The sequence below is a fragment of the Gordonia sp. OPL2 genome (genome assembly GCF_003797825.1).
Classification (GTDB): Bacteria; Actinomycetota; Actinomycetes; order Mycobacteriales; family Mycobacteriaceae; genus Gordonia.
Window position 1 is genome coordinate 57672 of the sequence record NZ_RKME01000007.1, and the last position, 56316, is coordinate 113987.

Consider the following 56316-nt stretch of genomic DNA (forward strand, 5'->3'; position numbering starts at 1 on the left):
CGTCAGCGGTGCGGCGCAACGGATGCAGCACGCGATCAGGGTCGTTGACGATCTCGGTGAACGCGATGCCCTTGGGGCAGGCGAATCCCTTCGACAACGGATGATCCCGATCCGGTCGCAGAGCGACGAGTTCGTCGTCCTCGACCGTCGCGATCAGACCGCACAACGGTTCGCAGATCCGGCAATAGGTGACCTTGTCCTCCCGCATGTGCACTCTCCCTGGGCTGTGGGGCGGTGGCGTTCAGATCTGACAACGAGTGTTGCACGATCGGCGCGAGGGCGGAAGGGGCCGGCGCTTGGTCGGGAGGCGCGGCGCGCGGCCTACGTCGGGTCGATCTCTTTCCCGAACGCGAGTTGCGCCTGCGCTCGCGCATCCTCGAGCGTCATCGCCCCGCGTTCGACCAGGCCGACGGCACCGATCACGAGCATGGTGATCTGGCCGGCCGCGAACACCGGGTCGAGGCGGGCGTCGATCTCGCCGTGTTTCTGTCCTCTCCGGATCGCCTTCACGACGGGTGCGCTCGCGCGGGCCTCGACCTCGAACATCGCCGGGTCCGTGCGCCGGTACATGAGGATGAACCGGTAGCGCTCTCCGATCGTGATCGCGTCGTCGAGGTAGCCGGTGAGCGCCGGCACGACCGGGCTGTCCGACGGCAGCGCCCGCCCGAGCGCGGCTGCGGCCTCGACGGCTTCCTCGTGCAGGGCCTTGAGCAGGTGCTCCCGGTTGGTGAAGTGCCGATACAGCGTCGCGCGATTGACACCGGAGGACTCAGCGATCTGCTGCATCGAGGCGTTCGGCGACTGACCCAGCAGACTGATCGCGCCCGCGATGATCGCTGCCCGGTTGCGCTCCACGTCTGCTCGTACTTGCGCGGCGACCGTCACCGGCCTAGCGTACATGCAACACCGCTGTCGCACTTCGTGGGCGGAGCGGTGCTGATGTCGGGTCGTTGTCGTGCAGGGGTCGGGGCCGCATGACAGCGCCACAGCAGCACTCGTCAGGGACCGACGAGGACGGATGACCGGGACGATCAGATCGCGATCGGGAGGCGCGTGGGATGCCACAAGCCGGATTCTGCGCCCAACCCGACGTCGGAGAACTACGGTTGCCACATCGGATGCGATCACGAAGGTATTGCCTGCGTGAGTGATTGACGGAACTCGACGAGGAGGTCCCCGGATGAGTGACACCGATTCGACTGTCGAGAGGTCGCCGTCGGACGGCGACGACACACTGCATGACGTCATCATCATCGGCGCAGGCTTGTCGGGGATCGACGCCGCGTACCGATTGCGCAGCGAGAACCCGTCGCTGAAGTATCTGATCCTGGAGCGTCGCGAACGCGTCGGCGGAACGTGGGACCTCTTCCGCTATCCCGGTATTCGGTCGGACAGCGACATCTACACGCTGAGCTTCCCGTTCGAGCCGTGGCGTCGGCCCGAGGCGCTGGCCTCCGGAGCCAGCATCCGCGAGTACGTCGAGACGACCGCTGCGAAGCACGGCATCGACGACCACATCCGATTCGGCCATCATGTGCAGACCGCGAACTGGGATTCCGGGACGGACACCTGGACCATCACCTCGAGGATGGGTGGCAACGAGCAGACGTTGCGGTGTCGATTCGTGTACTTCGCGACCGGATACTACGACTACGACGAGCCGTACACCCCGCACTTCCCCGGTCTCGACGACTTCGAGGGACGCGTCGTGCACCCACAACACTGGCCCGACGACCTCGACCACGCCGGCAAACAGGTCGTGGTGATCGGCAGCGGCGCCACCTCGGTCAGCCTGATCCCGTCCCTCGCCAAGACGGCCGGTCACGTCGTCATGTTGCAGCGCTCGCCGAGCTACATCGCGTCGATGTCGCAGGAGCAGAAGATCAATCCGTGGATTCGGAAGCTGCTGCCGCCGCGCGCCGCGCACCAGGTCATCCGCACGCGCTACGCCGCGCAGACCGCGGCGATGGTGCACGGGTTGCATCGCTTCCCGAAGGTCGGCCGCAAGCTGCTCACCGCGGGGGTCCGCAAGGAACTGCCCGAGGGTTATCCCGTCGACGTGCACTTCAACCCGGCGTATGACCCGTGGGACCAGCGCATGTGCATGGTGCCCGACGGCGATCTCTTCGCCGACATCACCAACGGCACCGTCGAGATGGTCACCGACCACATCGACCGGATCGACGCCACCGGCATCACGTTGACATCCGGTCGCCATCTCGACGCCGACCTCATCGTGACCGCCACCGGGCTCCAATTGCAGGCATTCGGCGGCATCCGGATCCGCGTCGACGACGCGGAGATCAAGCCGCACGATCGGTTCGTGTTCAAGAGCCACCTTCTCGAGGATGTCCCCAATCTCGCCTGGTCGGTGGGCTACACCAACGCGTCCTGGACCCTGCGCGCCGACATGACCGCACGTGCCGTCGCGAAGTTGTTGCGCTACATGCGCTCTCACGGATACACGCACGCGTATCCACATCTCGGCGCGCAATCCATGACGGCACAGCCCCTCTGGGACCTCAAAGCCGGATATGTGGAGCGTGCGCCGGAGGCGCTGCCGAAGTCGGGGACCCACGGCCACTGGCGGGTGCGGCACAACTACTACCGCGACGCCATCGACCACCGGTTCGACGACATCGAGGACTCGATGGTCTTCGGGCGGGCGCCGACACGCGTCTGATCAGCCCTCGATCCGGAACACCCGGCTGTGCCATCCGGTGGCGCCGTCGGGAATCGGCGCGACGCGCTGTTCGGGCTGGGTTCGTCCCGCCGCATCGGTCGCGCGGCAGTACACCGTGTGCTGGCCCGGTGTGGCATCCCAGTCGAAGACCCACTGCCGCCACGTGTCGATCGAGTACTGCGGGGCGAGGTCGGCCGGCTGCCAGGGTCCGTCGTCGACACGGACCTCGACGGCGCTGATCCCACGATGCTGCGCCCACGCGGTCCCGGCGACCACCACCCGTCCGGCCGGTTGCCTCGACAGCGGTGCGGGACGATCGATCCGTGAGGCTGTCTTGATCGGCGCTCGCACGCCCCAACCACGGTCGGTCCAATAGGCCCGGGCGCGATCGAACCGGGTGATCTCCCAGTCGACAACCCACTTGCACGCCGAGACGAAACCGTAGAGACCGGGCACGACCTGCCGGACCGGATATCCGTGTTCGAGTGGCAGCGGTTCGCCGTTCATCCCGATGGCCAGGAGGGCGTCGCGGCCGTCGGTGATGTCGGCCAGCGGGGTGCCCGACGTCCAGCCGTCGACACTCGTGGACAACAGCATGTCCGCATCTGTCCGGACCCCGGCCTGCGTCAGGATGTCTCTCATCGGCACGCCGAGCCACCGTGCGTTCCCGGCGAGATCACCACCGACTTCGTTGGAGACGCAGGTCAGGGTGATGATCCGTTCGATGGCGGGCATCGCGGTCAGGTCGTCCCAGGTGAGGGTGATCTCTCGGTCGACCATGCCGTGGATCCGCAGTCGCCAGTCGGCGGTGCTCAGCCGCGGCACCTGCAGTGCCGTGTCGATGCGATAGAACGTGGCGTTGTCGGAGAAGAACGGGGTCACCCCGTCCACGTCGACGTCGACACCGGCGGGCACCGGCGCCGCCGTGGACGTCGGTCTCGGCAGCGTGAGTCGTAGACGTTCGGCCATGATGTCACCGGCGCGTCCGGCCTGCCGGGCCACCACCGCTGACAGTGCCGCGACCGCCGTGAGCACACCGACGGCCCCGATGAACTGGCGGCGGCTCCAACCGCCGTCAGTTCCTTCCTCTCGGGGTGCGGCGCCGCGGCAGAGCACGACGAGCGCGACGCCGGAGACGACCCCGGCCACCAGAGGTGGGATCACGAATGCGGGTTCCATCGTCGGCCGGGTCACGGCCGCGACAACACCGAAAGCTGCGAACACCGCGACGACGGCCAGCCCCCACGGCGGTCGCCACGACTGCAGCAGGCCCGCCACCACGGCGAGGACGACAAGCACGGCCCCCACCCCGACCATCAGCGCGGTCTTGTCGGCGGTACCGAAGGTGTCGATGGCGAACTCTCGCGCGGGTGCGGGGGCGTGGTCCACCAAGAACGCGGCCACGGCCTGATACGGCGAGGCATATCCGGAGATGGGGAGGGCGACGAGCTCTCCCACCGCGACGCCGGCGAGGACAGACACCAGACCCGCTACACCGGCACGGAGGCATGTCTCGACCCGGGTACCCATGACAGCCTCCTTTCTCCGCGGTGGCCTTGTCCACGGTGTCGGTGGCCTCTGCGGTCTCACTCTCCTATTCGCACCGCGTCGGTGTGCGGATGGGTCGTACGCGAAGTCACTACGTCCGAGCCCGTTGTCGCGACCGTGAAACAGACTCGACCACAACTCGACCCATCCGCGGGGTGATGCACACCGAATGACTCAGTGACCCGCCACGCGGCGGGCGTCAACCACAGATTGGATCGATCATGGCTCTCAAGCGAACTCATCGCGTCCTGACATTGGCGTCGGGGGTCGCCCTGACCATCGGTCTGGTGGCCGGCTGTTCCTCGGACGACAGTTCCGACTCCGCCTCCAGCGCAACGAGCATGGCCCCGATGAGCGGCATGCAGAGCAGCATGGAGTCCGGAAGCGCCTCTGCCTCACCGGCTTCAGGTCTTGTCGGACCCGGCTGCGCGGCATACGCGGAAGCGAATCCGACCGGACCGGCATCGGTCGATGGAATGGCGATGGCGCCCGTGGCCACCGCAGCTGCGGCCAACCCGATGCTCAAGACCCTGACGCAGGCCGTGTCCGGACAGCTGAATCCCGAAGTGAACCTTGTGGATACGCTGAACAACGGTGAGTACACGGTGTTCGCGCCGACCGACGACGCCTTCGCGAAGCTTCCTGCGGAAACCGTCGACAAGCTGAAGACCGACAAGGATCTTCTCACGAATATCCTCACCTACCATGTTGTTTCGGGTCAGATCGCCCCGGATGCCATTGCGGGTGAGCACAAGACGCTCGAAGGCCAGAACGTGAACGTGACCGGCTCCGGCGACAACCTGAAGGCCAACGAGTCCGGCGTCGTGTGCGGCGGCGTGAAGACCGCCAACGCCACCGTCTACCTCATCGACACGGTGATGATGCCGCCGGCGATGTGACCTGACCTGCGATTGATCGGGGCTGCGCGTCGGACGACCTCCGGCGCGCGGCCTCGTGCTCGTCTCCGATTCTGTCGGACCGTCGCCGTACGGTGTCGTCAGACCTAGCAGGAGTCACCGGTGCCACCACCGCTCGTCGAGTAGCACCGAGGCCCCGGGCGAGGTGCCACCACCGCTGGTCGAGTAGCACCGAGCCCCCGGCCGAGGTGCCACCACCGCTGGTCGAGTAGCACCGAGCCCCTGGGCGAGGTGCGTATCGAGACCACCGCCGCTGAAAGGAGCCGCCATGACCGACCCGCCCGACAACACGCGGCTCCGACGCGGTACCAACTTCGACGACCACATCGACACCGCTTGGCGTTCTTACCGGATCGCGCTGGGCGACGCCCTCGCCGGGCTCGCCGACGACGACACCACGCTGCCCATCGCGCGAGTCGGCGACAGCACGCCCCTGCTCACGGCGACACTCACCGGCGCTCACCGGATCCGTATTCGCGCCGGCGACTCGGCTCTCCCCGACGACCACGACACTCAGACGGCCGCCGTCGAACTGCTGTGTTCAGAGGGGTGGCGCACCCTTCGCGACGGCACGGTGATCATCGAAGCCGGACGACGTCACGCCGACCATCTGGCAGAGCGTGTGGTCGCTGCTCTTCGCAATGTCTGGGACGTCGTCGATCCCGCGTTCCTCGGCTCACCCGACGTCGGCGTGGGCGCCCCACACCATCCACCCGAGCCGACCATCGAGGTCGCCACCGTCCCCACCGGGACCGAAGACCTGCTGCGGCGCACGAGATCTGCCATCGAGCAGATGACCGGTCTGCTCGTCGAGGTCGATCCCGTGGATCACACGATCGGCCTGCCGACCATCCCGGTCGCGTCGTCGATCCAGGCGTCGGCGGCAGGGGTCGCGATCGAGTTCTGTGCCGTCCTGACCGCTCCCGTACCCGATTCAGGTTCGGCCGCGCGCTACCTCACGACCAACGCCCGACGGTGGCCCGGGGTGTCCTTCGCGGTGGAGTCCGGTCGAGTGCACGCACTGCTCCGGGTGGACTGCGCTGTGTTCCATCGAGCGAATGTCCAAGCAGCCCTGGATCACTGGTCGGCCTTCCTACGGGACTCCGCTGCCGAGATCGATCGTATGTGCAGCCACACCACGCTTCCGGAGACCGATGGTCTGCGCGATTCGTCGGCGCCTCCCGGCCTCGACGCCGTCCTGGATCTGATCCGGGACAACGTCCGCTCCGACGGATTCACCGTCGCCGCGATCTGCGGGTTCGATCGCGACACCGTGCTTCGCTATATCCGTCACTGCGCGCAGCAGGCGAATCGTTGCCTGATCGACGAGCGAACCCGCAAGGAGGCCGGCGACCCGACAACCGAGTGCACCGCCGAAGCGAACGTGTGGCGTCATGCGATCAGGTCGCTGGGTGCCGCGTTGGAGTCGGTGGACGCGATGGAGAAGATGCGGCGGCGGACGCCCGACAGGCCCAAAAGGCGCCGACAGTGACGGGTCAGCGCTGCAGTTCTCGCAGAGTGGAACCCTCGGGCACACCGTCGTTGCGGTAGTAGAAGATCACGATCTCCCCTGCCTGATCGGCGGTAAAACACTCGTTGGGCGCCACCGCGTACGAATGCTCACCCACCTGAATGGACGTTGTCGACTCGTCCGCCGGGCGGTCGGTGGGCCTCCCGACAATGTACTGCCGGTAGGAGCCGTCAGGCTCGCGCCGACGTACTTCGAGGGTCATCGCCGCGGCACTACCTCCCGCCTGGAGGAACGACGACAACGACGTCTCGCGCTCATCAGTCGACAGATCGTCGGGCCATTCTTGCCGGACCAGCCGAGACAGGATGATGTGGTTCTCGTCGTCACCGTCGAGGACGGTCAGCGGATGAGTCAACAGCGAGGTGTCGTCATCAGGCCCGAGTGTCATGGTCGTGCCGTCGGAGAACTCGTAGATGTGAGTGGGTTTCATGTCGTCTACTCCGGCGCCGTGATGTCGATGACCTTCGTGATCTTAACTCTGCTCCCATCCGGAAGCTTCACGTATGCGGGGCGCTCCGGGCTGACCATGTCATCGAACCGCTTCTGCCAACCACTCTTCTTGGCGCCCCCGCTCTTCACCTCGATCCCCGAGTACGTTCCGTCACCATTCGGGATCAGTCCATCGTAGAACCGGCTACGCGGTACGCCGTCGATCCGTGCTTGTCTCTGCTCACGGATGATCGGCTTTCCGGTGCGCTTCTCGAGATTGTCCAGTTCGCGTTTCTCAGCGGCCTTTCCACTGCGACCGTCGTTCCCATTGGCGAACCGCCCTCGCTCGTCACGGCCATCGCCGCGATCGCTTCGATCGTTCTTGCCGGGGGCGTTCTCCGCCGGCGCACCTTCCTTCGGCGCACCTTCCTTCGGCGTCTGCGCCCGCGGTGACTGCGGGCCCGACGGCTTCAGGCCGGGAAGCGGACCGCCACCGCCCCGCGGCGGCTGGATCTCGATCACCGGGAGTTCCTCGTAGGGATTCTCGTTGTCGACGATGCCGTCACCGTTGTTGTCGGTGCCGTCCATCGCGGGGTTGTCCATCGGCGTTGCCGGGACATCCTCCGACCGGTCACGGGGACGCTTGCTCTTGTTCTTGTCGGCGCCGGGTGTGCTGTGGGAGCCGCGGTCGGACGACGTGTCCGGGCGCGACGGTGTTCTCGGAGAGAACTTGTTGGGACCACGATTCTGCGACGGCCCGGAGCGCCCATCGCGCTCATCTCGATCACGCGCAGAACTGCCGGATTTGTCCCTGTTGCTGCCCGGCTTGTCATAGTTCGAAGAATTGCCCGGCGCCTTGGTCTTCGGCGAGAACTTGTGCGGGCCCCGATCCGGCTTCGGGATGGGCTTGCGGGGCTTCTTCGGTGGTGCCTGCTGGTGGCTCCCACCGGGCGCGCCAGTGCCCGGCGACGACTGGGAGGGTGCGTTGTTCCGCGGTGCCGGCGGCCGCGGATTGAGCGTCTTCGCATCCGGTCCACGGCTTCCCGCGGACGGAGGTTTGGGCTTCTGACTCTTTCCCGGCCCCGAATGGGACTGGCTGGACGTGCCGCTGTTCTTGGGTGAGGCGGCTACGGCATTCGCCGCCGGGAGAACGACGATCAGGATCGCGGCGATCGCAGTGATCACCGCCGCGACCACGGGTGTTCCGCGCAGTGGAGTTCGCATGTTCGCATCCGATTGCTCGAGGTGTGGGACGCCCCTGACGTTAGGGAGGAGCTCCCCACAATCGAAGCGGCAGAACGGAAAATGCATCAGTCGACCGATTTCACCGCGACTCGGGAACATCCATGGTGTCCGAGTGCGTCGCGGCGAACGATGATTTCGTGGCGCGCGGCGGGTCTACCCGTACGAGACACGCACGGCACCGAGGAGGGCAGCCATGGATCAGCCCACTGCGGAGGAGGCGCTTCGCGAACTGCAACCGCTCGTCGGCGACTGGACCGTCGCCGCGCACTGGCCGAATGGGGAACCGTGGCCCGGTGGCGGTTCGATGTCCGTCGAATGGCTCCCGACCCGTCAGCTGCTGATCCAGCGGACCTCCATGGATCTGCCCGAGGCACCGGACACCGTCGCCGTCATCGGATGTGATGCCGCCAACGGCACGTACACGCAGCTCTACTCCGACAGTCGAGGTGTCTGCCGCATCTATCAGATGTCGATTGCCGACGGCGAGTGGAGATTGTGGCGCAACGGCGAGCCCTTCGCGCAGCGTTTCGTCGGGCGATTCGGCGCGGACGGCCGAACCATCACCGGGCAGTGGGAGGCCGCCGAAGCCGGCGAATACCGCACCGATTTCGATCTGGTGTACACGAGAGTGAGCTGATCAGGGACGCGGTAGCTTGCGGTGCAAGGGATTCGACGACACGGGAGTCGTCTTCCGGCGCCGCCCCGGCACATTCGTCACGACAGCAGGCGAGTCCGCGGTGGACCTGGTCGCGTCGTGGAGTCGCATCGCGGACGACTCTCCGGCACCGAGCGCGGGCGCGCCGATGACACGTCGGGCGTCACGCCCGCAGCCCGGACATGACGCGGCGTCCGGGATGTCGGCCATGGGATGCCGCTGCGTGAAGTCATCACACACGTCGTCGCACCGGTAGACGTAGGTCGGCATGCAGTCAGAGTAGCCGCCGGCGCATGGACCGTCGTGTGAACGACGGCCACCTTCGTCGTCGGCCTGCCGATGTCGTGCGTCCTCACTAAACTCACGAGTGTCGGTAGCGATCAGATGAGGGAGTTCTCCGTGCCAGAGTTACTGTTCCCGTTGGATTCGTCGAAGAGTTTCACCGAGCAGAAGATCGTCGGACACAATCGATGGCACCCCGACATCCCGGCGGCGGTGACCGTGAAGCCCGGCGACACCTTTCGCGCGCACTGCCGAGAGTGGTTCGACGGGGCGATCCACAACGACGACTCCGCCGACGACATTCTCAACGCACCGCTGGACGGCGTGCACGTGCTGTCCGGTCCGTTCGCGATCGAGGGAGCCGAGCCGGGCGACCTGCTCATCGTCGACATCCTCGACGTGGGGCCGATCCCTCAGGAGGACTCGGGCCCGCTCGCCGGACAGGGATGGGGATACACCGGCATCTTCGCCAAGCAGAACGGTGGCGGCTTCCTCACCGATCAGTTCCCGGACGCCTACAAGGCGATCTGGGACTTCAGCGGCCAGAGCACGACATCGCGACATGTGCCCCACGTGAAGTACACCGGAATCGTGCACCCCGGACTGATGGGCACCGCACCCTCACCCGAGTTGCTCGGCAGGTGGAACGCGCGAGAGGCAGCCCTCATCGCCACCGATCCCGAGCGGGTGCCTCCTCTCGCGCTACCTCCCCAACCCAAGGATGCGATTCTCGGGACGCTCACCGGAGCCGAGTTCGACAGAGTGGCCGGCGAAGCCGCCCGCACTGCACCGCCACGGGAGAACGGCGGAAACCAGGACATCAAGAACCTCACCAAGGGCACGCGCGTGTTCTATCCGGTATTCGTGCCGGGAGCGAAGCTGTCGTTCGGCGACCTCCATTTCTCCCAAGGCGACGGCGAGATCACGTTCTGCGGCGCGATCGAGATGGGTGGGTTCATGGACCTGCACGTCGACCTGATCAAGGGCGGCATGGAGACCTACGGGGTCAGCGAGAACGCGATCTTCATGCCCGGCAACACCGATCCCCAGTACTCGGAGTGGATTGCGTTCTCCGGGACCTCGGTGACACTCGACGGCGAGCAGCGTTATCTGGACTCGGACCTCTCCTATCAGCGGGCCTGCCTGCACGCCATCGACTACCTCACCAAGTTCGGTTACAGCCCCGAGCAGGCATACCTTCTACTTGGTTCGGCACCGATCGAAGGCAGACTGTCCGGTGTCGTGGACATTCCGAATTCCTGTGCGACAGTCTATATTCCGACCGCGATATTCGACTTCCCGATCGCTCCGTCGAAGGACGGGCCGGTAACCATCGACCCCGGAATGGGTGCGCCAACGGCGAGTTTCTGACCGGCGACCTCCCGCCCTTGACACTCGAACACCCATTCGATACTTTGGTTGTCAGCAGGTTCAAATTGATGTGCGTTACCGCCACACTCCTGGGTGTGGCCCCAAGAATCCGATGAGTCTCCTGCTGGCCTGATCTGTCGACTCTTGGGGGACTGCTGTGAGCATCATCGACGACATCTCTGACATCTCTGACGCCGTCCACGATCTGCGCGTCGACGACGCTGACATGACTGGTCCTCTCGCATTCGACGCGATGCGGGCGCTTCTGACGCTGCGCAACCTGATCGATCATCACGCCGCAGTCCTGACCGCCGCCCTCGACCGGTTGCGGGTCGCGAAAGACCACGGGCGTAGCACCCGAGAGTTGTTGATTGCCATGGGAGTAGCGCCTGCCGTCGCCCAACGACTGATCCGTATCGCCGGATCGCTCACCACACTGCCGACATTGGCCGCCCACGCCGCCGACGGTGTCATCTCCGGTGAACATGTCGATGCCATCGTCCGCGGCGTCGAGCACATCGGGAAAAGATCACCGGAACCGATCGACGACGGTGGACGTCTAAGTTATGTGACAGATCTTCTCGCCCAACACTTCTCCGGCGCCACCCCCGCCGAAATCGTCGATCGTGCCCGCACCCTGGGCAACCTGATCGCCGACGACACCGACGGCGGCGTGCCTGCCGCGGAAGACCGCAGCATCAACACGCTCACGAAGAGTAAGACCACAGACGGGCGCATCCATGTCGAGGCCGATCTCGATGTCGAGGTCGGCGAGAAGTTCCAGGCCGCGATGGAACGCCACGGTGCGCCTCGTCCAGAACCCGACGGGTCCCCCGACGCCCGCTCCACCGAACGACGCCTCGCCGACGCACTGGAGACCCTGCTCGACATCGCCGCCGCCGGCGGGAACGGCGCGGCCATTGTTCCGAGAACTCATGTGCTGCTGACCATTCCCGCCGATGATCCGCGACTGTCCGAACTCGAACATATGGGATCGGTCACCCGCGCCACGATGAACCGCCTGGCCTGCGACCCGACCATCACACCACTACTCGTCGACGGCGAAACCGTCCCGCTCGACGTCGGCAGAGACAAACGCCTGTTCACCCCCGCACAACGCACAGCCCTCTACATCCGCGACAGATGCTGCATCAAATGCGGTGCGCCAGCTGAACGCTGTCACGCCCACCACATCGACCACTGGAGCCAGGGCGGTGACACCTGCCTGGAGAACGGGTGCCTGCTGTGCCCGTCGTGTCACGCCGACGTCCACCACAACGGGTGGGACGTGTTCATCGGCGCCGACCACCACCCCTGGCTGACACCACCGACCACCGTCGACCCCCACCGAAGGCCCGTACCCAGCTACAACCGACGCACCCCGACCCTCGACAACCTGCCCACCGCCGCCTGACCCCATAACCGACTCTCCACGCCGACCGCAATCTCGCACCCGGCCACGCCGGGACCGCATCCGTACCTTGACAACTCAACAGTGTGAAAAGCGGGCGAGCACTCGCTGATCGAGCAGCCGGCACGACCGGCTGCTCGATCAGCGGGGGCGAAACCTCACGCCGCCGGCTGTACCGGGGCGTTCTTCAGTTCGCGCAAGGCTGTCCGCAATCCTCGTCGGCGCCCTGTCGTCGGATCGACGCCGAAGTGGTTCTGCATGCCCTCGCGCACGGCGAATCGGAGTTCCGAGGCAGTCTCCGGTGCGTCGTCGGACGTTGCCTTCAGCAGGGCGTTGGGCAGCGCGAGCTTCGCAATGGTCCGGAACGACTGGTAGTACTGATTCGCCAGCGAGCCTGTCGTGTACGGCAAGTCGTACTTGTCGCAGAGTTCGCGGACCCGAACACCGATCTCTTCGTAGCGATTGCTCGGCAGGTCGGGGAACAGGTGATGCTCGATCTGGTGGCTCAGATTGCCGCTCATGAACCGCATCAGCGGTCCGGCGCGGAAGTTGGCCGACCCCAACATCTGTCGGAGATACCAGCGCGGCTGATCCTCGTTCTCGTACTCCTCGACGGTGAACTTCTCGGCTCCGTCCGGGAAGTGACCACAGAAGATCACGCCATACGCCCAATAGTTGCGGATGATGTTGGACGTGAAGTTCGCCGCGATGGTGTACTTCCAGTTCTTGCCGGCGAGCGCAGGAAAGATGAGATAGTCCTTGGCGGCCTGCTTGCCGACCTTACGGCCGATGATCCGCAGATCCTTGAACGCCTGCCGGTAGGACTTCTCCTTGTTGCGCAGCTTCTCCGTCTCCAGATGATGAAGTGCGACACCGTATTCGAAGAAGGTCCCGAGCGTGAGGTTGTAGATCGGGTTGCCGACGTTCCACCACTCCCACGGCTGATCGCGGGTGACACGCAGGATGCCGTAGCCCACATCGTCATCCATCCCGACGATGTTCGTGTACTTGTGATGGACGAAGTTGTGCGAGTGCTTCCATTGGACGCTCGGACAGGTGGTGTCCCACTCCCACGACGACGAGTGGATCTCGGGGTCATTCATCCAGTCCCACTGCCCGTGCATCACGTTGTGGCCGAGTTCCATGTTCTCGATGATCTTGGCCAGCCCGAGCATGGCCGTGCCCGCCACCCAAGCGGGTTTGCGATTGCTGAACATCAAAGCCAGCCGACCACCGGCGGCCAGACTCCGCTGGATGGTGATCGCGCGTCTGATGTATTTGGCGTCCTGCTCGCCGCGGGATTCTTCGATGTCGCGCCGGATCGCGTCGAGTTCAGCGCCGAGCGCGTCGACGTCGGCGTCGGTCAGGTGTGCATAGAGATCGATATCGGTGATGGCCATCGGGCCCCCTAGAGGTCGAGTGTGCATTCTCCGGACACGCTGCTGATGCATGTCTGGATTCGTTCACCCTCACGGTGTTCCTCGCCGCTGCGCAGGTCGCGCACATATCCCCCGGCGAGAGGAACCACGCAGGTCTGACAGATGCCCATCCGGCAACCGAATGGCATCTGGATGCCTTGCTCCTCGCCTGCTTCAAGGAGCGTGGTGGCACCGTCTATCTCGGCGGTCTTCCCCGATCTGGAGAAGGTCACCGTCCCACCCTCGCCGCCGTGATCGGTCCGGGCGATGGCGAAACGTTCGATGTGGAGCTGGTCACGCAGCCCCTCTTCGGTGAAGCGCTCTTCGACGGTGTCGAGCATTGCCACCGGGCCGCACGCCCAACACTGCCGGTCACGCCAGTCCGGGACCTCGGCATCGAGTTGTTCGATGTCGAACTTGCCCTGCTCGCGAGTCAGACGCAACTGCAGGTCATAGGACAGGACGTCGACGTCCATCTTCTCGAGCTCGTCGAGAAAGATGACCTCGTCGCGCGTCGGCGCCGAGTGCACGTGCACGATGTCGGGAATCGTCTCCCGCGAACGCAACGACCGCAACATCGACATGACCGGCGTGATACCGCTGCCGGCGGTCAGGAAGAGCACGCCGTCGGGCAGCGGCTCAGGGAGGTGGAAGTCTCCCTTCGGCGCAGCGAGACGGATGATCGTTCCGGGGCTGACGCCGTCGACGAGGTGTGTCGACAAGAAGCCGTCGGGATTGGCCTTCACGGTGATCGCGATGGTCTTGTCAGCCGACGCACCGATCGATGTCAGCGAATAGGACCTCCAGTGCCACCGTCCCCCGACCTGCAGGCCGATACCCACATACTGGCCGGGCTTGTACGAAGCCGGAAATCCCCACCCGGTTCGAATGGTGACGGTCGCCGAGTCCTCGGTCTCCCGCACCACCTCGATCACCCGTCCACGCAGCTCACGAGCGGTCCAGAGCGGATTGATCAGGTGGAGGTAGTCGTCGGGAAGGAGTGGCGTCGTGGCACGCGCGATCAACCCGCGCACAATATTGACCTCGGGTTTCCGGGCCTCGACGTCGGCCGCGGGACGCTTGCTCCATTTCAATAGGTCCATCAGGGACTCCTCCCAGTCCTTGTGTACGACTGTACACAGAAACTATGGCCGCGGTCACAGGAAGGCTTCGGGCTGAACCCCTCTGCATAAAGTCTCAGCTGTCCTCAGGTTTCGCGCATGGAGTTCCCAGATTCATCTCGTAGCGTCGTCACCATGACCGCAACTGTCGCTGCGCCGCGACCCAAGTCCCTCTCACGCGCAGCGCTGGTTGCGGTCACACTCGTCGCGACCGCAGCCGGCGTCTTCGCGCTATCGGTGTGGACACCCGCGGGTCAGCGGATCGACCAGTGGTTCCTCGAGGTCTGCCGGTCGCTGCCACCGGTCACCGAGCTTCCCGCCGCGCTCGGTGTCGAGGCCGTCACCAGTCCGCTCCTGTGGGTCGGCGTGGCTGTCGCCGTGATCGTGTTCAGTCAGTGTCGCCGGTTCGGCAGCCGCCGAGAGGCGCGCCGCGGTGTCGCGAGCACACTGACACTGCTGGCGTTCGCACCGCTCGCCATCCTCGGCGCACGCTTCCTGCGCGACCACGTGCTGACGCGTCCGCAACTGCACGCATGGATCTCGGAGACCGCGAACTCCGCTCCCAGTGGCCACGCCGCAGCGGCCACCGCGATCGTCGTCGTACTGGCTCTCGCCACACCGCCGATCGTCCGGCCGATCACATTGGCCGTCTCCGGCACCTGGGCCGCCGTCATCGAGTTCGAGCTGGTCGCGTCCGGGTGGCACCGGCCCAGCGATGTCGTCATCTCCACGTTGTTGGTGATCGGGCTGGGCGTGCTGCTGCCCGACCCCTGGCAGTTCGCGTCGCGGCGAGCGCCACGATTCTGCGGCGCCATCGCGGGACTTGCGATCGTGGTGGCCGCCCCGACGATCGTCGCACTGCACTATCCGACGATCACGCAGATCGCTGCGGCCGGCGCGATCGCCACGATCATGGCCGTGGCCGTCGTCGCGCTGTCGTTCAACCCGGTCCGCTCCGACTCGCGCAATCGCAGATCCGAAACCGTTGCGCCCGAATCAGCCCCGTCCCTCGACTACGCTGACAGGATCTGACCGACAAGATCTCACCGACCTCCCGATCGGAGTTGCGCCGACGATGCCTCTCACGACGTCGAGGACACGACGAACTCCGCTGTGGTTGATCGCGACGGTCGTGATCGGGTTGGCACTGTCATCGTGCTCGTCGGACGACGACCCGTCTGCAGCCGATTCGACGACATCCGAAACCGAGCCCGTCATCATGTCGACCGCCGAGGACGGCATCCGCATCGAGCGCATCGCGTATCCGACACGCGGTGACGCCGACCCCGACCAGAACTGGGGCGACTTCTATCTGCCGGCCGGCAAGCACGCCGCCGACACCGTCCCCCTCGTCGTCCTCATCCACGGCGGCTCATGGAAGTCGAAGCTCGACGCCCAGACGATGCGTCCGTACGCGCTCGACCTCGTCAAGCGCGGGATGGCGGTGTACAACGTCGAGTACCGGCGCGTCGGCTCGGGTGGCGGCTGGCCGACGACGTTCTCCGATGTCGCCGACGCACTCGATCACGTGCCGGCGATCGACCGTCGTCATCCCGAGATCACCACCGACGACGAACTCGTCGTCGGGCACAGCGCCGGCGCACAGCTCGCGACCTGGTCGGGCACGCGGAACAAGCTGAACCCCAACGAACTCGGCGCCGATCCGAAGTTCCGCCCGACCCGGGTGGTGTCTCTGGCGGGCCCGTTGGACATGGTGTACGCCGCGCACCACGGCAACGACCGCATCGTGACGGCACTGGGCGGGACCCCCGAACAGGTGCCCGACCGATACGCCTCGGTCGACCCGGTGCAGAACATCGATCCGACGATGCCGGTCATCGCAGTGCACGGCGACAAAGACGCGCTGGTGCCGCCCATCCTCTCCGAGCGCTACATCGACGCGGTCGAACGCCAGAACGGCATCGGGGACCTCGTGATCGCCCGCGGCGAGGATCACGTCTCCATCGTCAGCGCCGACTCCCGCGTCTACGGAACGATCCTCGACATCATCACCGACGCGTCCGGCAAGACGGTCGACCAGTTGGACGACCTGTACAGCAAGTGATCTCCGCCGGTGTTCAGCGCGGCCAGACCACCCGCTGTACCTCCCGGCCGTCGACGAGCCGCGCGATGTTGTCGGCGATGTCGTGAACACGACCGACGAAGGTGTCGCGGGTGACCCCAGACGTGTGCGGCGTCATCAGCAGATTCGGTAGTTCGGCGAACGGGAGGTCGGCGGGCTCAGTGGTGTCTCCACCGCTCGGATATCGATACCAGACGTCGATGGCGGCGCCACCGATCACGTTGTCGCGCAACGCCTCGTACAGCGAGCGTTCGTCGACCAGCGGACCGCGGCCCACGTTGATCAGGATGCCCTGCGGTCCCACCAGTTCCAGCTCGGCGGATCCGATCATGCCGGTGGTGTGATCGGTAAGCGGCGCGGACACGACGACCACGTCCGACTCCTTCAGCAACCGCCCGAGGTCTGACGTGTCGCTGTACCAGTCGAGTCCGGTGTCGTCGGCGACGCTGCCCGAGCCGGTGACCGCGCACCCGCGCGCGCCGAGCGCACCGAGCACGTCGGCGGTACGTCGACCAATGTGTCCGAAGCCCACGTAGCCGACCATGGCATCACGCATCGTGAACGGTTGCGGCACACCATCCTGGTAGACCGCCGTCGCCCAGACCCCGTCCCGCAGTGCGGCGTCCTGCCGGAGCAATCCGCGTCGTAACAGGACCGCGGTGGCCATCACGTACTCGGCGATCGAGTCCTCGTGGTGGAAGGTGTTGGCGACCAGCGTGGCCGGTGGTAGGTCGCCGAAAGCGACCTTGTCGGTGCCCGCCCCCACGATGTGCACCAACCGTAGGTGCTCGCCGGCGCGCGCCATCGCCGGCGTCACCCGGCCACCCAGATACACCTGCGCGTCGTGGAGATCTGCCGCGATCGCGCCCTCGTCGAACCGCTCATGCCAGGACAGCGTCACACCGTCGGGCATGAGTGACTCCACGAGATTCCGATGTGGGAGCAGATTCCGTTCGCCCACGACCACTTTCATCACGCGGTCACCCCGATCGGATCGTTCACCGGAGTCAGCTCCGCACCAGCGCGGGACGTTTGCTGTCGAAAGCCCAGTCCGGCACGAGGAACTGCATGCCGATCGCGTCGTCGCGGGCTCCCAGACCTTCCGCGCGATAGAGCGCGTGGGCGGCCTCCACCTGATCCATGTCGAGGTCGACGCCGAGTCCCGGCCGCTGCGGCACCGTCAGATGACCGTCGACGATCTCGAAGGGCTCTCGGGTGAGTCGTTGCCCGTCCTGCCAGATCCAGTGGGTGTCGATCGCGGTGATGTCCCCCGGCGCGGCGGCCGCGACGTGGGTGAACATCGCCAAGGACACGTCGAAGTGATTGTTGGAGTGCGATCCCCACGTCAGGCCCCACGCGTCACACAGTTGCGCGACACGAACCGACCCGGCCATCGTCCAGAAGTGCGGGTCCGCCAGCGGGATGTCGACGGCACCGGTGCGGATGGTGTGACCCAGTTCCCGCCAGTCCGTCGCGATCATGTTGGTGGCGGTGGGCAACCCGGTCGCCCGCTTGAACTCCGCCATCACCTCGCGCCCGGAGAATCGCCCCTCGGGCCCGACCGGATCCTCGGCGTAGGCGACGACGTCCCGCAGACGGCGGCCGATGCGGATCGCGTCCTGCAGGAGCCAGCCCCCGTTGGGATCGAGGGTGACACGGGCCGACGGGAACCGCTCGGCGAGCGCGGTCACCACGTCGGCCTCCTCATCCGGTGCCAGGACTCCGCCCTTGAGCTTGAAATCGGCGAATCCGTAGCGCTTCTGGGCGGCCTCGGCCAGGGCGACGACGCTGTCGGCATCGAGCGCTTCCTGGTGACGCAGTCGCAACCAGTCGTCTGTCTCGTCGGCACCGTCGGCGTAGTCGAGAGTGGTCTTGGTTCGGTCACCGACGAAGAACAGGTAGCCCAGCGCTGCGACCCGGTCGCGCTGCTGCCCTTCACCGAGGAGCGCGGCGACGGGCACCTGGAGATGCTGGCCGAGCAGGTCCAGCAATGCCGACTCGACCGCGGTGACCGCATGGATGGTGATGCGCTGATCGAAGGTCTGATCGCCACGACCGCCCTTGTCGCGGTCGGCGAAGGTGCGCCGCATGTCCTGCAGCACCGCGTTGAACTCCCCGATCCCCCGCCCCTCGACGATGGGCCGGGCGTCGTCGAGGGTGGTGCGGATCGGCTCACCCCCGGGCACCTCGCCGACACCCTGATGGCCCTCGGAGTCGGTGAGGATGACCAGATTCCGGGTGAAGAACGGCGCGTGCGCACCGGAGAGATTGAGCAGCATGCTGTCCCGGCCGGCGACCGGCACCACACGCATCTCGGTGACCACCGGGGTGGTCGTTGTTGTGGTCGTCGGTGACGTCATGAGATGTCCTTTCGGCGAAAGTTTCGATAGAGGCTGAGGCGGTCGGTTCGGCAGGGTCTGCGTCGTAGGGCTGTCAGAACAACAGCTGCTGGCCGATGAGGAGAACCGCGCCGAGACTGGAGACGACGATCGACACCGTCCGCAACCGCTTCTTGTCGAGGACACGATTGACGTAGCGGGACGCGACGAAGCCGAGCATCACGGCCGGGATGAGCGCGACGAAGACCCACAGGAGGTCGGTGTGCAGACTTCCGGTGGCGGCCAGCGCCGCCAACGACATCAGGCTGCCGATCAGGAAGAAGGCACTGAGATTGCTCCGCACCCGGGCATTCTCGGCGCCCGAGTACACCAACGCCATCGGTGGGCCGCCGATGGAGGTGGCGGTGCCGAGCAGCCCGGATGCCGCGCCGGCGGTGGCGAGGTTGCGCCGCATCGGCGCCGGCTGCCAACCGGCGGTGGCGAGGGCGACCCCGCCCAGCACCACTCCGGCGAGGAGCAGCGACAACCCGCGCGTCGGCAGCCAGACGAGAAGCAGTGCGCCGGCGATGGTTCCCGGAATACGGCCGATCAGCGCCCATCCGGTGCCCCGGAGGTCGAGGCTCTCGCGTTCCCGGATGACGACCATCAACGTGACGATGGTGGCCGACGCGATGAGTGTGCCGGGCAGGAGTGCAGGCTCGATCAGCGCCACCACGGGCGCCGCGAGCATGCCCATGCCGAAGCCGATCGACGCCTGCATGCAGGACGCCAGGAACACGGCGACGGCGATGACCACGAACGTCACGACGCTCACCGTGTTCTCGTCATGGCTGCCGTCATGCGACGGTGGGCATGGCGACGGCGGGCATGCCGAGCCCGACTCGTCCACGCGGGTGGTAGCACTCGGCGATGTGTCCCGGCTCGTGGGAGTCGGTCACCGTGGGCGGGATGTCGGTCGCGCACACGTCCGTCGCGTGGGCGCAGCGGGTACGGAATCGGCAGCCCGACGGCGGGTTGAGCGGCGACGGCACCTCCCCGCTGAGCAGGATGCGCTCGCGTCGGGTGGCGGCGTCGAGAGTGGGCGCCGCCGACATCAACGCCTCGGTATACGGATGTGCCGGATGGTCGAACACCGCTTCGGTGCTGCCGGTCTCGACGATCCGCCCGAGGTACATCACGGCGACACGGTCGGCGACGTGACGCACCACCGACAGGTCGTGTGAGATGAAGATGTAGGAGATGTCGAGTTCCTGCTGCAGTTCGTTGAGCAGGTTGAGGACCTGTGCCTGCACCGAGAGATCGAGCGCCGACACCGGCTCGTCGCAGATGATGACCTCGGGATTGAGCGCGAGAGCCCGGGCGATGCCGAGCCTCTGGCGCTGGCCGCCGGAGAACTCCTGCGGGCTGCGGTGTTCGTCGCTCGGTCGCAGTCCGACGAGGTGCAGCAGTTCCCGGACCCGCGCCGCGCGGTCACGTTTGCGGGGATAGAGGTCCTTGTGGGTACGCCACGGCTCGGCGATGATGTCGGCCGCGGTCATCCGATTGTTCAGCGACGCATACGGATCCTGGAACACCATCTGGACCTTGCGCCGCAGAGCCAGGAGATTCTTGCCCTTGAGCCGGTAGGGATCGGTGCCGTCCCAGCGCACGGTGCCCGCATCAGGGCGTTCGAGCATCATCAGGGTGCGGGCGAGAGTGGATTTGCCGCAGCCGGATTCACCGACCAGGCCGAGGGTCTCACCGCGCTTGAGGTCGAGATTGATGCCGTCGAGGGCCCGCAGTTGCTTGCGGCCGCCCTTGCCGGAGACCGCGAACGTCTTGCCGACGTCCCGGACCTCGAGGACTTGTGCGTCGGACGAGGTGGCGCCGGACGAGGTGGTGCCGCGGGTGCGGGCGGTGGTGGTCTCAGACATTGCTGATCTCCTCCGAGAAGTGGCAGGCCGCCTTGCGTGATGTTCCGTGATCGGAACCGACGTCGGACAGGACGGGACGTTCCTGGACGCATCGGGCGCGGGCCAGCGGGCAGCGCGCCTGGTAGACGCAACCAGACGGGATCGAGTGCAGGTCGGGCGGCGTGCCGCCGATCGACTTGAGGTCGGCGCCCCGTTCGGCACTCACCGGCACCGAGTCGAGCAGGCCCTTGGTGTAGGGATGCCGCGGGTTGCCGAACACCTCGGCCACCGGGCCGGTCTCGACGACGTTGCCCGCGTACATGATCGCGACCCGGTCGGCTTGCTCGGCGACGAGGGCGAGGTCGTGGGTGATGAGGACGACGGCCATGTCGTGCTCACTGCGCAGGCGCTGCAGCAGCGCCATGATCTGGGCCTGCACGGTGACGTCGAGAGCGGTCGTCGGCTCGTCGGCGAGCAGTACCTTCGGGCTCAGCGCCACGGCCATCGCGATCAGCAGGCGCTGGCGCATGCCGCCGGAGAACTGGTGTGGATACGAGTCGACCCGCGATTCCGGTTCGGGGATGCCGACGTGCCGCATCAGTTCGATGGCCTCGTGGCGGGCCTTCTTCCGCGACATCTTGCGATGGATGCGGAACGGTTCGGCGAGCTGTGTGCCGACGGTGTAGACGGGATTGAGCGCGGTCAGCGCGTCCTGGAAGACGATGGCCAGCTCCGTACCCGCGAGCCGGCGTCGGACGGACTCCTTGGCGGTGACCAGGTCGACGTCGTCGAGCGTGATCGCGCCGTCGGCGATCGAGGCGATCGGGTCGAGCAGACCGACGAGAGCCTGCGCGGTCATCGACTTGCCGCATCCGGATTCACCGAGCAGAGCCAGGGTTTCGCCGCGGCGGGCGCGGAAGGACACATGGTCGACGGCACGGACGGTGCCGGTCGGGGTGCGCAGGTCGACGGTCAGATCGGTGACATCGAGCGCGACGCGGTCGTCGGTGCCGGCGTCGGGCGCCTCGAGGGCGGGAGCACTCATCGCACAGCCTTTCGTGAGGAGAAGAAGCGCTTGCGGGCGTTGGGGGTGGTCAGGCGCCATCGCTGTCCGGGATCGGTCGCGATCCGGGCCCAGGCCGCGAGGATGGTCGCCGACACGGTGGTGATGACGATGGCGAGGCCGGGGAAGAACGACAGCCACCACGCGGTCTGCAGGTAGGTGCGGCCCTGGCTCACCATCAGGCCCCAGCTGATGTCCGGCGGCTGGATACCGATGCCGAGGAACGACAGTGACGATTCGGCGAGCATCACGTAGCAGAAGTCGAGGGTGGCGACAGTGAGCAGTGTGGGCAGCAGGATGGGTAGCACGTGGCCGCGCAGGATGGCCCCGCTGCTTGCTCCGAATGTCCGTGCGGCGTCGACGAACACGCGGCTCTGCAGCTCGGCCGACTCGGCGCGGGCGGTGCGCAGGTAGATCGGGATGCGGGTGATGGCCAGCACGGCGACGATGTTCGCCGCGCTGGGCGAGAACACGTACAGGATGACGACGGCGAGCAGCAGCGACGGGAAGCTCATGATGACGTCGGCGACGCGCATCGCGGTGGTCTCCCGCCATCCGCGGTGATACCCGGCCCACATCCCGATCGCCGAGCCGACGATGCAGGAGATGATGACCGCGGGCAGCGACACCATCAGCGTGGTCTGGCAGGCGACGATGAGCCGGGCGAGCATGCTGCGCCCGAGCGGGTCGGTGCCGAGGATGTTCATCCAGCCGGTGTCGAGGTTGAACGGCGCCAGATTCGACTCGTCGAGATTCTGGTCGGTGGCGGCGTCGCCGACGAGCCACGGACCGAAGATCGCGACCAGCAGGACGAAGGTCAGGATGCCGGCGGCGACCGTGGCGAACTTGTCGCGGAACAGCAAGCGCCACATCGGTAGTTGCCCGTTCGGCACCTTCTTGGTGGCGACGGAGTCGCCCATCGGATCGGTCGATGCGACGGGGCTGGTGGTGTCCAAGGGTTCGGTGACCAACGACATGATGTTCTCCTGTGTTCCTTACGCCTAGACCGTGGCCTTGTCGCGAACACGCGGATCGAGGAGGGCCAGGCCCGCGTCGATCACGATGTTCAGGATGAAGATGCTGACGGCGGTGAGGAGCACCGCGGCCTGCAGGACTGCGAAGTCGCGCTGAAGGATCGAGTCGATCATCAGCTTGCCGATGCCGGGCCAGCCGAAAATTGCCTCGACGATGACCGCGCCGTTGATGAGGCCGACGGCGAGGTCGCCGGCGACGGTCAGCGCCGGCGCCGCGGCGTTGCGCAGGGCGTGGTGGGTGACGACCCGGAGGTCGCCGGCGCCCTTGCTGCGCGCCACCTTCACATACGGCGCCGAGAGCGCCGACACCATCGCTCCTCGCACCACCTGGGTGAGCACGCCCAGTGGACGGATCATCAGGGTGGCGATCGGCAGGATCCAGGCGAGTACGCCGCCGGTGCCTGAGGTCGGGAGCCAGCCGAGCACGACGGCGAAGACCCAGATGCCGGTGATGGCGAACCAGAAGTCGGGGACGCTGGCGGCGGTCATCGACAGCAGGCTCGAGAAGCGATCGGCAAGCGAGTTGGGGCGGTAGGCGGCCCAGCAGCCGATGATGATCGATCCGAGGATCGAGATCAGCAGGGTGACGAAGGCGAGCTGCAGCGTGGCGGGAAAGGCTTTGAGCGCCATGCCTGCGGCTTCCTGCCCGGTCTTGAGGGACTCACCGAAGTCGAGGTGGATGACACCGGACAGGTAGTCGAACATCTGCTGCCAGATCGGCTTGTCGAGGCCGTTGGCGGCGGCGAACTCGGCTCGCTGCTCGGGGGTGGCCGAGACGGGTAGGTAGAGGTTGGTGGGATCGCCGGTCAGCCGAGCCATGAAGAACACGCCAAACAAGACGATGATCAGCGGGATCAGGCTGGTGAACATCCGGCGCCGGAGGAAGGTGAACATCGGTCATCGCCTCGATTTCAGTCGTTCTGGGCTGGCGCGTGGGTCATCTCGGCGAGGCGCATCTCATCGCCGGTGGCCGAGTTGGGCTGGTAGGCAATGCGGTTGGACTTCGCCAGCACCGCCTGCATGTGTGCGATGTAGGCGTACTGCCGGATCTTGGTCGGTTCGTCGGCGAGGACGGCGGCGAGCGCGTCCTGACGGGCCTGTCCGGTCAGCGCCTCGGCGGCAAGGATCTGCTGGTCGTACGCCGGGGTTCCGTAGGTGCTCTGATAACCGTCCGACAGCATGTACTGGTCCAGGGTGAACTGGGTGTCACCGGCCTGGTTGCCGTGCATGATCATCAGCAGCACCGGCCCGGACCCGGGTACGAACGGCCTTGTCTGGTACTGCATCTGACCGGAGGTGTCCATCATCTCGATGTCGACGTCCAGGCCGATCTTGCTGAGGGTGAACTGGATGTTCTCGATGGTCTCGTTGATCTTCGGGAACTGTCCGGTCCGTCCGATGAGTTTGATGGTGCGGTCGACGGGCACTCCGTCCGCACGGGCCTCGTCGACGAGCGCCTTGGCCTTGTCGAGATCGTAAGGCGTGGGCGTCATCTGGTCGTTGTAGCCGACGATCCCCTTGCCGACGAGTTCGGCCGCCGGTGTGCCGAGGCCCTGGAACAGCGCCTTGACGATCCCTTCACGGTTGATGGAGAGATCGATCGCCTCACGGACCCGGATGTCGTTCAACGGGGCGTCGGTGGCCTGCATGCGCAGGGCCGTCGTCTCGTTGTTGGTGTAGGCGGTGCCGAGGTCGCCGGCGCCGTCCTCGGGCCCGAGGGAGGTGGCCAGATCGGCCTCGTCGTTGGTCACCATCGCGGCGCGGACGCTGCCCTCGGCCCGCCACTGGTAGACGGCGCGGGTGAACTGTGGGGCCTGGCCGTGATAGTTCGGGTTGGCCTTGAGTGCGACGCGCTGTCCGGAGTCCCAGAAGTCGACCATGTACGGCCCGGTGCCGACCGGGATGCGCACCTTGTCGTCGGCGGCCGTGGTGCGGGGCACGATCTCGATGAAGGACATCCGCAGCGGCAGGATGGGGTCGGGGGTCTCGGTCCGCACCTCGACGGTGTTCGGGTCGACGACGGTGACCTCACGCTTGCTGTCGTCGAAGACGTAGCCGTTGACGTCGCAGCCGATCGCTCCGTTGAAGGTGCGGTTGATGGAGAAGGCGGCGTCCTCGGCGTCGAACGGCTGACCGTTGCTGAAGGTCACGCCCGACACGGTGGTGAACCGCCAGACGTTCGGCTCGACCTGCTTCCAGGAGCTGGCGAGACTGGGCTTCAGGTCGCCGGTGGTGGGGTCGCGCTCCACGAGGGGCTCGGTGATGTTGGAGCGGACGACGACGCCGGTGGCGGTCAGCGAGGCGTCACAGGGCTCCAGCGTCGGCGGCTCCTGCGGGAGGACAATGCGGAGGGTGTCGGCGCTGGCGGCCTCACTCGCGGTGGTGTTGGCGACGCTGCATCCGCTGACGGTCAGCACGGCCACCGCGGACGCGGCCAGGGCGCCGGCGATACGGCGCTTCGGGGATCGCAGAACTGCGATCTGCATGGGGACCTCCGATGAACGAAAGACTGCGAGTGACCTCGCGGGGGCTGGACCGCGGTTGTGACGGTAGACACACGCTAAGAGCGTGAGATTGATGGCGTCAACAGCGCAAAACCCCAGGAAACAGCGATTTTGCTGGGTTTTCCGCTCCGCGGAACGACGCGTCGCCGACACCACTCGCCCACCGAAACCACCCCTGACCTGTCGGTTCCCACGACGCCGGGTTCACTTGTCGAATCGAGACCGCGACCTCCATACAGTTTGGGTATCGATCCATGTTATTTGCGTGTTGGACAGGTATTCGCGGGTCCTCCTACCGTGGAATCAACCGCGGGAGGACCCGTGTGTTCTTCCGAGGTCGAGGAGGACCGATGAGCAGCAGCCTCGCCGACACCACGGCGTCATCCGATGACGTTGTCGGGCAAGATGTTCCGACCCCGTCCGGCGCCGTGTTGCGCGTGGGTCCCCTGAAGCCCTCGCTCGAGGACCGCCTCGCCGACGGCTATGGCGCGGTCCGTCTGCCCGACGGCGACGCCCGCGCGGCGTTCCTCACCGACAACGCGGACGCGATCACCGCGGTCGTCACGTCCGGCCGGACCGGCGTGGACGCCGAGCTCATGGCGGCGCTGCCCAACCTGGGCGCGATCGTGCACTTCGGCGTCGGCTACGACACCACCGACGTCGAGCGTGCCGCCGAACTCGGCATCGGTGTCAGCAACACGCCAGACGTGCTCACCGATTGCGTCGCCGACACCGCCGTGGGACTGCTCCTCGACACCATGCGCGGCTTCGCGTTCGCCGACCGCTACGTCCGCGCCGGCCGGTGGCCGGTCGAGGGCAATGTCCCGCTGACCCGCAAAGTGTCCGGGGCGAGCGTCGGCATCCTCGGACTCGGCCGCATCGGGTCGGCCATCGCCGACCGTCTGACCGCCTTCGGATGCCGGATCGCCTATCACAACCGCCGGGTCGTCGAGGGGTCGTCGTATCGTTACGCGTCGTCGCCGGCCGAGCTCGCAGCGAGTGTCGACGTACTCATCGTCGCCGCCGCAGGTGGCTCCGGCACCCGCCACCTGGTCGATCGCGAGGTCCTGGAAGCTTTGGGGTCCAACGGTTTCCTGATCAACGTCGCCCGCGGCAGTGTCGTCGACGAGGACGCCCTCGTCGAACTCCTGCAGACCGATCGCCTGGCCGGAGCCGGGCTCGACGTGTTCGCCCACGAGCCCGAGGTCCCGGCCGCACTGCTGGAGATGGACAACGTCGTCCTGCTCCCCCACCTCGCCAGTGGCACCGTCGAGACGCGGGCCGCGATGGAAGAACTCACCCTCACCAACCTCGACAGCTACCTGCGCACCGGCAGCCTGGTCACGCCGGTGATCGCTCCCGCACCGCAGGGGCGCCCCGATCACGGAAAGGGCGCGTGATGAGCGTCGTACTGAGCTATCTGGCCACCCCCGAGGGACGCGGCGCGCTGCCGTTCGGCTTCGCCGAGGCGCGGATGCGGGCGACCGAGGTCGTCGTGGTTGCCGACGGTGACAGCGCGTCGTCGCCGGAGTTCCTCGTCGATCTCGAGACCGCCCGCGAGACGGCCGATGCCGGCGACGTCGCCTACCGTGTCGTCGAGAACGATTCGAGCCTGTCGCACGCCGATCAGCTGATCGACGCCTCGTATGCCGATGACGTCGAACTGCTGGTGATCGGCCAGAAGCGGCGCTCGCCGGTCGGCAAGCTGTTGACGGGCAGCGTGGTCCAGCGCGTGCTACTGGATGCGCAGTGCCCGGTGGTGGCCGTCAAGCCGCCGGTGCGGGCCGCTGTCTGATCAGATCCATTCTCGCTCCGGCAGAACGTCTTTCATCAAACGTGCCAACGCCGGGTTCGGGTTGTCGGCACGCCACGCCACATTCATCTGCACCGGGCGGTCGCGGATTGCGGTGACCTCCTTGAACACGACTCCGTCCGGATGCATCGTCATCGCCGACTCCGGCACCAGCGCGATGCCCAGCCCGGAGTGCACCAGCACCAGCATCGTGTGCACCTGCGTGACGTACTGGACGTAACGCGGCGACGCCCCCACCGCGGTGAACGTGCTGATCAGCAGCTCGTTGAAATAGCGTGCGTCGGTCGGCGAGTACATGATCACCGCCTGGCCGTCGAAGTCCTCGATGGCCAGGTGTTCGACGTCGGCGAGCTCGTGGTCGGCCGGCAGCGCGGCCACGAGACGTTCATGATGCAGCGCCCGCGAGTTGATGCCCGGCCGCGAGATCGGCGGACGCACGATGCCGAGATCGAGGTCGCCACCGGCCAGTGCCTCCACCTGCGCCGACGTCACCATCTCCCGCAGCACCAGCCGGACGTCGGGGAGCTTCTCGCGGGCGGACTGCATGAGTCGCGGCAGCACGGCCCGCGCCGACGCCCCGGTGAAGCCGATGTTGACAGTGCCCAGGTCACCGGCCGGCACGCGACGCACGGTGAGCGCCGCGCCCTCGGCCAGGGCGACGATGCGTCGGGCGTCGGGCAGGAACGCCGTACCCGCGGCGGTGAGCGACACCGCGCGGCTACTGCGCTCGATGAGCTGCACCCCGAGTTCGTGCTCGAGTTGCTGGATCTGGCGGCTCAGCGGCGGCTGGGTCATGTGCAGACGTTCGGCCGCCCGGCCGAAGTGCAGTTCCTCGGCGACCGCGATGAAGCACGAGAGACGCGACAGGGAGAACATCGATCCACTTTCGGCATCACGACACCGCGATCTGCGGCATCGTGTGGATCACGCTAGCGGACCGGCGATCTCCGGTCGACCCCCTGCTCAACGCACCAGATGGCCTACCGTGGTCGCGTGACCGGAGAACCGGAATTGCGGCGGCGGCTCGGTCTCGGCGACGCTGTGCTGGTCGGGCTCGGATCAATGATCGGCACCGGAGTGTTCGCGGTGCTCGCACCTGCTGCGGCGGCCGGAGGCAGTGGTCTACTCATCGGGTTGGCAATCGCCGCGATCATCGCGTTCTGCAACGCGACGTCGTCAGCACGGCTGGCCGCCCGGTATCCCGTCTCCGGCGGCACCTACGTGTACGGGCGCGAGCGCCTCGGCGAGTTGTGGGGATATCTGGCGGGCTGGTGTTTCGTCGTCGGCAAGACCGCATCGTGCGCAGCAATGGCGCTCACAGTCGGGATGTACGTGTGGCCGGATCAGGCGCGCCTGGTCGCCGTCGGCGCCGTCGCGGCGGTCACCGCCGTCAACTATCGCGGCATCGAGAAGTCGGCCCTGACAACACGACTGATCGTCGCGGTGGTGCTGGTGGTGCTCGCCGCCGTCGCGACCGTCGCGTTCACGTCGCCATGGGACATCCCGCAGAGCCTCGCGATCGGTGACGACGCGACGGTGTACGGCGTGCTGCAATCGGCGGGTCTGCTGTTCTTCGCGTTCGCCGGCTACGCCCGCATCGCCACCCTGGGCGAGGAGGTCAGCGATCCCGCCCGCACCATCCGGCGGGCGATCCCGCTGGCGCTGGGTATCGCGCTGTTGGTGTACGTGGTGATCGCTTTCGCAACTCTCGGCGTGCTCGGACCACGTGACCTGGCCTCTGCGGCAGCGCCTCTCGTCGACACGGTGCGCGCGGCCGGTGCACCGGGCCTGGCTCCGGTGGTGCAGGTGGGGGCCGCGGTCGCCGCCGTCGGGTCGTTGCTCGCACTGTTGCTGGGCGTCTCGAGGACGACCCTGGCCATGGCTCGTGACGGTCATCTTCCGCGGTGGCTCGCCGCGGTCCATCCGACGCACCGCGTGCCGCATCATGCCGAATTCGTGGTCGGGGCGCTGGTGTCCGTGGTCGCGGCTGCCGTGGATGTGCGTGCGGTGATCGGCTTCTCGTCGTTCGGTGTCCTGCTGTACTACGCCATCGCCAATGCGTCCGCCGCGACGTTGAGTCGCGCCGAGGGCCGACCGTCGCGGGTGCTCACCACGGTCGGTCTGGTCGGCTGCGTCGTCCTCGCCGTCACCCTGCCCGTCGGATCGGTCATCGCGGGCAGCGTGGTGGTCGCGGTCGGGGCGACGGTGTATCTGGTGCGGCGGCGGTGACCGCTCACCACCGCGGGCTGGTCTTCCGCTACCCCCTCCCCTGAAAAGCGCCCCGGAAAAGCACCCACTGCAGAGCAGCCATCGACATATCGTTGACGACCCCTCTACAGAGGGTGCATTTCCGGGGCGCTTATCCGGGTGCGCACGTCCAAGGGCGCACTTCCCGGGGGGCATCCGGAACCGCGCAGTCAGTTCACCACCGCGGGCTCGAGTTGATGAACGTCGGGTCGATCGACTGCATGTAGCCGGTGTCGTCGCGATCGCGGATACCGCAGTCGAGGTACTGCTGGTGCAACCGCTCGAGGGCCGCCTCGTCGAGTTCGACGCCCAGACCCGGTCCGGTCGGCACGGGAACGGCACCATCGACGAATCTCAGCGCACCCGGCTTGACGACGTCCTCGGTCTTCCACGGCCAGTGGGTGTCGCAGGCATAGGTCAGGTTCGGCGTGGCCGAAGCCAGATGCACCATCGCTGCCAGACTGATCCCGAGGTGGGAGTTGGAGTGCATCGACAGACCCATCCCGAACGTCTCACAGATACCGCCGAGCAGCCGGGAGCGTTGCAGCCCACCCCAGTAGTGGTGATCCGACAGGACGACAGAGACGGAGTTCTTGAGCACCGCGGGCTTCAGGTGATCGAACGCGACGACGCACATGTTGGTGGCCAGGGGCATCTTCGCCTCGGCAGCCAACTCCGCCATGCCGTCGAGGCCGGGTGTCGGGTCCTCCAGGTACTCGACGATGCCGTCCAGCTCGGCGGCCACGCGCACCGAGGTGTCCACGGTCCACGCCGCGTTCGGGTCGAGCCGCAGCGGCACGTCGGGGAACTCGGCGTGCAACGCCTTGATCGCCGCGACCTCCTCGTCGGGTGCGAACACACCGCCCTTGAGTTTGATGGCGGTGAAGCCGTACTCGTCGATCATCCGGTGGGCCTGGCGGATCAGTCCGGCCGGATCGATGGCCTCACCCCACTCGTCGGCGCGGCCGATACTGCCTGCGGCACCGGGGTGGCCGGCCCACTTGTAGAACAGATACGCGCTGAACGGCACCCGGTCGCGGACGCTGCCGCCGAGGAGGTCGCTGACCGGTCGGCCCAGCGCCTTGCCCTGAATGTCCAGGCAGGCGACCTCGAACGGCGAGAACACCCGATCGGTCGTGCTGGCGGTGGTGATCATCCCGGCGACACCGTCACCCCCGGTCACCGACAGCGTGGCGATGCGCTGATCGATCACCTCACGAATACGGTTGAGCGCGAACGCATCCAGCCCGACAATGGCGTCGGCAGCGGCCTCCATGCGCGTGATGTGCGCGGTGTCGGCGTATGTCTCGCCGAGACCCCGCAGACCCGAGTCGGTCTCGATCTGGATGATCGCCCGCAGCGCGTACGGCTGATGCACGCCGACGGTGTTCAGCAGCGGCGGGTCGACGAAGGCGACCGGGGTGACGGTCACGTTCGTGATCGTCGCCGGCGTACCGGCTGTGGCAGTGCGGTTCATGCTCATCAGACTGCGGCGTTCGCGGCGAGCGACCCCGCGAGCACGGCGCGTCCGGCGGCGGTGATCCGCTCGAGTTCCGCAGCGTGCTCGGGCGTCGGCTGCACGAGCGGTGCGCGCACCGGACCCGCCTCGATGCCCTCCATGGTGACCCCGTGCTTCACCAGCGCGACCGCGTACCCGGGCACCTTGTTGCGCAGGCGGACCAGCGGGTGGAAGAAGTCGCGCAGCAGTGCCTCGGTGAGCTCGGTGTTGTCGGTCTCGAGTGAGTTGTAGAACGCGAGCGCGAGTTCCGGGGCGAACGCGAAGGTCGCCGACGAGTAGAGGATGACGCCGATGGCACGGTAGGCCTGCTGGGTGATCTCTGCGGTGGGCAGCCCGTTGAAGAACAGGAATTCCTTGCCGGAGTCGGCCAGCGCCGCCTTGACCGCGATGACGATGCGTGCAACGTTGTCCAGATCGCCTGTGCCGTCCTTGAATCCGATCACAGTCGGCAGCTTCGACACCTCGACCGCCGACGCCTCGTCGAACACGGCGTTGCCGCGGTTGTAGACGATGAGCGGCAGATCGGTGGCCGCGGCGACCGACCGGGTGTACTCGGCCAGACCGGCGGGCGGCATGGTGACGAGATAGGGCGGGAGCAGCAGGATGCCGTCGGCGCCATTGGCCTTGGCGCTGACCGCGAACTCGCGTGCCTGCACGAGCGAGCCGCCCGCACCGGCGAACACCGGCACCCGTCCGCCGACGACCTCGACCGCGCACCGCACGATCTTGCCGAACTCCTCGAGGCCCAGCGCGTGGAACTCCCCGGTGCCGCAGGCGACGAAGACGCCACCCGGTCCGGCCGCGACGCCGCGATCGATGTGTTCGGCCAGACGCTGGTAGTCGACCTCGCCGCTGCTGTCGAAGGGGGTGACGGGGAAGAACAGGACGCCGTTGAGCATGAGGGACTCCTTGGAACGAGGGTGGGGGTGGTGGTCAGTCGCGGGTGAGTTCGCCGTCGACGCGGCGCCAGATGTGTTCGGGATTGCCGTCGGCGATGGCCGACGGCAGCAGGGTCGGCGGTACATCCTGGTAAGCGACCGGGCGCAGGAACCGCTCGATGGCGAGCGAACCGACGCTCGTGGTGCGGCTGTCGGAGGTCGCCGGGTACGGCCCGCCGTGCACCATCGCGTGTCCGACCTCGACGCCGGTGGGCCAGCCGTTGAACAGGATGCGGCCCGCCTTCAGCTCGAGCAGCTCCAGCAGGGCGCCGGCGTCGGCATGGTCGGTGTCGTCGGCGTGGACGGTGGCGGTCAACTGCCCCTCGAGCTTCGCGGTGACCTCGCGGACCTGCTCACGATCCCGGCACTTGACGACGAGGCTCGACGACCCGAAGATCTCCTGCTGCAACGTTTCCGATCCGAGGAAGGTGTCGGCGTCGGTGCTGAAGAGCGCGGCGCGGCAGGCGTTCGGCTCGGACGTGTCCGCACCCCTTGCGACGACGGTTGCGGCACCGTCGAACTCGTCGACGCCGTGTGCGTAGGACTGCGCGATGTTCGGGGTGAGCATCGGGGTGGGGTTCGAGGCCGCGACGGCGTCGGCGGCGGCGGCGATGAACGTGTCGAGGTCGGGACCGTCGACGGCGATGACGAGTCCCGGATTGGTGCAGAACTGGCCGGAGCCCATCGTCAGCGAGCCGACGAAGGCCTTGCCGAGGTCGGCCGCCTTGGCGCGCAGTGCGCCTTCGAGCGGATAGACGGGGTTGATCGAGCTCATCTCGGCGTAGACCGGGATCGGTTCCGGACGGGCGGCGGCGGCACGGACGAGTGCCGTTCCGCCGGAACGGGAACCGGTGAAACCGACGGCTTTGATGTTCGGGTCGGTGACGAGCGCGATACCCAGTTCGCGCCCGCTGCCGTACAACAACGAGAAGGTGCCGGCAGGCATACCGGTCGAGGCGACGGCGTCGGTGATCGCACGGCCGACGAGTTCGGACGTTCCGGGGTGGGCGTCGTGCGCCTTGACGACGACGGGGCAACCGGCGGCGAGTGCCGACGCGGTGTCACCGCCGGCGACGGAGAAGGCGAGCGGGAAGTTGCTGGCGCCGAACACGGCGACCGGACCGAGCGGGATCCTGCGCTGCCGGATGTCGGCTCGTGGCAACGGTGTCCGTTCCGGTCGGGCGGGATCGATGCGCGCACCGTTCCAGCTCCCCTCGCGCAGGACTCCGGCGAACAGCCGCAGCTGGCCGGACGTCCGGCCGACCTCGCCGGTGATGCGGGCAACCGGCAGCCCGGTCTCGGCGGTGGCGCGGTCCACGAGAGCGTCCACGTCGGCGTCGAGGTTGTCGGCGATCGCAGTCAGGAATGCCGCGCGGTCGGCCGACGACGTCGACCGGTAGACACCGAACGCGTCGGCCGCCGCCGCGGTTGCGCGTGCCACGTCGTCGGCGGTGCCGTGCGCGTATGCCGGCTGCAGTCGCTGGTCGGTGGCCGGGTTGATCGCATGCACGGCGGTCCCGGTACCTGTGACGTGGTCACCGGCGATGATCATCTGTCCGGTCAGTGTTTCGGTACGCTGCGCGGTCGTCATCGGCGTCCATCCCTCGAATCGGCGTGTGTGGTGGAGCGGCTCGGATCACGTCGGGGATCACTCGACGTGACCTGAGCCATGTTCTGACCGTAGGACCGTGCATCCATACATGTCCAAGTCAAATTGAGTTGTCATCGATGCCGTGTCTGAATGGATGCAGCTGGAGGCCTACCCCTTCAGGCGACGCTTGACTACGGTTTGTCGCATGGCCGAAGAGGTGTCTCTGGGCGAGGTGCAGGAAACGCTGCTCATCCCTTTGTACGGGCGGGCCCGCGATGCACGGTCGTCGCACAGCATTCTGCGCGACGACATGGCGGTGCAGCTGGTGAAGGACATCGACTACGACTTCACGAAGTTCACCGGGCCGTCGCTGGGCGGCGCGGTGTTGCGGGCGTCCATCATCGACGGATACATCCGCGACTTCCTCCGACAGCATCCCGACGGCACCGTCGTCGACCTCGGCTGCGGCCTGTCCACCCGGTTCGACCGTCTCGACAACGGACGGTTACGGTGGTTCGACCTCGACGTCGACGACACGATGGCGTTGCGTGGACGGTTTTTCGAGGACACCAACCGGTACACGATGATCGCCGACTCCGTGTTCTCGTCGACCTGGCACGACCGGGTGCGGGAACGGTCGGGTCCGGTGTTCCTGGTGAGCGAGGCGGTCCTGCTCTATTTCCCCGAAGCACAGGTGCACGGTGCTTTGAGTGAACTGGCACAGGCGTTTCCGTCGACCCCGATCGCCTTCGACACCGGTGGCGCGCTGATGATGAACTCCCAGGACCGCAACCCCGTTTTCCGGCAGGTTCCGGCTCGGATGCAGTGGATCTGCGATGATCCGGCCGAGCTGGAACAGTTGGGGCTCGAGTTCCTCGATTCACGCACGTTCGCCACTCCACAACCCGCCGTCGCGCGCACGTGGCCACGCCGCCACCGCTACGGCATGCGCGCGTTGCGGTGGTTTCCGCCCGTGCGCACCTACAAACTGAACCTGTTTCGGACGGTGGCGGCGTGACCGTCTGGGCCGAGACCTCCGACGCCACAATCCACGCACACGTCGCCGACTGGGAATACGGCTGCTGCGGAACGACTCCGGCAGTGGGCGCGCAGACAAGCGGTCAGCTGGTCGCATTCCCCGCCGACGGCGACCACCAGTTCACGGCGCCGGCTCCCCTCGTGTGGGACCGTCGAGCGATTCGCGGACTCGTCCGCAGAGGCCTCCGGCGCCGACGAGATCCGTTCGGTCACCGGCGCGGTCGTCGGCCTCGCCATCACGACCATCACGGAACTGAACCCGGACGACGTTGCCGCACTCCGCGTGAGACGCGAGATAGCCGCTCGCACCCTGATTCTCACCGGACCGCCAGCTGTGTTCGGTGACACCGTCCCCGGGCCGGGACAACAGCTCTCGATCGACCTGGCGGCGCCGGAGCTGACGATCAGGGGTGGCGACGGCCTGCCTCGTCGGGCGGTACGGGGCGAGGTCGTCCGCGTGCATCTGGTCCGCGAGGCGATGCCCGGTATCGCCTCTTTCGTCGACGTCGAGCCGGGCCTGCCTGCAAGGACGGTGACGGACCCGTTGTTCGTACAGTTCACCGTCGACGCATCGGAGATATGACCTGGCGGCCCTCCATCGCGAACATGCCGTGGAACGCGACGCCTTCTCACCTCTCGCACCGTCGGCGATCCGCCAACCGAACGACGCGCGAGGTCACCGGCCCAACAGCTATCCTCACGTCAACGATTCGGCCGGTTCGAGGAGCGTGAGAGATGTCGTCTGACGTCCCGACGACGCCCTCTGTCACCGTGACCATGTCGGGCACTGCCCGTGCGGAGATCGGTGACCGGCCCGCCGACATCAAGTCGCGCCGCGAGCGCGCCGTGCTGGCTCGACTCGTCGCCGCCGACGGCCATGTCGTCTCCACCGACCGCCTCATCGACGATCTGTGGAACGGTGAGCCACCGCCGAAGGCCCTCGGTGGCCTGCAGGTCCACATCTCGAATCTGCGTCGCATCCTGGAGCCGAACCGTCCGCCTCGGACACCCGCCCGCATCCTCGTCAGCGAGGCGCCCGGGTACGCCCTGCGGCTGCCCCGGGCGGCCGTCGACCTCTGGCGCTTCGAGGACTTGATCTCCACTGCCGACGGCGCTCCCGACCACCGCTACGCACAGTTGGGCGCCGCCCTCGCGCTGTGGCAGGGAGAGCCGTTCGGCCCGCACGCGACCGACGACTGGGCGCGCGCGGAGGTGGTGCGCTGCAATGAGCTCTACCTGACCGCGGTCGAACAGCGTGCCGCAGCCGCGCTCGCCCTGGACCGAGCCGCCGAGGTGGTGTCGACGCTCACCGGACCGTGTGAGCGACACCCCGCGCGGGAAGAGCTGTTCCGCCTCGTCGCGCTCGCCCAATACCGGCTCGGTCGCCAGGCGGATGCCCTGCAGACGCTACGCACCGTGCGCGAATACCTCGCCGACGAACTCGGTGTCGACCCGTCGCCGCCGGTTCGAGAACTCGAAGCCGCCATCCTGCAGCAGGATCCAGCCCTTCGACTCGACACCGCGGGCGTCACGACCCCCACGGCTCCTGCAGCTACCACGGCTCCGCCGACAGCTGCGTCGTCGGCGCCCATCACCGCAGGCTCCGTCGACCGCGAACTCGCCGGCCGCGAGCTCGAGATCGAGAAGCTGCTCGCCCACGCCGACACGGTGGTGCACACCGGGCTTCGCGTCGTGTGGATCACCGCCGAGGCCGGCGGCGGCAAGTCGACGATCACCCAGTTGTTCGTCAGCCGACTCCGGGCCGCCGGGTGGGCCGCCGCCATCGGCCACTGCCCCGAGGTCGAGGGTGCCCCGACCGCCTGGCCGTGGCGCGAGATCGTCGGCGAACTCGGCGGCGACAACGAACTCGACGATCCGTTCCTCATCGCACGCCAGATCCGTGCGGCCTGCGAGTCCGGTCCGACCGGCAGTGCGGGGACCGTCGTGGCCCTCGACGACGTGCACCGCGCCGACAGCGCGACCCTGCAGGTCCTGCGCCAGATGGTGGCATGGCTCGCCGACCGACCGGTGCTGGTGGTCGCCACCTACCGGCCGTCGGAGGCCGGCACCGAACTCATGGCGACCGGTGCATCACTGATCTCGTCGACAGCCGACATCCTCGCTCTGGCAGGACTTTCCGACGACGGCATCCGAGCCCTGGCCGCAGAGGTCGGGCTCGATCCGGTCGACGACGCGACACTCGAACTCCTGCGCTCGCGTACCGACGGAAACCCGCTGTTCGTACGGGAACTCGCGAAGTTGGTCGCCTCACGCGGCGCTCGCGATGCCGAGACGGCGGTGCCGAACGGTGTACGCGAAGTCCTGCTACGCCGTGTCGAGAGACTGCCCGACGACACGCTGTCGGTGTTGCGCCTCATCGCCGTCTCCGGGCGCAGCGCCGACGTGGACACCGTGGTAGCCCTGTGGCCCGACGAGGCGAGCGCGGAGGACGCCGTCCTGGACGCCATCGACACCGCCACCGTTGCCGGCCTTCTCAGCACGGAGGGCGATCGGGTCTGGTTCAATCACGTACTCATGCGGGACGCCGTCTACGACAGCATCCCGACGTTGCGGCGGCGGCGGTTTCATTGGCGCACATTGGAATATCTCCGGTCGATCGGTGACGCTCCGGGCGACGTCCTGGCCGTCCACGCCGCGCTGGGCGCGTCGGGGTCCACCGCCGAGCAGGCCATCGATATCGTCACCGAATCGGCCCGGTTGCGTTCGGAGTCCGAACTCGCCGCGGACTCCGCCGCGCTGTGGCAGCACGCCGTCGACCTCCACGACCTCGCGGGACACGACCGCCAGAGCGCATCGCCGGAGGACAGGGTCGCGATGGTGCACGCATTGTGCGAGCTCGTGACCGCCATGGCCCACCGCGGTGACATCACGGCGGCGCGCACTCGTCGTGCCCAGGCGCTGCGGCTGGCACAGAGCATCGGTGATCGTCAGGTCATCCAGGCGGCTCTCACCTGTTGGCGGACACCGACGATCTGGACCACCCGGCAGAAGGGCGTCGCGGACGAGGTCATGACCCGGGCCCTGGTGGAGGCGCTTGCGGACTCGACCGGGGCGGACCGGGCCAGGCTGCTGTTGACGGCCGTCTTCGAGTTCGAGGGAAATCAGGACCGATTCGCCCTCGAATGTGCGCGTGAGGCGGTCGAGATCGCCACGCAGTACGACGACCCCGAGTTGCGCTGCGCCGCAATGAACGCGCGCGCATTCACCTCGCTGGGCCCGGACCTGCGCGATGAGCATCCACGCATCGCCGGCGAGTTCCTCGCGGCGGCCCAAGCCGCGAACAGCCTGGAGTACGAGGCGGCGGCCCGTTTCTACCAGTTCATGTTGCGTGCCGAGCAGAACGACCTCCCGGGTGCGGTCGACGAGATGAACAGGGCGATGGAGTGCGCGTCCGGCGGACGGCTGGGCGAGCTGGTCGTCGTGCTGTCGTCGTTCAACGCGGTCTTGGAGTTGATGCGCGGCAATCTGGACCGCGCCGAGCACGCGTACACCTATCTCGGACAACAACTCACCGCCTCCGGGCTGCCGTCGGGCAGTGAATTCGTCCTGATCGGCCAACTGTCGGTGGGGTGGGTCCGCGGCTCGATCGGCGGCCTCGTCGATCTCACCGAGACCCTGTTCACCCAGGCCCCCCACTCCATCGCGTGGGTGCACGTGGTCGCCCTCCTCGACGCCGGGAGAGACGACGAGGCCCGGGCGATCGCCGAATCACGGCCTTACGTCAGCCGCGACTACTACTGGACCGCCCTCGAGGTGTTCCACGCCAGAGCACTCGCGCGGCTCGGCATGACCGACGCCGCCGCCGAACTGTACGAGATCCTGCTGCCGTGGTCGGGGACGGTGGCCGGCCTCAATTCCGCGAGCGTGGCGTTCGGCCCGATGGATGTGGTCCTCGCCGAGATGGCCGAGTTGATCGGTGATACCGGGGCCGCCGAGAGACACCGGCAGATCGCCGCCGATGTGGATCTGACCATCCAGCGCGGGCTGGCGGTCATCGACGGGGAATCGACCCGCTGACCTGCGCGAACATTCTTGTCGGTGGGGTGTCGTAGCTTGATGGGCACCAGGACGAGATGACGAGTTACCGGCTCCGCTCCGGCGGGTTCGACCAGAGAAATGCTGACGATGATGGTGCTCCTGCGACCGTGTCCGCATGCTCTGGAAGGTTCGTGGTGTCCTCACCTGCTTCGTCCGCTACGCCGCCGCCGTCGGTGTCGTGGCGTGATCTGCCGTCCGAGTTCGTCGGTGGCATCGATCCCGATGAGGCATTCGACCAGCCGATGAACGACCTGCTCGACGGTTTGCGCGCCATCGACGCCGGCCGCTCGTACCTCGCCTACTGCGACTATCAGTCGGCAGCAGTCATGCACGACCGCCTGGTCACCGCCCGTACCGACACCGACGGATTCGTCGTCGACGGCTTCGCCGACTGCGCGGCCCGGATCGCGAAGTTGCGCTGCATCTCTCGTCACCACGCCGAGAAGCTCCTCACCGAGGCCATCGCCCTCCGCGATCGTCTGCCGGAGACCTTCGAGTGTCTCCGCGACGGATTGATCGCGCCCTGGCAAGCGCAGGTGCTCATCGCCAGTACCGACCTCATCGACGGCCAGGCGTATGCCCCGCTCGTGGACGCCGAGATCGCCGAGCGCCTGCGGACTCGCACCGGCACCTGGTCCAAGCGTGCGCTGCGAAACATGGCCGATCGCATCATCTTCCGCCGCGATCCCAACGGTGTACGTGACCGCCGCAAGGCAGCGCTGGCCGACCGCAGCGTATGGACGGAGTCGCGCGGCGACGGCGTCGCCGAGATCACCGCCACGATGTCCGCCGAGAACATCCGCATCGCGCATGCGAGTATCACCGCGCTGGCAGACTGCGTCTGCGAACACGACGACCGGACGAAACCGCAGCGGATGTCGGATGCAGCATTCGCGCTGATGTCCGGCACGGCATTCGAATGTCAGTGCGGGCGTGGGGACTGCACAGCGGTCATCCCCGAGCCGACGACGACACCGCCGGTCGATGCGACGATCATCATCCACGTCGTCGCCGACGAATCGACGATCGCCGGAACGGCCGACAACCCCGGATACCTCGACGGGCACGGCGTGATCTCGGACGAACACGTACGTGACATCGCCGCCCGCCCCGACACGAAACTGTCCTATCTGGTCCCACCGGGCACGCCGCAGAATCCGGATGGCACGTTCACGCTGTCCGCTCATGGCGCCGACCCGTACCGCCCGTCGACCGCGCTGGACACGTTCGTGCGCGTCCGGGACGGCATCTGTGTCGAACCCGGCTGCGAGAAGAGCGCTTTCGGCTGCGACCTCGACCACGTGCACGAGTACGACCACGAGGATCCGGGTCGCGGAGGTCCGACGATGTCGGAGAATCTGAACGCGAAATGCCGGCCCGGACACCTGTTGAAGACGTTCGGCGACTGGCTCGACGATCAGTACCGCGACGACGGCGGACGTCTGGTCACCGAATTCATCACGCCGGAGGGCTACGTGATACCCGGCGAGGCCGAGACCAACGAGGATCTCTTCCCGGGACTACGCCGAATCCGGTTCACCGTCTCAGATCGACCACGTCCGAAGCGCCACACCGACGAGCGTCCCACCCGCAGCCGCACCCGGGTGGCGGACAAGCACGCCCGGCGCCGGTCCGAGCGTTCTCGAAACCGAAAGCGCAACAACGGAGGGAGTCCACCGAACTTCTGACACCGAACTCTGACACCCTCAACTCTCCGGCGACTCGACGGGAGTCTCCCACCGCGCCCGCCGTTCATCCTCCGATTGCTCCCACCAGGGCGTCCCGCGTTCGCCGAGCGCCACCTTCGCCGCCTGCACACCGTCGCGCGATGCGCGAGCACCGTGCGTCCGCCGGACCTCGCGACGCCACGCCATCAGGATCGACACCAACTCGGCCCGTCGCCCCTCGGGGATCAACGGATCGGTCGCCCGCCACATCCGCCCGTCGACGACGATGTGGCGGCCGTCGTCGGTGTGCTCGACACCGCTTGTCGTGTCCGCTGCCATGCACCTCAGCCTGCCACCGCGTGTTGGGCGTTCACCAGTGCCAGGCGTCGCCGCCAACGTTGGCGATGGTGCGTTGCAGGACCCGGATGGTGGTCTCGTACTCGTCGTCGGAGATGCCCTGACGGCGCTCGGCCTCCAGCTCACGTTGCACGCCGGCCGCGACCTCGAACTGCGCTCGTCCCATCTCCGTCCACCGGAGACGCCCGCCGCGCCGTTCGATCCATCGCTTCCCGAGGGCGCTGTCGATGGCCTCGAGGATCGTGCCGTCGCCGGCGTTGGGTCCGACCGTCGCGATCATCGTGTCGTCATCGAGGCCGGCCGGATGCAGCGACAGCTGATGCAACACCCACCATTCGGGCTGCGCGACGCCGACATCGGCCAGGCGAGATCGGGTTCGCCGTCCGATCGCCTCACCAGCACGAACCGTCCAGAACCCGATGGGTTGCCGCAGTGGCGGCTGCATTTCTCTGGTCATGGGCCCGACGGTAGAACCTCATGTTCACTTGAGGTCAAGGATGGAGTACGCCGATCCCACTCTGCTGATCCCTACTCTGGAGACCGTGCGTTTCGTCATCTACGGGGCCGGCGCCATCGGCGGTGTGATCGGCGGCCACCTGTTCCGGGCCGGCATCCCCACCACCGTGATCGCCCGGGGCGACCACCTAGCGGCCATCCGCGACCGCGGCCTCACCCTCGACCTGGCCGAAGGCCCGGAGACACTCGCCGTCCCGGCCGCCGCGAACGCCTCCGAGGTCGAGTGGACCGACGACACCGTCGTCCTCATCTGCGTGAAGTCGCAGCAGACGGCCGCGGTCCTCGACGATCTCCAGGCTCATGCGCCGCGGACCACGCCGATCGTGTCCGCACAGAACGGCGTCGCCAACGAGCCCGCCATCTTGCGCCGCTTCCCGCACACTTATTCGATCTGCGTGATGCTGCCCGCGCTCCATCTCGAGCCCGGTGTCGTGGTGCAGGGATCGTCGGCGGCGCCCGGTATCCTCGACGTCGGCCGTTTTCCCGCGGGTGTCGACCACGATGACCGCGCCGGCACCGATGACACCGCCGCCGACATCTCCCGCAGCCTTCGCGCGGCAGGATTCCAGTCAGAGCCCCGCGAGAACATCATGGCCTGGAAGTACCGCAAGCTCATCCTCAATCTCGGGAACGGCATCGACGCCACCTACCGCCGCGACGGCGACGACGGCAACGGCAACGGCGACGACATCGGCGAGTTGATGCGACGCGCACGCGCCGAAGGTAAGGCCGTACTCGACGCCGCCGGTATCGACGTGGTCAGCGACGCCGTCGACAAGGAGCGACGCGGCCACCACATCGTCCGCCGCGACACCGGTGAGGACAGCATCGGCAGCTCCACCTGGCAAAGCGTCACACGCGGAGCACCGAACAGTGAGATCGACTACCTGACAGGGGAAATCGTTCTCCTCGGCCGACTCCACGGCGTACCGACCCCGGTCAACGAACTGATCCAGGAGGACACGACACGGCTCGTCGTCGACGGCCTCGAGCCGGGAAGTCTCGACCCGGCTCGAGCACTCGAGCGGCTCAACCCCTAGACCCCGAGACACTAGACACCTAGACCCCTAGGTCCCCGACACGAACGTCCCCGGCCGTATCACCGCATCATCGCCCAACGGCCTTGTCACCGACCATCTCTCGGTGAGCGTGCTCGCCGACATCTTCCACTGCCCACCCTCGACGATGTATTCATCGTCGTACTCGCCGGTCATCAAAGTCTCCGTACGATCGGCCAGATTGACCTGCCGGAATTTCAGCGTCCACCGGCCGGTCGCCGTCGTCTCGGACGTGAGCGTGATGTCGGGATGCAGCCCGTGGTGCATGTCGAAGATGACGTACTCGCCGTCGACCTGATGCAGCGCGACCTGGGCGAAGATCGCGGCCATCGGCTCGGCGTCGTCGTACGCGCCGAGCGGCCCGTAATCGATCCGGGCACCCGAGGCGATGAAGCAGTCACGGAAACCCCTGGGGTCCTTGCCATCGCATGCCCGCCAGTAGCGATGCTTCAGTTGCTTGATCGCCTCGATCCGATCGAGGTCGTCGAGGCGGCGGGCCAGGTCTGCGGGGGTGTCGGCGGCACCATCGTGTGCAGGCATGGGACCACCCTAGGACTACGCCCCTGCCGTGCAGGCCCAGATGATCGTCCGCGATCCCGGGCCCGACTTGCTCGCGGCGGTGACCTCGGCGGCCCGCCGGGTCGGCGCGTAAGCCCAGCCCCAGCGACGGGTGGACGGTTGCTGGGTGACGGCGCCGCAGTTGCGGTCCATCTGCACCACCCACTGGCAATCGGAGGCGCCGCACTTGGCCTCGGCGGCACGCTTGGCCGCGGTCGAGGTCGAGTAGTTGATGGCGTAGGCGGTGTTGCCGGTGCGCGGGGACACGGCGATGGCGCCGTAGATGTGGCCGGTGTCGGCGTTGGCCTCGGCCGGGACGGTGAGCAGTGTGGCGCCGGCAGCAGCGGCGAGCAGTCCGGCGGCGGCGGTGCGCTTGAGGGTGGTGGTGGCCATGTCGGTACTCCTTCATGTGGGGCGCGCGATCGGGGTGTCTCGCGCTGTCATGAATTGGTCGCATCCGGATGTGTGAAATGTTCCCGAGGATGTCCGATCCGCCGGCGAGGGCGGGTGGAGCCGACCGGGGGACGCCGGCTCCACCCTCGCAACAGTTGTCGAACGTGCTGGTCAGGGCGTTACGCTCACAGCACGATGCAGACGAAGCCGGTGTTGATGCCGCGCCGGACCTGGACCGTGGTGTAGCGGATCGGCCCGTTGCCGGTGCCCTGCTGTGCACTGATGGTGTGCGTGCCGCGGGTGGTGGGCGTCCACTTGATGGTGGCGACTCCACCGGATACCGGGACGGGACTGCCCGCGATGAGTGCGCCGTTGTCCCAGAACCGCACCGTGTTGGGTCCGGTGACCGGGGCGACGACGTCATAGGTACAGCTCGTCCCGATCTTGCCGCCGGGTCCCGGGGTCACCGAGACGCTGGTGGTCTGGGCCGAGGCGGGCGCGGCGAGGACGAGGGTGGCGGCGCCTGCCGCCGCGGCGAGGGTTGCCATTGCTGCGGTCGCGTGGGACCGGCGCCATGACGTAGAGGTGGTGGACATGATGACTCCTGATGGGTGACTGTGCGGCGGGGATCTCCGCACCCGTCGAGCGTGTCCACCGGGCGTGCCGGGGTAACGCGTAGGCAACTACGCAGGTTGTACGAACAACCGATACCCGCGACTCGTCGGCCTACCCGCTGCCCTCAGACGAAGAGCGGCACCACCGTGTGCGGTTCCGCACCGGGATACCGGTCGACGACCTTGTTCAGCTCGAACTGCATGTAGAGCAGGTTCGTACCGAACACAAAGGCCAGCACCCAGCTCAGTGCGGGTGAGCAGGTCGGCGGCAGACCCGCCGCCACCTGCGCGTCACGGATGCGCTTGCCGGCGTTGTGATAGCTGATCAGCGGCGCGATGATGGTCCAGCTCAGCAGCAGCAGCACGAGCATCGGTCCGACGACGGGGATCTGCCGACGCCGGTCGAACTCGGCCATCTCCTTGTGGATCTTGTAGTACCAGACGAAGTAGTAGATGCCGAGGGTGATCAGCGGCAGCCCGATCCAGACGGCAAACGGGTTGCGGCGCTTCATCGCCAGACCCGACGACACCGCCACCGGCTCCGGCCGCATCGGCGGGATGGGCGCGATCGGCTGGCGGACAGACTGGTCGAACGGCTCAGGGGCACGCTCGACGGGCTGCCGCGTGTTCTCCGGCATCGAGTCGGCGGGGTTCGGAGGAGTGGTCGCATCAGACATGACGAGGACTCGATTCGGGCCGGTGGGACGGACGTATGTCCTATCGGCAGCATGCGACGGCACGTGACAGCATCGTCGGAGAACACCGATGAATCACACGATCAGATGACCGGGTGCGCAACCGAGTTCCACGGTCAGCGCATTCCACCGGATGCCGTACGCACGTTCCACCTCGCCGACCGCTTGATACTCGACGGGACCGGTGTAACTCACGCTGAACCAGCCATCGTGCTTCGTCGGTGTCAGAGTCTCCCGCTGGACGAGATGTCCGCGACGTCTGACCCGCACGTCACCTTCCGGCTGTGTGCGATAGTCGATCCACAGGTAACGGTCCCAGACCAGGCAACCAGTCAGCGTCATCTCCCCGATGTCGCCATCGCCGGTACCGATGACTGTGCTGAATCCACCGCCGAGGTGGGCGATACGTTCGGTCCGTCCGCCGACCTGCTGGGCCTCGACCTGAACCTTCAGTGTTGTACACACTTCCGGGGGAAGCTCCATCGTGTCCGGACTCGCCCAGAATGTCGTCGGAGCGCAGATCGCCCCTGATTTCGGTTCGTCCGGCCACGGTTCGAGATCTTCCAACATCCACAGATCCGACACGGGTCGATCCTGTCATCCGACCGACGTACCGTCGACACCATTACCCGACCGACAGATCGGACCACCATGACCAGCACACACACCGTGCGGCGCGAAGTCCTCGGACCGTGGTCGATCGATGTCAGTCGAGAGTTCTGGGAGGGATTCACCCCGGCAGCGTTGGATTCCGACCAGCGATCGGGCACGTTGTCGACAGTGTTCCGGGTCGACGCCGACTGGTCGTCGGCGCAGGTCACCGTCGCCCAGCGGGGACAGGTCGCCGAGCTGTCGCTCACCGGGGCCGGCGACCTCGATGCGGCCGCCGAGCAGACCGCCTGGTTCCTCGCGCTCGACGTCGACGCGCAGGACTGGCCCGCCGTCGGCGACCGTGATCCGGTGATCGGCCGTGCGCAAGAGCAGCTTCCGGGTCTGCGGCCATGCGGGTTCCACTCGGCCTACGAGGCGGCCGCGTGGGCGGTCCTCTCCCAGCGTGTCCGGATGGAACAGGCAGCTGCCCTCCGACGACGGCTCATCGAGCACCACGGCGACGACGGCGCGTTTCCCGCCCCAGAACGACTGCGCGCGCTCGACCTCGACCTGCCCGGCCGCAAGGCCGAGTATCTGCACGCCGTCGCCGACGCCGCACTCGACGGTCACCTCGACACGGCCCGCCTGCGCTCGATGTCACCGGAGGAGGCGATCGAGTCGGTGCAGTCGATCACCGGGATCGGTCCGTTCGCGGCCGAACTCATCGTGCTCCGCGGCGCCAACGCGCCCGACGCCGTGCCGTCACACGAACGGCGACTCGAGGCCGAGGTCACCGATCTCTACGGCTCCGATCGGTCCGTCGCGGAGGTGTCGGAATTGTGGCGCCCCTTCCGCACCTGGGCGTCGGTGTACTTACGCGCCCTGCGTGAACTCCGGTGAGTGTCGCAGCTTCACACGGTTGTCGGTGTGCGATCGGACTGCGCCGACCTCACCTCGTCACCCGCCACGGCGCGGAAGTCGCGAGTGAAGTCGATCGACCGCATCTGCGCGATGAACTGGGTCGCGAACCCGGGGAACATGGTGGCGTTGAAGCCGTCGTCGGTGAGATACCAACTGCGACAGCCCGAGTTCCACGTGGTCCGCTCGAGTCGCTTCTGGATCGACCGGTTGTAGGCGTTCTGTGCAGGCCGGTGAACATCCAGCAGTTTCAACCCACGGTCGCGGACCAGTGAGATGGCGGTGACGATCGCATCGATCTGGGCCTCCATGTAGACCAGTGCGGAGTTGTGGCCGGGCCCGGAGTTGGGACCGAAGGTGAAGTACAGATTCGGGTAGCCCGACACCGCGAAACTCTTGTATGCGTACGCACCTCGCGACCACTCGTCGGCCAGCACACGTCCGTTGCGTCCGCGGATGGGAATCGGCGTGCCCTGTTTGGCGATCTCGAACCCGGTCGCGAACACCAGGCAGTCGAAGCGCCGCTCGATACCCTCGACGGTCCGGACACCCTGCTCGCAGATCCGCGCGATGGGCCACGTCACCAGCGTGCAGTTGTCGGCCTGCAGCGCCGGGTAGTAGTCACTGGTCATGAGCAGTCGTTTGCACCCGGCCCGGAAGTCCGGGGTCAGCTGCCGCCGCATCCACGGGTCACTCACCTGGGCGCGCAGATTCAGCTGTGCGACGCCCTCGATCACTCTGGTGAACGGCGAGTTCCACACGGCACCGAGCGCGACGGATTCGTGCCCCCAGAACCACAACCGACGAGCCGCGGCCTGCGCACCGGGCACCGTCCGATAGACGCGGCGGGTGGTCGACGTGATGCGCCGATCGAGGCGCGGCAGCACCCATCCGGGCGTGCGTTGATAGACGGTCACCTCGGCACCGGCGTCGACGAGTTTCGGGATGATCTGGACCGCGCTCGCTCCGGTGCCGATCACGCCGACCTTCTTGCCGGCGAAGTCATAGCTGTGATCCCATGCCGCGGAGTGCATTCGATGTCCGGTGTAGTCGTCGATGCCGGTGATGTCTGGATAGCCGGGCGTCGACAGTGGCCCCGACGCCACCACCACTGTTCGCGCGACGAGTGGCTCGCGGCCGGCGATGTCGATGCGCCAGATGCCGGTTGCCTCGTCGAACTCCATGCCGGTCGCGAGGTGGGAGTAACGGATGAATCGTTCGAGGTCGTGATCGGCGACCATTCGGTCGATGTAGGCGAGGATCTCGTTGCTGCCCGAGTACGTGTGCGACCACTCCGGATTCGGCGCAAAGGAATACGAGTACAGCCGCGATGGGATGTCGCAGGCGGCACCGGGATAGACGTTGTCCCGCCACGTCCCGCCGGGCCGCACGTCACGTTCGAGGATCACGAAGTCGTCATGACCCTGCTGGAGCAGGCGGATCGCGGTCCCGATACCGGCGAACCCGGCGCCGATGATGACGGTCGTCGTGTCGACGGCGGGAGCGGGCATGGGAGCCGAAGCGGGCGTGCTCATGCGACCGGCTCGTAGGTCAGTTCCTTCGACCAGGTCGGCTGCGGTCGCAGCAGGGCTCGCGGATAGTGATCGGTCAGCTTGACCATGGCATCGGCGAAGTAGTGATAAGGGCTGTCCCGGTTGATGACCCACCCCGCGTGATACTTCAGGACCTGATAGGTGAGCAGTCTCGTCCCCTTGCCACGCTCGCCGTTCTTCGTGAATCGCTTCATCGCCTCGTAGAGCCGCTCCTCCTTCAGTCCCATGTCGACGATGTTGTCGCGCATCTTGTTCAGCAGCGGCACGTACATCAGGGCGCCGATCAGAACGCCCGGCGACGCGACCGTACCGACCGCCTCGACGATCAGCTTGCGCAACCGCGCGTTCCCGATCATGTCCAGGGCGTGGAAATCCACGGCGAGGTGGCGTGATTCGTCGGCGTTGATCTTGCGGAACGCCTCGTGACAGACCGGGTCCTGCACCTCCTCGAGGAGGAACTTGAGCAGGGCACCGTCGAGTGCGACCTCCAACATGGGGATCACCGTGCCCAGCACCGACAACGACATCCGATCGGAGAAGGTGTCGAGCCATTCGATGGCGAGGCGGATGTTGACGTTGGGCTCGGGCACCTCGTCGTCCTCGAGCATCCCCCACCGTCGCATCAGCGCGAGTTCGGCGTTGGCATGCTTCTGCTCTTCGGCGTGAAAGTAGCGGTAGATCTCGGCGAGGGTGTCGTCGGGGGCCTTCTTGGCGAGCGCGGCGAACCCACGGGCGCCGACGTTCTCGATCCACACCAGATCGGCCATGAACGCCTTGAGTTTCGGCTTCTGCTCGTCGGTGATCAGCTCGGCACCGGGCGCCTCCCAGTCGATGTCGGCAAGCGCCCACTGGCGGTCCTTGATGGTCTGCAGCATGTCCTCGAGGATGATGGGCATGTCACACTCCTTCCGGGATGCGCTTGCGCGCCGTGGTTGTCGCTGATACTGCGGTTGTGACTGTCGCTGCGGCCGAATCTGTTTCGGTGGTCGCGAGCTGCGGCTGGAGTCGGTGGAGGAGACCGGCGCCGAAGGTGTAGGTGCGCGGCATGAGCCGCTTGACGAGCCAGATCGCCTTGGCGTCGAACTGCGGGACGACGTAGAGCCGCCCTCGGTCGTTGGCGTCGAGTGTCCCTCGCGCAACCTGTTCCGCGGATTTGCCGGTGCGTCGCATGAGGGCCTCTGCCACCTTCAACGCCTCACCGGTGATCCGGCCGTCGGCGGCGACGTTGGTCTGCACGAACGTCGGACACAGCACGGTGACCGCCAGATCCGTTCCGGACAGTTCAGCCGCGATCGTCTCCGACAGTGCGAGCACGCCAGCCTTGCCCACGTTGTAGGCGGCCATCCCGGGCGCCGCGGAGAACGCCGCCGCCGACGCCACGTTGATCAGCCCTCCCCGACCGGATTCACGGAGTTGCGGCAGAAAGAGTTCGGAGCCGTAGACCATGCCACGGAGGTTGATGTCGAGGGCCCATCGCCAGTCGTCGAGGCCGATGCAACCCACCGCTTTTCCGCCGATCCCGACTCCGGCGTTGTTGATCATCAGGCTGGTCGGGCCGCCGAGGAGTTCGGGAGCCCGTTCGGCGAGGGTCTGCAGGTCGTCGACGTCAGCGACATCGCAGAAGATGGCGGTGCCCTCGCCGCGGCCGATCTCGTCGATCAGCTTGACGGTGTCGTTGGCGCGGTCGATGTCGATGTCGGCGCACAACACTCGACTCCCACGCCGGGCGAGTTCGAGGGCGAAGGCGCGTCCGATGCCACTGCCGGCACCGGTGATCACAGCCCGTGCGTCGTGAGATCTCCTGGTTGTCATGCGGTGGCGTATCCCTTCTGATCGGCCGATGTCTCCTCGGCCTCGACGGTGGTCGCGAATGGTTCGGTGATGAAGTCCGCCACCACGCGCAGTGCGGGGGTGGCCTCCGGGATCAGGGCCGGAAGTGCCTGGAACACATGTAGTTGCCCCGGCCAGATCTCGAGTCTGCAGTCCGCGCCGGCGTCGACGAGCATCCGTCGTGCCTCCTCGGCGTCGGCGACGAGCATCTCGGCGCCGCCGGCCTGGATCAGGGTGCGCGGCAGATCGTCGGCGCGATCGAGCGTCAGCCTCAGTCGTGGCAGGTCGTCGGGATGACCGGCGGTGTAGTGGCCGACGAGTCGTCGTGCCGCACGCGCCGAGATCAGTGGGTCCGGTGCGACCTCGCGTTCGCGTCGTCGCGCCAGTTCCAGAGTGAGATCGACGAGCGGCGACATCATCACCACCGACCTCGGCTGCGCCCGACCATGACGGGCGTTCTCCGCCAACAGGTCCAGGATCAGATGTCCGCCGGCGGAGTCACCGGCGAGGGTGATGTTCTCGGCGCGGTAGCCGATGTCCTGCAGCCACCCATAGGCCGCTTCCACGTCGTCGGCGGCCGCGGGGAACGGATGTTCGGGTGCGAGGCGGTAATCCACGGTGAAGGCAGGCATGCCGGTCAGATGGGTGAGGCGGGCGACGATCCCGCGATGCGTCCGGGCCGAGCAGATCGCGTACCCGCTGCCGTGCACATACAGGATCACCTGCCGTGAATCGGACGTGTGAGTCGGATACACCCACTCGCCGCGGAAGGTGCCGGTGGTGAGTTTGTCGATGCGGACGTGATGCGGTGGCGGACAGCCGATCAGCATGCCCGCCGCGACCAGCGCGCGCGACGTGTGGATCTGCATCCGGCCGGTCGGGAGGATCTCCGCGAACGGCCGCAGGGTCCGCCGTGTCAGCCACGCCGCCCGACGGGAAGCTCGTGAGTTCTGCGTCACATTCCGATCGCAACACCAATTGCGCCATCTGTCAATGGCACATTTGATGGTGGGATAGAATCTGCGCGGTACGCTGGGACAACACACGATCACCGACCGAGGAGAGGACCGGGTGGCCCGCACATCGTCGACGCGCCTGGCGCAGGTGGCCGCGCTGATCGAACACATGTCGGCGACTCCGTCGTACGTGGGCAGGCAGTCCCGCGATCTCGAGATCGCGGTGTCCAAACTCCTCGCCAACGCGACGCGCCAGGCACGGGGTCAGCCGCCGGTGGCGCAGTATCGGATCGACGACCTCGCGCGCGTGACGGGCGTGACGACGCGCAACATCCGCGTCTACCGCGAACGCGGCCTCCTCGCTCCCCCGCATCGTGTGGGGCGTATCGCGCTCTACTCCGAGTCCCACGTCCGACGACTCGGCCTGATCAGCTCCATGTTGTCGCGGGGGTACACGATCGCCCACATCGACGAACTGATGACCGCCTGGCAGGAGGGCCGGCAGATCGGCGACATCCTCGGCCTCGAGACCGAGCTCGCCGACATCGAACAGACGCCGACGACCCGCTCGACGACCCTTGCCGACCTCGCCGACGCCGGCCTCTCCGCCGACGACGCCGAGCGACTCGAACACCTCGCGATCCTCCGCATCAACACCCCCGACGATGTGATCGTCCGGGAGCCGACACTTCTCGACACGATCCTCGCCCTCGTCACCGAGCAACGACCCGCGTCGCTGGTCGTCGGCGTCATCGAGAAGGTCGCCCCGGCGTTCGAGGCGCTCGGCCAAGCGATGGTCGATGCCGCCGACACGCTGACCGGCGCGGCGTCGCCCGACGACACGGGGGACGGACGGCTCACCGAGACGACGCTGACGCTGATCCAACTACGGGCACTCGCCGAGGCAGCCACCCGCGTGACCCTCACCGAAACGACGAACACGCTTCTGACGCAGTCACTTGCGGATCTGGCTTCTGACCCGAAGGCCGACGGTGACGACGTCGAGTAGCCGACGCCCACGTGTCGCACCCGACGTCTGGCCGTGGCTCTACGCCGTCGCGTCGCCGTTCGTCGCCGGAGTGGTCGTCCTCGCAACGCTCGCGACGCTGCAGGGCGGCGGCGACTTCTGCGATCCCTCGTACTCGAGCATCGACGAGCGCAACTCCGATGCAGCTCGCTGGCAGTGGACCCTCACCGGCACCGGAGTGGTGATGATCGGGCTCGGTGTGTTCCTTGCGGCGCAGGCGATCCGTCGGCGCGACGTGATCCGACGCCTTCGATCACTGCGGGTCACCGCAGCCGTCGGCGTCTGCCTGATCGCGATCGCCGGATTCGCCTACCTCATCGTCGTCGGGGATACCCAGACCGACTGCGGCTTCTGAGCGTCCGCCGCCGGTTCGTCCCGGGGTATCACCCCATCCCCCGCCGGCTCGCGGCGGACGACGAGATACCCGAGGGAAGAACAGAATTGCCCGACGGCCCGCCCGACCTACCGCATCACTCGCCCCGTAGGTGCTGCCGGAAGAACAGGGCTGTGTGCTCGCCCTCGTGTGCCGGAATTCGCTTGTGCGTCCCGACGTGCGCCCGGAGCATCTTGTCGTCCGACCCGATGGCGTCGAACAGTCGTAGCGCGGCGTCCCTGGGGATCTCGGGATCGTCCCACGACACGATGACGTCGACCGGAATGGTGACGCGTCGCGCCGACTCGACAAGGCTGTCGTAGTCGAAGTACCCGCCGAACATGGCGGCGGAGATTCGAGAGTCGGCCGCCACCAACGGGATCCCGATCGCCGTCCCCAGTGTCATGCCTGCATAGCCGACCGGGGTGTCGGTCCCGATGTCGGGCAGCTGCTGCAGCGCGTCGAGCACGCGTCGCCACTCCGGCACCGCACGCTCTGCGAGTGAGCTGTTGAGGTCGGCGATGATCGGCGCGAGGGGTTCACCGTTGCGCCGGGCGTGCCCGATCGCGGCGACCCATGTCTCGTCGTCGGCCGACCGCGGCCGCCCGCCGTGGCCGGGTGCGTCGATGCTTGCGACAGTGAACCCGTGCGCGCGGACGGACTGTTCGGCGCGGCGGATCTGTGCGGGGAGACGACGGTGGAGTCCACCGCCGTGCCCCATCAGTATCAGTGCCGGCGGATCGGTCGGATCGGTCGGCGACCAAAGGGTCCCCGGGATGCCGTCGACAGCGAATTCACGTTCGATGACGCCGTCGGACGATGTCTCGGTGTGCAGGTCTGGTGCGTTCATGGTGGTGCCTTTCGAAATGCCTGGCGTGGAGGCACTCCCGCGACACCTGATGTCAGGACGGACCGCACTGCGAAGGGAGCACCCACTCGGATGTATCGATCACGGGTACCACCTCCCTTCGCGCTGTCTCGGCGGCCGGAGGGAAGCGTAGCAGCAGGTCCTTATTCGGTCACCTGACTTTGTCCACCCGCATGCTGCGGAGGTCGTACGGTCGACGGCGTGCCACCCGTCTACATGATCGAACTCGATGACATCGAACGCGACTTCCTGGAGACGGGACTCCTTCAATGGGGTGGAGTCGTCGCGATGACCGACGCTCTGGCCCGCGCTATCGGTCATCGGGACGCGGTCGACTTCTACGCGGAGAGCGCCCGATGTGCCGACCGCATCGCCGGTGGCGTCGGCATCACCACTGATGCGTGGCGGCGTTGCCTGACCGCATGCGAGATTGCCTTTGCCAGCGAATCGCTCGGCCTCGGCCACGAATGGGATGATTTCAGCGAATTCGACCCCAACGAGACCTACCAGGCGATGCGCCGCCTTCAGTGGAAGATCGCTGAGCTCGGCTGACCCTCGCCAATTGATGTCCCCCGATCGGTGGACCCCCCCATCCACCGGTCGATCAGCCGGTCGACGGAGTCCGACGGCCGCCTCACCAGGGCAAAGTCATGGGTGTCGCCGGAACAACCCGCACCGGCCCCCACCCGAGGAGACCCGCTCATGAACACCAAGACCCGCCGCATCACCGCCGGAATCGCCGGACTCGCCGCCGTCGCAGCCACCGCAGGGATCGGATTCGCCGTCGCCGGAGCAGCCAACGCCGGCACCATGCCGGTCACCCGCCCCGGGGAGCCGACGATCGCCATGACGATCACCAACCACACCGACAAGCCGGAGTACCTGATCGGCTCGACGACCGGCCAGGGCGGCCAGTGGGTCAACGCACCGCAGCGCGTCCTGTACCCGGGGGCCAGCGAGACCGTCACCGCCGTCGCGCCGTTTGCGCACTCGCTGACCGCCAACGCGCAGTATCGGATCGGACTGTTCGGCCCGACCGCCAACTACGAGATCGAGAACATGAAGGGCAACACCAACACTGCGATGAGCGGCATCTGGGGACCGCACGCCCAGAACTACTGGATGAGCCACAACATCAGCAGCCGTTACCCGATGGTGAACGTCGGTTTCGATCAGTGGTGAGCGGGCCACAGATCGACAACCGGTAGCGCCGTGATCCCCACCTTCCCCCGAAGGTGGGGATCACGGTTGTCTGCGATAGCGCTCCCATCCACAGACTCCACGGCTCATAGCTACGTTTGTTCCCAAGAAAGTACAATAGTGGCGGTTTCGGTTGCACTTTTCGTAGGAGGCGTCACATGGTCTGGCCATCGTGCCGTGTGGAAGAGCGTCCGTGGGTGTCCAGCGGACGCTCTCCGTCGCGCGCCGATCGATTACTCCGATCGATCGAGGTGGCAGTTCCACCCTTCATCGCCGATCTTCCTTACGAGGTGATCGGTGCGGCTGCCCGCGCGCACGAGGCCGCGGTGATAGCGGTGGCGCGCTTGGAGGCCGGCCACGGCGCTCATCTCGCCCCTCTCGCCGACTTCCTCCTGCGGACCGAATCGATCGCATCATCGAAGATCGAGCACGTCGACGCTGATCTCCGATCATTCGGAAAAGCTCTCGCCGGCGGCAGGTCCAGTGCCGAGGCGCAGTCTCAGCTGGCCGCCGTCCACGCACTGATCACGATGGTCGACGCCGCGGGATCGGAGGCGATATCCCTGAATCTTCTACTGCGGGCGCACGACACTCTCATGTCCGTCGGCCGGCACCAGCCGGACGACGTCGGACGCCTTCGTGACGTGCAGAACTGGATCGGAGGCAGCGACTACTCACCCCGTAACGCACTGTTCGTGCCGCCCCCACCAGATCTGGTCACGACTCTGATGAGCGACTTGATCGAGTTCACCAACAGAACCGACCTCCCGATCCTGGCGCAGGCAGCGATCGCGCACGCCCAGTTCGAGTCGATCCACCCTTTCGTCGACGGTAACGGCCGAATCGGTCGAGCATTGATCAGCGCGATTCTCCGACGACGCGGACTCACCAATCGGGTGACCGTTCCCCTCGCGTCCGCGATGCTCGCCGACACGGGAAGATACTTCACCGAGCTCGGCCACTACCGATCCGGGAACGTCGACGGCTTCGTCGAGTATGTCGCCGTCGGCACGCTCCACGCCGCCGCATCCGCGGAAGAGTCGGCGCAGGTGCTGGCCGGGCTGCCGGCTGAGTGGCGCGACCGAGCCAGACCTCGGGCCAACTCGGCCGACGCATGCCTCATCGACGCCCTCCTCGGTACGCCGGTGATGGACGCGGACACCGCACAACTCATCACCGGAACGTCTGATGCGAGTACATATCGCGCGCTATCCCGACTGACCGACAGCGGTGTGCTCGAACTGATCTCGACGAGCAAACGCAATCAGGTATGGGCGGCCCCGGACGTCCTCGGCGAACTCGATGCGCTGTCGGCAGCGATCGGCCGGCGAACCCTGTCAGGGTGACCGACCGGACCGCGACCCACCCACGTGAATGACAGAACTCGGCGCCCGCGTGGGCTGACCATACCCTCGTCACCATGCACACTGGCTCGAGTGACTCACCCGCGCGCTCGGATGCGCGCGCGTACGAACCCACAGTCGAGCGACCCGGAACGATCCTGGCCGCTGTCGCTCTCATGTATGGCGGTGCTGCCCTGCAACTCGTAGGACTGATCGTCGCGTTGGGCGGCTTGAACACGGCGCGCCTCAAGGCACGAACCGCCGACGCGCGTGCGAGGGCCGGCGGACTCTCCGCCGACGAGTTCTCCGGCGCCGTGCAGTCCGGCGCCACGATCGGCGCGGTTGTCATCATCGTCGTCAGCTTGGCCGCGATCGCACTGTGGATCTGGATGGCCCGCAGCAACTATCGCGGGATGCGCTGGGCGCGCACGACGGCGACCATCCTGGGCGTGCTCGGCATCATCGGCTGCACCGTCTCCGCGATCGGCGCCGACGGCGGGGGCACGGCGGTCCTCGACATCGCCATCGCCGTGCTGGCCGCCGGGATCGTCGCGCTGCTCCACCATCGCGAATCGACCGACTTCTACGAGGCGATGGACGTCAGTTGATCCGCTGCTCGGTCACCATGACCTCGCCATCGGTGAAAACGACTGCACTGCAGCTGAATGTGTTCTTCGGCCCAAGCCGTGCACCGCTGGGGATCTCCCCCGACACCGACACCGACCCGGCCACCGCCCACTCGGTCGCCACCGCCGATCGCGATCGGCCCGCCTGACGCAGTGCAGCGTCATCCTCGTCGCCGACGCTCGTGGTGCTTGTCCGCACTTCGGTGAACCGCGCCGAGGCCGCCTGCGACTCGGCGTCGGCCGATCCGCTCGTCGTCAATCGCTTGAGCAGATCGTCGCGCGCGGTGTCCTCACACATCCGGGTCGCCTCGGCCTTGCGATCACCGCGTTCCTGCATCGTCGAACGTCCGTGCAGAACAAGGAATCCGACGACGATGGCGGCCACCACCGCGACGGTCACCCACAGCGCACGGGCCCGCTGCATGCTCAGCCGACTCCGGAC

Annotated in this window: 57 protein-coding genes (2 of these 57 running past the window's edge); 23 read left to right on the forward strand and 34 right to left on the reverse strand. The window is 66.9% G+C overall.

The genetic code is table 11. The features are described from left to right. A protein-coding gene (locus tag EEB19_RS09500; RefSeq protein ID WP_187585518.1) for a molybdopterin-dependent oxidoreductase crosses the window boundary here: on the reverse strand, positions 1-208 show its 5' portion. The gene continues 2036 nt to the left of window position 1, outside the view; only the first 208 of its 2244 coding nucleotides appear in the window; it begins with the start codon at positions 206-208; its stop codon lies beyond the left edge, outside the window. A gap of 113 nt (positions 209-321) precedes the next feature. Further along, on the reverse strand, positions 322-885 hold the full coding sequence (locus EEB19_RS09505; protein WP_262365541.1) for a TetR/AcrR family transcriptional regulator: 564 nt from the start codon (positions 883-885) through the stop codon (positions 322-324). A 295-nt stretch (positions 886-1180) separates the two neighbouring features. On the opposite strand from EEB19_RS09505, the gene EEB19_RS09510 reads away from it, so the two are divergent. After that, positions 1181-2683, forward strand: coding sequence for an NAD(P)/FAD-dependent oxidoreductase (locus tag EEB19_RS09510; protein ID WP_187585522.1), 1503 nt, complete (start codon positions 1181-1183; stop codon positions 2681-2683). On the opposite strand, the gene EEB19_RS09515 is transcribed toward EEB19_RS09510, so the two are convergent. Next, positions 2684-4213, reverse strand: a complete 1530-nt coding sequence (locus EEB19_RS09515; RefSeq protein ID WP_187585524.1) for a molybdopterin-dependent oxidoreductase — start codon at positions 4211-4213, stop codon at positions 2684-2686. 239 nt (positions 4214-4452) lie between these two features. Between EEB19_RS09515 and EEB19_RS09520 the strand changes: the two genes are divergently transcribed. Beyond that, complete coding sequence (locus EEB19_RS09520; RefSeq protein ID WP_187585526.1) at positions 4453-5130, forward strand: fasciclin domain-containing protein; 678 nt, start codon at positions 4453-4455, stop codon at positions 5128-5130. A 286-nt stretch (positions 5131-5416) separates the two neighbouring features. Beyond that, the gene (locus EEB19_RS09525) at positions 5417-6640 is read left to right on the forward strand and encodes a hypothetical protein (RefSeq protein ID WP_187585528.1); all 1224 of its coding nucleotides are present in this window, start codon (positions 5417-5419) and stop codon (positions 6638-6640) included. 4 nt (positions 6641-6644) lie between these two features. Here EEB19_RS09525 and EEB19_RS09530 read toward each other — a convergent pair whose 3' ends face one another. Both EEB19_RS09530 and EEB19_RS09535 read right to left on the reverse strand, forming a co-directional pair. Further along, positions 6645-7109, reverse strand: a complete 465-nt coding sequence (locus EEB19_RS09530; RefSeq protein WP_187585529.1) for a hypothetical protein — start codon at positions 7107-7109, stop codon at positions 6645-6647. Between the two features lie 5 nt (positions 7110-7114). Further along, a complete protein-coding gene (locus EEB19_RS09535) occupies positions 7115-8332 on the reverse strand; it encodes a hypothetical protein (RefSeq protein WP_187585531.1) in 1218 nt (405 codons plus the stop codon). A 214-nt stretch (positions 8333-8546) separates the two neighbouring features. Between EEB19_RS09535 and EEB19_RS09540 the strand changes: the two genes are divergently transcribed. After that, complete coding sequence (locus EEB19_RS09540) at positions 8547-8990, forward strand: hypothetical protein (RefSeq protein ID WP_187585533.1); 444 nt, start codon at positions 8547-8549, stop codon at positions 8988-8990. Here EEB19_RS09540 and EEB19_RS09545 read toward each other — a convergent pair whose 3' ends face one another. Next, positions 8991-9278: an FmdB family zinc ribbon protein gene (locus EEB19_RS09545; protein ID WP_187585535.1), complete on the reverse strand. Its 288-nt coding sequence runs from the start codon at positions 9276-9278 to the stop codon at positions 8991-8993. A gap of 129 nt (positions 9279-9407) precedes the next feature. Between EEB19_RS09545 and fmdA the strand changes: the two genes are divergently transcribed. Both fmdA and EEB19_RS09555 read left to right on the forward strand, forming a co-directional pair. Next, the gene (fmdA, locus tag EEB19_RS09550) at positions 9408-10661 is read left to right on the forward strand and encodes a formamidase (RefSeq protein ID WP_187585537.1); all 1254 of its coding nucleotides are present in this window, start codon (positions 9408-9410) and stop codon (positions 10659-10661) included. A 157-nt stretch (positions 10662-10818) separates the two neighbouring features. After that, complete coding sequence (locus EEB19_RS09555; RefSeq protein WP_262365542.1) at positions 10819-12075, forward strand: HNH endonuclease signature motif containing protein; 1257 nt, start codon at positions 10819-10821, stop codon at positions 12073-12075. A gap of 155 nt (positions 12076-12230) precedes the next feature. Here EEB19_RS09555 and EEB19_RS09560 read toward each other — a convergent pair whose 3' ends face one another. Together EEB19_RS09560 and EEB19_RS09565 are read right to left on the reverse strand one after the other, a co-directional pair. Beyond that, positions 12231-13472, reverse strand: coding sequence for a fatty acid desaturase (locus tag EEB19_RS09560; RefSeq protein WP_187585539.1), 1242 nt, complete (start codon positions 13470-13472; stop codon positions 12231-12233). 8 nt (positions 13473-13480) lie between these two features. Then, a complete protein-coding gene (locus tag EEB19_RS09565) occupies positions 13481-14593 on the reverse strand; it encodes a ferredoxin reductase (RefSeq protein WP_187585541.1) in 1113 nt (370 codons plus the stop codon). A gap of 153 nt (positions 14594-14746) precedes the next feature. Here EEB19_RS09565 and EEB19_RS09570 point away from each other — a divergent pair, with 153 nt between their 5' ends. Beyond that, positions 14747-15643, forward strand: coding sequence for a phosphatase PAP2 family protein (locus tag EEB19_RS09570; protein ID WP_187585543.1), 897 nt, complete (start codon positions 14747-14749; stop codon positions 15641-15643). A gap of 43 nt (positions 15644-15686) precedes the next feature. Next, a complete protein-coding gene (locus tag EEB19_RS09575; RefSeq protein ID WP_187585545.1) occupies positions 15687-16676 on the forward strand; it encodes a S9 family peptidase in 990 nt (329 codons plus the stop codon). 13 nt (positions 16677-16689) lie between these two features. On the opposite strand, the gene EEB19_RS09580 is transcribed toward EEB19_RS09575, so the two are convergent. The 8 genes from EEB19_RS09580 to EEB19_RS09615 all read right to left on the reverse strand — a co-directional run bounded on the left by EEB19_RS09580 (position 16690) and on the right by EEB19_RS09615 (position 25508). Further along, positions 16690-17667, reverse strand: coding sequence for a 2-hydroxyacid dehydrogenase (locus EEB19_RS09580; protein WP_187585547.1), 978 nt, complete (start codon positions 17665-17667; stop codon positions 16690-16692). A gap of 34 nt (positions 17668-17701) precedes the next feature. Next, positions 17702-19054, reverse strand: coding sequence for a glucarate dehydratase (gene gudD / locus EEB19_RS09585; RefSeq protein ID WP_187585549.1), 1353 nt, complete (start codon positions 19052-19054; stop codon positions 17702-17704). A 73-nt stretch (positions 19055-19127) separates the two neighbouring features. Beyond that, complete coding sequence (locus EEB19_RS09590) at positions 19128-19847, reverse strand: sulfite exporter TauE/SafE family protein (RefSeq protein WP_187585551.1); 720 nt, start codon at positions 19845-19847, stop codon at positions 19128-19130. A 22-nt stretch (positions 19848-19869) separates the two neighbouring features. Further along, entirely contained in the window at positions 19870-20946 is a 1077-nt protein-coding gene (locus EEB19_RS09595) for an ABC transporter ATP-binding protein (RefSeq protein ID WP_187585554.1), read from the reverse strand. Beyond that, positions 20939-21970 (reverse strand): ABC transporter ATP-binding protein, encoded by a 1032-nt coding sequence (locus tag EEB19_RS09600; protein WP_187585560.1) that lies wholly within the window; start codon positions 21968-21970, stop codon positions 20939-20941. The genes EEB19_RS09595 and EEB19_RS09600 overlap by 8 nt, the downstream gene beginning before the upstream one ends. Then, positions 21967-22908: an ABC transporter permease gene (locus tag EEB19_RS09605; protein ID WP_262365563.1), complete on the reverse strand. Its 942-nt coding sequence runs from the start codon at positions 22906-22908 to the stop codon at positions 21967-21969. The genes EEB19_RS09600 and EEB19_RS09605 overlap by 4 nt, the downstream gene beginning before the upstream one ends. A gap of 81 nt (positions 22909-22989) precedes the next feature. Next, on the reverse strand, positions 22990-23916 hold the full coding sequence (locus EEB19_RS09610) for an ABC transporter permease (protein WP_187585564.1): 927 nt from the start codon (positions 23914-23916) through the stop codon (positions 22990-22992). Between the two features lie 17 nt (positions 23917-23933). Next, positions 23934-25508, reverse strand: a complete 1575-nt coding sequence (locus tag EEB19_RS09615; RefSeq protein ID WP_187585565.1) for an ABC transporter substrate-binding protein — start codon at positions 25506-25508, stop codon at positions 23934-23936. Between the two features lie 368 nt (positions 25509-25876). On the opposite strand from EEB19_RS09615, the gene EEB19_RS09620 reads away from it, so the two are divergent. After that, positions 25877-26926: a 2-hydroxyacid dehydrogenase gene (locus EEB19_RS09620; protein ID WP_187585566.1), complete on the forward strand. Its 1050-nt coding sequence runs from the start codon at positions 25877-25879 to the stop codon at positions 26924-26926. After that, positions 26926-27321 (forward strand): universal stress protein, encoded by a 396-nt coding sequence (locus tag EEB19_RS09625; protein ID WP_187585568.1) that lies wholly within the window; start codon positions 26926-26928, stop codon positions 27319-27321. Before EEB19_RS09620 ends, EEB19_RS09625 begins: the two co-directional genes overlap by 1 nt. Here EEB19_RS09625 and EEB19_RS09630 read toward each other — a convergent pair whose 3' ends face one another. Next, positions 27322-28215: a LysR substrate-binding domain-containing protein gene (locus EEB19_RS09630; protein ID WP_187585570.1), complete on the reverse strand. Its 894-nt coding sequence runs from the start codon at positions 28213-28215 to the stop codon at positions 27322-27324. It lies immediately after the preceding gene. A 117-nt stretch (positions 28216-28332) separates the two neighbouring features. Between EEB19_RS09630 and EEB19_RS09635 the strand changes: the two genes are divergently transcribed. After that, positions 28333-29568, forward strand: a complete 1236-nt coding sequence (locus EEB19_RS09635) for an APC family permease (RefSeq protein WP_262365543.1) — start codon at positions 28333-28335, stop codon at positions 29566-29568. A gap of 193 nt (positions 29569-29761) precedes the next feature. Here EEB19_RS09635 and EEB19_RS09640 read toward each other — a convergent pair whose 3' ends face one another. From EEB19_RS09640 to EEB19_RS09650, 3 genes are read right to left on the reverse strand one after another with little or no spacing between them, the layout of a single operon-like run. After that, a complete protein-coding gene (locus EEB19_RS09640) occupies positions 29762-31063 on the reverse strand; it encodes a glucarate dehydratase family protein (RefSeq protein ID WP_187585574.1) in 1302 nt (433 codons plus the stop codon). 5 nt (positions 31064-31068) lie between these two features. Next, positions 31069-32130, reverse strand: coding sequence for a 5-dehydro-4-deoxyglucarate dehydratase (locus tag EEB19_RS09645; RefSeq protein WP_262365544.1), 1062 nt, complete (start codon positions 32128-32130; stop codon positions 31069-31071). Further along, the gene (locus EEB19_RS09650; protein WP_187585578.1) at positions 32039-33634 is read right to left on the reverse strand and encodes an aldehyde dehydrogenase (NADP(+)); all 1596 of its coding nucleotides are present in this window, start codon (positions 33632-33634) and stop codon (positions 32039-32041) included. Before EEB19_RS09650 ends, EEB19_RS09645 begins: the two co-directional genes overlap by 92 nt. A gap of 205 nt (positions 33635-33839) precedes the next feature. Here EEB19_RS09650 and EEB19_RS09655 point away from each other — a divergent pair, with 205 nt between their 5' ends. The 4 genes from EEB19_RS09655 to EEB19_RS09670 all read left to right on the forward strand — a co-directional run bounded on the left by EEB19_RS09655 (position 33840) and on the right by EEB19_RS09670 (position 40419). Next, positions 33840-34652, forward strand: a complete 813-nt coding sequence (locus EEB19_RS09655) for a class I SAM-dependent methyltransferase (protein ID WP_187585580.1) — start codon at positions 33840-33842, stop codon at positions 34650-34652. Positions 34653-35006: 354 nt separating this feature from the next. Then, positions 35007-35255: a hypothetical protein gene (locus EEB19_RS09660; RefSeq protein ID WP_187585582.1), complete on the forward strand. Its 249-nt coding sequence runs from the start codon at positions 35007-35009 to the stop codon at positions 35253-35255. 152 nt (positions 35256-35407) lie between these two features. After that, positions 35408-38710 (forward strand): BTAD domain-containing putative transcriptional regulator, encoded by a 3303-nt coding sequence (locus tag EEB19_RS09665; protein WP_187585584.1) that lies wholly within the window; start codon positions 35408-35410, stop codon positions 38708-38710. A 155-nt stretch (positions 38711-38865) separates the two neighbouring features. Next, the gene (locus EEB19_RS09670) at positions 38866-40419 is read left to right on the forward strand and encodes an HNH endonuclease signature motif containing protein (protein WP_262365545.1); all 1554 of its coding nucleotides are present in this window, start codon (positions 38866-38868) and stop codon (positions 40417-40419) included. An 18-nt stretch (positions 40420-40437) separates the two neighbouring features. Here EEB19_RS09670 and EEB19_RS09675 read toward each other — a convergent pair whose 3' ends face one another. Both EEB19_RS09675 and EEB19_RS09680 read right to left on the reverse strand, forming a co-directional pair. Then, entirely contained in the window at positions 40438-40737 is a 300-nt protein-coding gene (locus tag EEB19_RS09675) for a hypothetical protein (protein ID WP_187585589.1), read from the reverse strand. A gap of 31 nt (positions 40738-40768) precedes the next feature. Then, entirely contained in the window at positions 40769-41212 is a 444-nt protein-coding gene (locus tag EEB19_RS09680) for a hypothetical protein (protein ID WP_187585591.1), read from the reverse strand. Between the two features lie 85 nt (positions 41213-41297). Here EEB19_RS09680 and EEB19_RS09685 point away from each other — a divergent pair, with 85 nt between their 5' ends. Next, positions 41298-42311: a ketopantoate reductase family protein gene (locus EEB19_RS09685; RefSeq protein ID WP_187585829.1), complete on the forward strand. Its 1014-nt coding sequence runs from the start codon at positions 41298-41300 to the stop codon at positions 42309-42311. 27 nt (positions 42312-42338) lie between these two features. Here EEB19_RS09685 and EEB19_RS09690 read toward each other — a convergent pair whose 3' ends face one another. The 5 genes from EEB19_RS09690 to EEB19_RS09710 all read right to left on the reverse strand — a co-directional run bounded on the left by EEB19_RS09690 (position 42339) and on the right by EEB19_RS09710 (position 45174). Then, positions 42339-42869, reverse strand: coding sequence for a nuclear transport factor 2 family protein (locus EEB19_RS09690; protein WP_187585593.1), 531 nt, complete (start codon positions 42867-42869; stop codon positions 42339-42341). Positions 42870-42884: 15 nt separating this feature from the next. Continuing rightward, positions 42885-43280, reverse strand: a complete 396-nt coding sequence (locus EEB19_RS09695) for a DUF4189 domain-containing protein (RefSeq protein ID WP_187585595.1) — start codon at positions 43278-43280, stop codon at positions 42885-42887. Positions 43281-43465: 185 nt separating this feature from the next. Further along, on the reverse strand, positions 43466-43876 hold the full coding sequence (locus EEB19_RS09700; RefSeq protein WP_187585597.1) for a hypothetical protein: 411 nt from the start codon (positions 43874-43876) through the stop codon (positions 43466-43468). 143 nt (positions 43877-44019) lie between these two features. Beyond that, complete coding sequence (locus tag EEB19_RS09705; protein WP_222929929.1) at positions 44020-44571, reverse strand: DUF4234 domain-containing protein; 552 nt, start codon at positions 44569-44571, stop codon at positions 44020-44022. Positions 44572-44664: 93 nt separating this feature from the next. Next, positions 44665-45174 (reverse strand): hypothetical protein, encoded by a 510-nt coding sequence (locus EEB19_RS09710; RefSeq protein ID WP_187585599.1) that lies wholly within the window; start codon positions 45172-45174, stop codon positions 44665-44667. Between the two features lie 66 nt (positions 45175-45240). Between EEB19_RS09710 and EEB19_RS09715 the strand changes: the two genes are divergently transcribed. Beyond that, positions 45241-46080: a DNA-3-methyladenine glycosylase gene (locus EEB19_RS09715; RefSeq protein ID WP_187585602.1), complete on the forward strand. Its 840-nt coding sequence runs from the start codon at positions 45241-45243 to the stop codon at positions 46078-46080. 11 nt (positions 46081-46091) lie between these two features. Here the strand turns inward: EEB19_RS09715 and EEB19_RS09720 are convergent, their stop codons facing one another. The 4 genes from EEB19_RS09720 to EEB19_RS09735 are packed head-to-tail and all read right to left on the reverse strand — an operon-like array spanning position 46092 to position 50440. Further along, entirely contained in the window at positions 46092-47633 is a 1542-nt protein-coding gene (locus EEB19_RS09720) for an NAD(P)/FAD-dependent oxidoreductase (protein ID WP_187585604.1), read from the reverse strand. Beyond that, entirely contained in the window at positions 47630-48547 is a 918-nt protein-coding gene (locus tag EEB19_RS09725; protein ID WP_187585606.1) for a ferritin-like domain-containing protein, read from the reverse strand. Before EEB19_RS09725 ends, EEB19_RS09720 begins: the two co-directional genes overlap by 4 nt. Before the next feature lies 1 nt (position 48548). Then, positions 48549-49463: an SDR family NAD(P)-dependent oxidoreductase gene (locus tag EEB19_RS09730; RefSeq protein WP_187585608.1), complete on the reverse strand. Its 915-nt coding sequence runs from the start codon at positions 49461-49463 to the stop codon at positions 48549-48551. After that, a complete protein-coding gene (locus EEB19_RS09735) occupies positions 49460-50440 on the reverse strand; it encodes an alpha/beta hydrolase (RefSeq protein ID WP_262365546.1) in 981 nt (326 codons plus the stop codon). Before EEB19_RS09735 ends, EEB19_RS09730 begins: the two co-directional genes overlap by 4 nt. Positions 50441-50552: 112 nt before the next feature. Between EEB19_RS09735 and EEB19_RS09740 the strand changes: the two genes are divergently transcribed. Together EEB19_RS09740 and EEB19_RS09745 are read left to right on the forward strand one after the other, a co-directional pair. Then, positions 50553-51446: a MerR family transcriptional regulator gene (locus EEB19_RS09740; RefSeq protein WP_262365547.1), complete on the forward strand. Its 894-nt coding sequence runs from the start codon at positions 50553-50555 to the stop codon at positions 51444-51446. Beyond that, a complete protein-coding gene (locus EEB19_RS09745) occupies positions 51430-51819 on the forward strand; it encodes a hypothetical protein (RefSeq protein WP_187585612.1) in 390 nt (129 codons plus the stop codon). Before EEB19_RS09740 ends, EEB19_RS09745 begins: the two co-directional genes overlap by 17 nt. 115 nt (positions 51820-51934) lie before the next feature. Here EEB19_RS09745 and EEB19_RS09750 read toward each other — a convergent pair whose 3' ends face one another. Next, complete coding sequence (locus tag EEB19_RS09750) at positions 51935-52687, reverse strand: dienelactone hydrolase family protein (RefSeq protein ID WP_262365548.1); 753 nt, start codon at positions 52685-52687, stop codon at positions 51935-51937. A gap of 234 nt (positions 52688-52921) precedes the next feature. Between EEB19_RS09750 and EEB19_RS09755 the strand changes: the two genes are divergently transcribed. From EEB19_RS09755 to EEB19_RS09770, 4 genes are all read left to right on the forward strand, one after another. Continuing rightward, positions 52922-53257, forward strand: a complete 336-nt coding sequence (locus EEB19_RS09755) for a hypothetical protein (RefSeq protein WP_187585614.1) — start codon at positions 52922-52924, stop codon at positions 53255-53257. Between the two features lie 150 nt (positions 53258-53407). Continuing rightward, positions 53408-53887, forward strand: a complete 480-nt coding sequence (locus tag EEB19_RS09760; RefSeq protein WP_187585616.1) for a hypothetical protein — start codon at positions 53408-53410, stop codon at positions 53885-53887. 176 nt (positions 53888-54063) lie between these two features. Next, positions 54064-55251, forward strand: a complete 1188-nt coding sequence (locus tag EEB19_RS09765; protein ID WP_187585618.1) for a Fic family protein — start codon at positions 54064-54066, stop codon at positions 55249-55251. A gap of 74 nt (positions 55252-55325) precedes the next feature. Then, positions 55326-55856: a hypothetical protein gene (locus EEB19_RS09770; protein ID WP_187585620.1), complete on the forward strand. Its 531-nt coding sequence runs from the start codon at positions 55326-55328 to the stop codon at positions 55854-55856. Here EEB19_RS09770 and EEB19_RS09775 read toward each other — a convergent pair. Both EEB19_RS09775 and EEB19_RS09780 read right to left on the reverse strand, forming a co-directional pair. After that, on the reverse strand, positions 55849-56298 hold the full coding sequence (locus tag EEB19_RS09775) for a hypothetical protein (protein ID WP_187585622.1): 450 nt from the start codon (positions 56296-56298) through the stop codon (positions 55849-55851). The two genes, EEB19_RS09770 and EEB19_RS09775, sit on opposite strands and share 8 nt — an antisense overlap. Before the next feature lie 2 nt (positions 56299-56300). Next, positions 56301-56316: the final stretch of a hypothetical protein gene (locus tag EEB19_RS09780; RefSeq protein WP_187585624.1), read on the reverse strand. The gene runs 860 nt beyond the window's last position; the window shows 16 of its 876 coding nt (coding positions 861-876); the start codon falls outside the window, past its right edge; it ends in the stop codon at positions 56301-56303.

Coding starts and splice junctions, on each gene's coding strand:
- EEB19_RS09510 (WP_187585522.1), top strand. CDS start 1,181: ATGAGTGACACCGATTCGACTGTCGAGAGGTCGCCGTCGGACGGCGAC.
- EEB19_RS09515 (WP_187585524.1), bottom strand. CDS start 4,213: ATGGGTACCCGGGTCGAGACATGCCTCCGTGCCGGTGTAGCGGGTCTG.
- EEB19_RS09520 (WP_187585526.1), top strand. CDS start 4,453: ATGGCTCTCAAGCGAACTCATCGCGTCCTGACATTGGCGTCGGGGGTC.
- EEB19_RS09525 (WP_187585528.1), top strand. CDS start 5,417: ATGACCGACCCGCCCGACAACACGCGGCTCCGACGCGGTACCAACTTC.
- EEB19_RS09530 (WP_187585529.1), bottom strand. CDS start 7,109: ATGAAACCCACTCACATCTACGAGTTCTCCGACGGCACGACCATGACA.
- EEB19_RS09535 (WP_187585531.1), bottom strand. CDS start 8,332: ATGCGAACTCCACTGCGCGGAACACCCGTGGTCGCGGCGGTGATCACT.
- EEB19_RS09540 (WP_187585533.1), top strand. CDS start 8,547: ATGGATCAGCCCACTGCGGAGGAGGCGCTTCGCGAACTGCAACCGCTC.
- EEB19_RS09545 (WP_187585535.1), bottom strand. CDS start 9,278: ATGCCGACCTACGTCTACCGGTGCGACGACGTGTGTGATGACTTCACG.
- EEB19_RS09560 (WP_187585539.1), bottom strand. CDS start 13,472: ATGGCCATCACCGATATCGATCTCTATGCACACCTGACCGACGCCGAC.
- EEB19_RS09565 (WP_187585541.1), bottom strand. CDS start 14,593: ATGGACCTATTGAAATGGAGCAAGCGTCCCGCGGCCGACGTCGAGGCC.
- EEB19_RS09570 (WP_187585543.1), top strand. CDS start 14,747: ATGACCGCAACTGTCGCTGCGCCGCGACCCAAGTCCCTCTCACGCGCA.
- EEB19_RS09575 (WP_187585545.1), top strand. CDS start 15,687: ATGCCTCTCACGACGTCGAGGACACGACGAACTCCGCTGTGGTTGATC.
- EEB19_RS09580 (WP_187585547.1), bottom strand. CDS start 17,667: ATGAAAGTGGTCGTGGGCGAACGGAATCTGCTCCCACATCGGAATCTC.
- gudD (WP_187585549.1), bottom strand. CDS start 19,054: ATGACGTCACCGACGACCACAACAACGACCACCCCGGTGGTCACCGAG.
- EEB19_RS09595 (WP_187585554.1), bottom strand. CDS start 20,946: ATGTCTGAGACCACCACCGCCCGCACCCGCGGCACCACCTCGTCCGGC.
- EEB19_RS09600 (WP_187585560.1), bottom strand. CDS start 21,970: ATGAGTGCTCCCGCCCTCGAGGCGCCCGACGCCGGCACCGACGACCGC.
- EEB19_RS09605 (WP_262365563.1), bottom strand. CDS start 22,908: ATGGGCGACTCCGTCGCCACCAAGAAGGTGCCGAACGGGCAACTACCG.
- EEB19_RS09610 (WP_187585564.1), bottom strand. CDS start 23,916: ATGTTCACCTTCCTCCGGCGCCGGATGTTCACCAGCCTGATCCCGCTG.
- EEB19_RS09615 (WP_187585565.1), bottom strand. CDS start 25,508: ATGCAGATCGCAGTTCTGCGATCCCCGAAGCGCCGTATCGCCGGCGCC.
- EEB19_RS09620 (WP_187585566.1), top strand. CDS start 25,877: ATGAGCAGCAGCCTCGCCGACACCACGGCGTCATCCGATGACGTTGTC.
- EEB19_RS09625 (WP_187585568.1), top strand. CDS start 26,926: ATGAGCGTCGTACTGAGCTATCTGGCCACCCCCGAGGGACGCGGCGCG.
- EEB19_RS09630 (WP_187585570.1), bottom strand. CDS start 28,215: ATGTTCTCCCTGTCGCGTCTCTCGTGCTTCATCGCGGTCGCCGAGGAA.
- EEB19_RS09640 (WP_187585574.1), bottom strand. CDS start 31,063: ATGAACCGCACTGCCACAGCCGGTACGCCGGCGACGATCACGAACGTG.
- EEB19_RS09645 (WP_262365544.1), bottom strand. CDS start 32,130: ATGTACCGCCGACCCTGCTGCCGTCGGCCATCGCCGACGGCAATCCCG.
- EEB19_RS09650 (WP_187585578.1), bottom strand. CDS start 33,634: ATGACGACCGCGCAGCGTACCGAAACACTGACCGGACAGATGATCATC.
- EEB19_RS09655 (WP_187585580.1), top strand. CDS start 33,840: ATGGCCGAAGAGGTGTCTCTGGGCGAGGTGCAGGAAACGCTGCTCATC.
- EEB19_RS09665 (WP_187585584.1), top strand. CDS start 35,408: ATGTCGTCTGACGTCCCGACGACGCCCTCTGTCACCGTGACCATGTCG.
- EEB19_RS09675 (WP_187585589.1), bottom strand. CDS start 40,737: ATGGCAGCGGACACGACAAGCGGTGTCGAGCACACCGACGACGGCCGC.
- EEB19_RS09680 (WP_187585591.1), bottom strand. CDS start 41,212: ATGACCAGAGAAATGCAGCCGCCACTGCGGCAACCCATCGGGTTCTGG.
- EEB19_RS09690 (WP_187585593.1), bottom strand. CDS start 42,869: ATGCCTGCACACGATGGTGCCGCCGACACCCCCGCAGACCTGGCCCGC.
- EEB19_RS09695 (WP_187585595.1), bottom strand. CDS start 43,280: ATGGCCACCACCACCCTCAAGCGCACCGCCGCCGCCGGACTGCTCGCC.
- EEB19_RS09700 (WP_187585597.1), bottom strand. CDS start 43,876: ATGTCCACCACCTCTACGTCATGGCGCCGGTCCCACGCGACCGCAGCA.
- EEB19_RS09705 (WP_222929929.1), bottom strand. CDS start 44,571: ATGTCTGATGCGACCACTCCTCCGAACCCCGCCGACTCGATGCCGGAG.
- EEB19_RS09715 (WP_187585602.1), top strand. CDS start 45,241: ATGACCAGCACACACACCGTGCGGCGCGAAGTCCTCGGACCGTGGTCG.
- EEB19_RS09720 (WP_187585604.1), bottom strand. CDS start 47,633: ATGAGCACGCCCGCTTCGGCTCCCATGCCCGCTCCCGCCGTCGACACG.
- EEB19_RS09725 (WP_187585606.1), bottom strand. CDS start 48,547: ATGCCCATCATCCTCGAGGACATGCTGCAGACCATCAAGGACCGCCAG.
- EEB19_RS09730 (WP_187585608.1), bottom strand. CDS start 49,463: ATGACAACCAGGAGATCTCACGACGCACGGGCTGTGATCACCGGTGCC.
- EEB19_RS09750 (WP_262365548.1), bottom strand. CDS start 52,687: ATGAACGCACCAGACCTGCACACCGAGACATCGTCCGACGGCGTCATC.
- EEB19_RS09755 (WP_187585614.1), top strand. CDS start 52,922: ATGATCGAACTCGATGACATCGAACGCGACTTCCTGGAGACGGGACTC.
- EEB19_RS09760 (WP_187585616.1), top strand. CDS start 53,408: ATGAACACCAAGACCCGCCGCATCACCGCCGGAATCGCCGGACTCGCC.
- EEB19_RS09765 (WP_187585618.1), top strand. CDS start 54,064: ATGGTCTGGCCATCGTGCCGTGTGGAAGAGCGTCCGTGGGTGTCCAGC.
- EEB19_RS09770 (WP_187585620.1), top strand. CDS start 55,326: ATGCACACTGGCTCGAGTGACTCACCCGCGCGCTCGGATGCGCGCGCG.
- EEB19_RS09775 (WP_187585622.1), bottom strand. CDS start 56,298: ATGCAGCGGGCCCGTGCGCTGTGGGTGACCGTCGCGGTGGTGGCCGCC.